Here is a 57,671-nt window from a genome sequence, read left to right as displayed (position 1 = left end):
GTGATTGCCCAGCACAGGACCCTGAAAGATGGCAGCAGATTGGTTAAAGGTATGCCAGGCTGGCGGCCAGAAGTCACCAAAGCAGAGCGCGAACATACACCGCCAGCACTTGCAGCCTGGCTGGTTGAGATAGCTAGGCAATGTAAGAGATAGAGAGGGACTTGCATGATACAGGCTGAAATTATCGAGTGGATTGACCCAAAAGTTAAAAAGCCAGAAGCGCTTGGCGAGACTTATCTTTGTGTATTGAGAGAGGGTAACGCGCTTGAGTGGACGCACAAACGCCCCGTCATGTGTGAATTTGGTGCAATACCTGGCAAGCCGGTTTTTACCGGATTTGACCATTGGGCTTGTGAGAATGTGTCAGTTGATGAGGATGTGTTGTGGTGGGCAGAGTTGCCAGAAATACCAGAGCAAGTTTAGGAGGCAAGCATGAGTGTAAAAACAGTACCAGTACCAAAAAAATCATTTTTAAAAGCATTCGATATGAGTATCGGTAGTTGCCGAGGTGAATGCACATGTGGTCGTCAATTCTTTAATGATGACGGCACCTGGGATTGGGGTGAGGGTGAGCTGGAGAGTTTGAGGGCAGATAAAAGTGCTACTGAATTGCCATATGCAGTCTCATTTGTTCAGTTTGAAGACAATCAATATGTTTACGACTGCGATTGTTGGCATGTTAGAGCAAATCAGATTCAAGCATTCATAGATTCTCATCTTCGCGAAATATCAAATTATATCAACGCTGAGATAATCGAAATAAATCAGCATGCAAGGCATATGCAGACTTTAATGGTGAAGGATTTTCAGCAGTGACTGACCTGATCAAACACTACCGCCAGCTGCTCGGCATTGCCAAAGGCTGGGCTACAGCCAATCTAGCAGGCTGGTGCGATGACTTGCATCGCGACCTTCTGGCACGCCATGGTGCGGTTGAAATTGATGGCCGTGTGAGCGCCAGCAGCATGAACATGCCACAGCTGGCCTCTGCGCTGGATGATTACGAGCGTCGTGGCTGGCCGCGCAGCCGTACCTTTAGTGCCAAGGGCAAGCAGGCACCGGCAAAGGTCACGCCGCAAATCTCGCAGATCGTGAAACTTTGGGGCAACCTGGACAAAGCGGGCAAGCTTAAGAACCCCAGCCGCGCTGGCATGCTTGGCTTTTGTGGCCACCACGTAAAACGCGAGATCACCAAGCTGGATGATCTGACCACTGGCGAGTGCCAGAGCATCATTGAAGCGCTCAAGGCTTGGAGCCGCAGATAGCCATGGCTGACTTGCACTGGCCCCCCATAGACGAAGAGGCTTTGCAGCCATTGCCGCCCGTGTTGCGCGCAATGGTCAAGGCCCTCGGCTTTGGCCGTGCTATTGTGTTTTTGCAGGAGTATGGCGGCATCCCATTCACTCTGCCAAAACTCAAAGATAACAAAATGGGCCTCATGCCCGATGAGCTGGCCCGCCTGCGCATCACACTTAAGCAGCACCTCGATGCTGATAACAGGATTGCCTTGCCAAAGGCAGATAAGTTGCTGGCCTACGTGCGCGATCAGGAGATCACAAAGCACAAGGATACCGAGAGCATTGTGCTGCAGGCGCGGAAGTATCACTTAACCACGCGACATGTGCTCAATATTCGAGGGCAGCATCGTATTGCTGAAAAAAACGCCAGCAGTTACAAACGCAACCTTTCACTCACTAAAGCAGAAATAGAGGCATTGTTGCGACTGACCTACCAGGCAGCAGCCACTGAGGGTGGTAATGTGTATGCAAACCTGGTGCATAAGCTCGACAAAGTAAATGCTCAAATTGATAGTTTTACCGGTGCTCAGTTCGATTTGTTTTAAAATAGGCACTTGTACCCGATTGAATACCTATTAAAAACCCGTTTAATTCGCGCCAAAAACGTTTAATACCTCTAGGCCAGTATCATTATGGCCTGCCTCCCCTTAAAACGCCTCTAATCGCGTTAAATACGATTCACCCCTCCCAGTCCTAGCGAAACATTTCGCGCCTGTATCCGTTTGAGTGCCCTTGAGACAATGCAATTGTCGTTAAGGAGTAATTAATGGATAGAAATCTTGGGTTAGGCATTTTGACTTTTGACGTGGCAACCAATGCCACGGACATGCAGATTTTGCCTGCCCAAGACTTTCGTGCTGACGATGGCCGCCCTGAAGAGGTGGACAGCTGGAAGATTAATGGCGTGATTGCCCAAAAGCTGATCGCCAAACTGGCCGCCCGTAAAAATGACCTGCTGATTGACTACGAACATCAGTCCCTGCGTGCTGCACTCAATGGCCAGCCTGTGATTGCCGCTGGCTGGTTTAAGCAGATGGAGTGGCGCGAAGGCTCAGGCATGTGGTTGAAGCAAGTTGACCTTACCACTCGTGCAAAAGGCATGATCAGCAATAAAGAGGTGCGCTACACCTCGCCTGTTTTTGTTTACGACAAAAAAACGGGAGAAATTCTCGAAATCGTTTCCGTGGCCCTGACCAATACTCCTGCTGTGGACGGCATGCAAGATATCGCCGCGCTCACAGCCAACTATTTAAACAACATCAACCCGTTGGGAGATACACAAATGGATCAAAAAGATATTGCAGCACTCAGCACGCAAGTGACCAGTTTGACAGCACAAGTGGCCGCATTGACCACGGAGCGCGATGAGCAAAAAGCCAAGGTAACCGCCTTAACTGCCGAACGTGATGCGCTGCAAACAAAGGTTGCAGATATTGAAGCCAAAGCGAAAGCAGAAGCCGAGGCTGCCGAAAAAAAGCAACACGCCGATTTGTTACAGACTGCACTGAGTGACGGACGCCTGGCACCCAAACAAAAAACCTGGGCTGAAGGTTTAACCCTTGCTGCATTGACCAGTTACCTGGAAACAGCGCCAGTGATTTTAGACGGAAAGCTGCAACATGATCCTAAGCATGAAGGCGGCACTGGTGAGCACGGGTTGACTGAGGTTGAGCTGGCGATGTGCACACGCATGGCGATTAAGCCCGAAGACTTTGCCAAAACAAAAGCTGATTTGAGCAAGTAAGTTTGCTGACTCAGGTTGTACAGATTTTTGATGCCAATTTTTGAAATCTAAGGAGATTTAAATGGCTGTTACACAGATTACCGCAGCAGTGCTTGCTGCTTTTAACACCACGGTTGTGACTGCATTCCGTAATGGTTTACAGCTGGGTAAAGAAGACTGGAAAGAAATTGCCAAGCAGATTCCAAGTGGTGGTTCCAGCAATACCTATGCATGGCTGACTCAGTTCCCGGCGTTTCGAGAATGGGTAGGTGGTCGATTGCACAAAACGGCAGCTGAGCGTGCTTACAGTGTGGATAACCGACTGTTTGAAGCCACCATGGATGTTCGTCGAATTGACTTTGATGACAACAACCTGGGTATGTACTCAGGTGTGGCAGAAGGCTATGGCCAGTCTGTTATTGATCTGAAAAACGACCTTGTATTTAGCGGAATCAAAGGCGGTCTGACCAACATTTGTTATGACGGCCAATACTTCTTTGACACTGACCACCCCGTATACCCGAATGAAGATGGCACTGGCACGGCTGTGCAAGTAAGCAACTATCAAACTGGTACAGGTGAACTGTGGGTGTTGTTATGCACCGAGCGTGCACCAAAACCATTTTATCTGCAGGAGCGTGATGCCCCTGAGTTTGTTGGCAAAACAAACCCTAATAACTCTGACCTGGTATTTGAGCAAGACAAGTTCAGCTGGGGTGCGCGTTGGCGCGGCAACTTTGCCTTTGGTTTCTGGCAGCTGGCTTATGGCAGCAAGCAAGCGTTTAGTGAAGATAACTTCAATGCAGCTTATAACGCCATGATGCAGTTTAAGGGTGACGGTAACCGTCCACTCAATATCACCCCTGATGTATTGGTGGTTGGTCCGGCTAACCGTGTGGCCGCCGAGAAGCTGATTCTGGCGAAGACATTGCCAAACGGTGCAGACAACCCCCTGTATCAACGCGTCAAGCTGGTGGTGACCCCACTGATTGCTTAATCAGCCTTAAAGGTCTGCCAGGCAGACCTTTACTGCCCATCAATTTAACAAGGATTAAATCATGGCTAAAAATTTATATGTGCGGGTTAAACCTAAGTCTCAAAGCGAAGAGTTTTTCCGCTGTGGTCATCTGCACACGTCAAAGTGGGTGTTGCATGAAGGCTTGGACGAAGCCACCGCCGAGCGCTTGCAAACCGAGCAAATGCTGGAAACCAGCGAAGAGAAGCCAGAGGGCTTTGACGACCAGGTGGAAGCAACGCCAGCCAGTGAAGCTGCTGCTGGCAGCGCTCTCACACCAGACGCTGAAACCGGTCTGATCGGCTCTAGCCTTTTGCCAAGCGTCATCCGTTATGTGAGCGGTTTTGAAATCACACTGGGTGATTTGGTGCAAGAAGTGCATTCCGCCAGTGGTTTGTCTGTGGGTGACTGGAACGGCTTGGCTGACCAGGCACGCGAAACGCTGCTGCAGGTGTATGTGGATCAGTTGAATAAACGCCACGAAGATATGGCCGCGCTGTTTAAAGACTTGAAAGATGTCGAAACTGTTCGCGATGCACTGCAGGCTAAGGTCAACGAGCTTGATAGCCAGGTCGGCAAATTGCAAGGCGAAGTGACTACATTGGAGTCTGAGTTGAAAAAGGCTCAGGGAGAATTGATCGCTGCCAATGAAAAGCTGGCTGCAACCGCTCAGCCAGCTGCAGAGGCCAAAACCACCACAAAAACCAAGGCTAAGTAAGCATCATGCCATTCGCCACCCGCACCGATCTGCTCAAACTGACTAAGGTAGATAAGTTGGCCCAGCTCGCTGTGCCAGCCGACATGCCAATGCCAGAGGGGGAGATTTTGCGGGTGGCGCTGGAAGGCGGTGACCTTAACCAGTTCACCGAGTTTGACCGTGACTTGATTGCGCTGGCGCTGACGAATATTGACCAGGCATTGACCGATGCCACGGCGGCTGTGGTTGCCTACGGCATCGCTGAGGCGGATGCCAACCCGTTGATTGCACGCATGACGGCCCGAGTGGCGTTTTACATGCTGGCCGATGCTCAGGAAAGCGTGAGCGAAGAATTGATGACTAGCTACAACGCGGTGATCAAGCAGCTGCAGATGCATGCACGTGGCGAGATCAACCTCACGCCGAGCAGTACAGCCCCGGTGATTGAGGGCGATGTGATTGAGATCACCAGCAACCCGAGCCGCTATATCCCTAACGGTTCTGGCGCTGATTGGGACACCTGGTAATGCTGAGTATTGCGCCAGTCATCACGCTGCTAAAAGCACCCACCACAAAGGTGGATAAATGGTTTAGGCATGTGGGCAATGACTACAGCTATGCCAACCTGGACCCAAACAATGTGCCGACGCCATCAGCTTATGTGTTGCCAGCACGTGAAACCGTGACCGCATCTGGCGAAAACGACGACACGCTGGACATTAGCTTTGATGTAGTGATCGCCGTTGATCGGCCAGTAAGCAGAGATGACGATGAAGCCGATGAACACCTGCGCAAATACCGCCGAGAGGTGTATCGGCGCTTGCGTGGTAAGCGGCTTGAGGCTGGTTTAAAGCCGCTTAAATATGTTGGTGGTCGCATCTTGCGCACCACAAAAAAGGATGTGATGTGGGTGGAAACCTACAAGTTTACAGGCTCGGTGGATGCCTATCTGGACAACCCGCCGAACTTTGAAAGTGTTGACTATAAAGGAGTCACTCCATGAATTATTCATTTAATTTTATCCCCGAATCTATCCGGATGCCGGGGTCTTATATCGAGTTTGACCCTTCCCAGGCTGGGCTTGGCGATGACATGCCTGCGGTGTTGATTGTCGGGCAAAAACTCGCAGCAGGCACTGCCCCAGCTGGTGAAATTACCCAGGTGAGCAGTGTTGAAGATGCCATGGTTAAAGCCGGTGGCCGCTCGATGCTCGCGGATATGGTGCGAGATTACCGCAGACGTGACCAGGTGCTTGATCTGTTTATTTTGCCATTGGCAGATAACTCTGCTGGCACCGCTGCCACAGCCACCATTGTAGTGAATAGCCCGGCCACGGCTGACGGCACATTGTCGCTGTATATCGATGGTCAAGAGGTCTCGGTGGGTATTACCTCAACCATGACCACTGCGCAAATTGCTGCAGCCATTGCCGCAGCTGTAGGCACCGAGGCCATTGCCGCACTGACAGAGGGCAATAATATCCCCTGTGATGCCGCCGCAGCAGCATCTACCGTCACGCTCACAGCGTTGCATAAAGGCACCTGCGGCAACAATATCGATGTGCGCCTGAATTTATACCAGGAGCGCACGCCAACTGGTTTGAGCCTCACCATCAACGGCTTTGCAGGTGGTGCCGGTGACCCGAACACCCCTGATTTAAATGTCTTGCTTGAGCCTCGCTACTTTAAATATGTGGCGCTGGGGATTAACAACCTTGCAACGTTTACCGCCTGGCACAGCGTTGTTAAAACCCGCTTGCAACCAGAAAACCAAGAGTACACACAGATTTTTAGTGCCTACCGTGGCGACTATGCGTCTGCTTACAGCTTCGGCGGCAGCCTCAATTTTGAGTTGCTCAGTGTGCTAAGCCTGGGCATTAACCCGACCAGCACCTGGCGTGCTGCGGCTATGTATGCCGCAGCGTGTGCACCCAAGCTTTACAGCAGCCCGCAAGAGAGCCTAGAAGGCCGCGAGCTGACTGGCATGGTGGGTGTCAATTATCACATCTGGCGTGATGCCAACAGCCTGCTGTTTAAGGGCATGAGCATTATGAACATAGCGCAAGACGGCACCTGCACGATTCTGCGCCCGATCAGCACCTATCAAAAGCGCTCAGATGGTAGCGCTGATGATAGCTATTTGGACATCAACACGCTGGCGATTTTGGACAAAACCCGTCGCCTGCAACGTAACGAGGCGCGCAAGTGGATTGGTTATTCAGCCGCCGCATCCGCTGAGGGCTTTAAGCCTGGCTTGAAAATTGTCACCAAAGACAGCGTCAAGGCCATGTTGCTGAGCCTCTATAAAAACGATCTGCAATATGAATACGGCCTGGTGCAAAACTACGACTTTTACAAGTCGACCTTGCAAGTTGAACAGGACCCGACAAATCCAAGCCGCTTTAACTTTGTTGACCAGCCGGTATTGGTATCGCCTTACTACATGTTGACGGGCCGCAACCAGTTCCGCAAGGTGGCTGATTAAGCAGGCTTTAAAGCCAGTTTGACGATTGTTTAAACAGTTTTTGAAAGGACACTCACATGTCTAGTTTGATGAATATCCGCACCGTGGTGATCCCCAGCATTGGGAAACTGCCACTGGCTGAAGACCCTGGCACATTTACGCCCAGCGGCTTTATGCGAAACAACAAAAACGGCCGCTTGCCAGAAGATGGCGGCTACATGCAAAGCAACCAGTCGGCACAGCTTGAATGCAACATCAACCTCAAGCCGGGGCTGGATGTGGTGGCGATCAATGCCGTGGCCAATGAAGATATTGTGGTCACGCTTGAAGATGGCCAGGTGCACATGATGAGCGGTGCAGCTTGTATGGCACCGGTGGCGATTGGCAATGGTGAGAGCCGCATCACATTCACCAGCCCCACCAGCGAGCGCATTGGCTAACCATGCAGCAGCTCACTATCAAACGCGGCGATACCTTTTATGCCGAGTGCCAGCTCGTTGATGAGTTTGGCGCGGGTGCACCGATCACCGGCATGGTGGTCAGCGCCCGTTTGGTAGACCGTGGCGGCAATGTCGCCAAGACGCTTGCCACGCAAGTGCTCAATGATAACGAGGGCAAGTTTGCTCTCAGCAAGTTTGAAACAACCACCATCCCCGCAGCGCTCTACACCCTAGAGATCAATTACTCGATCAACGGCGCAACCGTCACCAGCACCGCTTTTGAGCTGATGGTAAGCAAGGCAGTGATTAAAGAACCGGTGCGCTTTGCGCAAGTTGGCTCAGTCATCGGCAATACCCGTGTGGTGATCACCGTGCCTGCGACTGATATCGAGATCAATGTATGGTCAAGCAGCTGGGATGTGCAGTGGGCGAATGATTAGGAGTAAAAAATGCAAAGTCAGATTGATCCAGAACTGCCAGAAGAAACCAGCGGCCCGAATATCGGCAAGATTCTAGTCTCACGCCTGCGCCAGGCATTGGGATTTGCACGTGATGAGAGTACCGCACATGGGAACGCGATTGAAGAGTTGACCGAAGCTCTCGCCAACAAGCTTGATTCTTCCGATGCAACGGGCTTCGCAACGGCTGCTCAGGGGCTGAAGGCTGATAACGCTGTGCAACCGTCCGAACTGATGCAATTTGATAACTCAATACCTGGCAAGGTGCGATCTGCGATTTTGACTGGGATTGAATTTACTGTTAATGCGGCTATTACGGCAGCAGATTCAGTCCTAGTTGCGCTGGGTAAATTGCAGAAACAGATCACAGATCACCTAGCAGACTCAAAGGGGCATCTAAATGCCATGCAAAAGGGTAATTCAAATATCGCAGGCACTGCTGGCCTAAGCGCATCCGGTTCTTTGATTGCTTTGGATGGATCGGATACTGGCGCTATGACATTAAAAGAACTAAAAAAGGCTTTTGATGCAGGCAGGTTTTTTGGTCCGCCGCGCGCACTATTAGCGTCTCGCAATAATCGCCCGAATACCTCGCGTCGGCAAATGACATATACGCCATCAGGTCAGCCTACCAGTGGCAAGCGGCGCATGTTGACCTATCAATATCACGTTATTGGATCAGGTGATAGAAAGACTCTGCAAGTTATCATTGATAATTTCTTCTTTGACGGAAACGCAACTGGCGGGCAAGGCGTAGCAACTGGAAATGCTATAACTGTATGTTCTGTGAGCGCCCAAATCGCAGTTGCAAACTCACCGATTATTAATTTCACCAAAGGTGGGCTGTCAACATGGACAGTAGCAAATGGCGAAAAAGAGTCTATAACCGATGAGATGCTGGGCAATTTCCCTAATGGGACAGCATATATGGTACGTGTCGAAATCGAAGTTGATTATAACCAATACGTACCGTGCATGGAGGTCGCGGATACATCCAACGCACTTACCGCTACTTTATACGACCCAGCAATTAATACCTGGAATAAAAACTCAACTTCATATCAGTGGGGGCCGAGCTGGTCTACCGGCACGGCTGGTAATACTACCAACGTGATTGGTATGGGTGTACAACTGGTCGGTAAATTTGCAGATTCGGTGGTCGGTGAACCGATGGTACTCTGTGGATTTTTTGATAGTATCGGTCAAAATGGACATGATGGTACAGGGCAAACGTCGTACTTTTATAGACTGTTGCAGCAGTATGGCATCGCAGGCGGTAGCGTCGGACGTATCGGTGGGCAGAGCGATATTGTCACAGCAAATGCGTACGGTACTTACCTTGTCAAATATAGCAATTGCGGTATGGAAGAATTCGGGACTAATACTGTCAGTGGCACTGAAACACTGGCTCAGTTGCAAGCTCGATGCCTTGCAACTTGGGCTGCAATTCGTGCTGCCGTGCTACCAGCACCGAAAAACAATCCTTACTTTTTATTTCGGACTTATCTGTTACTTAATACAAACTCTGGCAATACCGCACCAGCATCGGCTAAATGGAATGCTGGCGGGATGGTCGAGCTTTTTAACGCATGGTTGGAAACAGTCAAGGGAACGCCAACAGGCCCGGACTATGTGATCGACCCAAGCATTGGGTCGGGAGGCTCATTGAGAAAATCGACATCCGGTAAAGGCACTCTGAACAGCGATTACTACTTGTGGGGTGCAGGATTGACACTTGAGGGCCTTCACGTTGCCAGCCCTGGCGCAACAATTGCCGCTGCAAACGTCAACGCTCAATTGCCATCATATAGTTAGGGGACTCAAATGGATATAAATACACAAGTAATCTTTAATCAAGCACCAGATGCTGAGCCTGTTTGTCTTATGATGCAATTTCCAGCAATGATTACAGCTATTGATTCTGATAATAGCGCCGATTTGACAGTTTGGAGACCTGATGGGCAGATGGTCTTTAAAAAGGGCGTGCCCCTCAAAAAGATTGACGATGATAGTCAAGCCGAAACATGGTCTTTGGTTGAATAAAAGTGAGCAATATATGATCCAACACTCCCTAAAACACCCCATCGTTATCAGTGAAAACAAAACCATCACTGAGGTAAAAATTAAAGAGTTTCCTACCGCTGAGGATTACCTGGCATTCGACATGCCAGGCCGCAATGCGCAACTGATAGCGCTGGTGGCAAGTATGACTACGCAAGATGAATCGATCATCAAGAAAATGCACGGTGATGACTACAAAGAGCTTTCACTGATCTGCGACAAGATGGCTTACCCTGAGTTTTATGCCGCTGAAAAACCTGCAGAAGCTAAGGCGGCTGCAGAAAAAAAAGAGCAAGAGTCTTGATGGCAGTGAGCCTGGTGGCTCGCGGCTTGCATCAAGACATAGACACTGTTCTCACATGGCCGATCAACAAGCTCTTTACGTTTGCGAGTATTGCTGCCGAGTTTGAGGGAAGGAAGTTTAAATAGGGGCTTAGGCCCCTTTTTTATTGTCTGCCGTTTGTAGCGAAACATTTCCCGTCTCTTCACGCCCCACGCGCGCGCGTAAGCTGTGCCTTATCTCTCAAGGCCAGCCATGAATACCCAAACCGTTAACCTCAAGATTGTTTTAAACCGTGGTGACACCATCCCCGGTTTACGCCAGATTGGCAATGAGAGCGCTGCAATCTCGCAACGTGTAAGCCGTGCCCAGGTGCAGGCAAACAATGAGATCACCCGCAGCTATGAGCGGCTGCAGATTGATGTGGTTGCCGGTGCTCGCCGCACTGCCCAGGCTCGCGAGATGTTGGGCATTCGCTCTGAAAATATCATCCGTAGTGAAATAAACCGTACCCGCGAAGCGTATGACCAGATGTTTAAGTCAGGCGCTTTTAATGCGCGTGAGCTTGCGCGTGCTTATGAGTCTATGCAGCGTAAGGTGCGGGATCTGAATGCTGAGCTGCGCACCGGGGCAACCCTGCAAAGCAAAATGCAAACAGCGCTCACAATGGGTGCGGCAGCTGGTGCTGGTGCATACGTGGTGGGCCGTTACGCTAACCAAGCGATGAGCTTTGATGAGCGCCTGGCATTGATGGCAAACACGGCTTTTGCCGAGCGTAATGTACCTGGCCGCCGTGCGGGCATGGCAGAGCTTGAGGCGGTGATTAATCGCTCTGTGCGTTCTGGTGTGGGGGGTGGCACCCGTGAGCAAGCTGCCGAGGCGCTCGATGCCATGATTGCCCGCAACGTTCTGGGCCGTGAGCGCTCGATGCAGTTTTTGCCTACTGTGATGCGCACTGCAGCAGGCTCTGGCGCACAACCGACTGACATTGCCAATTTGAGCAGTGTTCTGGTGGGACAGCGCATTGTTGGCAATAACGATCAATTAAAAACCGCGCTCAATATGATCACGGCGGCAGGCCAGGCTGGCGGCTTCGAGATTAAAGACATGGCTAAGTGGCTAAGCCAGCAACTGCCGCTTGCGCAAAAGTCTGGCCTCATGGGGCTGGATGGCCTGCAGAAGGTGCTGACCATGAATCAGGCCGCGATTTTGACGGCCGGTACCACTGATGAAGCCGGTAACAATGTGCGTAACCTGCTCGCGAAACTTAATAGCAGCGATACGGCAAAAGACTTTGAAAAACAAGGCCGGGGTGACCTGGCTAAGTTCCTCATGGATCAGCGCGTAAAAGGCGTGGATGCGGTAGATGCCTGGATGGGTGTGATTGACCAGGAAGCCGCCAAAAACCCACAAATGAAAACCATGCTGGCACAGCTTAAAACCACTAACGATAAAGGCCAGCAAAAGCAGCTGATTGACTCATTGGCGGCGATCTCTGAGGGGACTGTGGTTGGCAAGTATTTTCAAGACATGCAGGCAACTGGCGCGTTACTGGGTTTGCGCAATAAGCCTATTGTGGACCAGGTCAATGCGGCCATTGGGCAAAACCGTACCGTCACTGGCGTCAACGATGTCAACTATGCACTGATGGAAACCACCGCCAGCGCACAACTGCGGGCGGCCCAGCAGGCGAAAGATGCTGCGACTAAAGAAGCAATGGACGGCCTAACCCCTGCCATTGGTAAAGTCGCCAGCCAGTTTGAAAACCTTGCAGAAAAAAATCCTTTGCTTACAGGGGCCACTGTGGTGGCGACTGGTGCAATCACAGCCATGGGGACGGCTGCCGGATTGGCTGCATTTGCGCTTAGAAACACTGCCGGGGGATCTGGTATGCCAGGCATGCCGCTGGCTTTTAAACGTCCAGGTGTTGGCACCATGGCGGCTTATGCGGCCGGTGCTGGCTTGAGTTATGTCGCCAGCCAGGATAACTCTGTGGTGGGTCGCTATGGCGGCTCTGCAATTAATGGTGCCATGTTTGGCGCATCAGTTGGCTCTGTTGTGCCATTTATCGGTACCGCTGCTGGTGCTGCAGTTGGTGGTGGCGCTGGTTTGCTCTATGAGTATTTAAACCAGCCAAACAAAACAACTCAGGAGCCTGCCAAGGTTGAAACCACCGTGCGGGTAGAGTTGGCCGATGGACTCAAAGCCACGCACCAGACCTCGGATAAAAAAGGACCAGTGAGCGCATGGGTTGAGACTGGCTCAGTTTGGGGGCACCCATGAGTTGGTTGGAGAGATTGCCCAAGGGCAAGTGGCGCGGGTTTGAGTTTTTAACCGATAGCCACGACAGCACTGAGGGTCGCCGTCTGGTAGTGCATCAATACCCACGTCGGGATCAACCAGACGTTGAGGATATGGGTCTGGATGCCCGCAGCTGGAAGATCAACGCCTATTTTATCGGGCCGGATTATGACCTTGAGGCCAACGGCTTTTTAGACAAGCTGCGCCAGCCAGGCGGCGAGTGGCTGACACATCCTTATCTTGGTGATTTGTGGGTGCGCGCCTTTAAGTGGTCACGCTCTGAGCGTGTTGAAGAGGGTGGGTTCTGCCGCATCAGTATCGATTTTCTACCAGGTGGCAGCCAGCCTTTTGAGCCTACAGTTGATAAGGTAGACGTGGCGATCAGCCGCGTGCGCGAGACACAAACCGTGATCGCCGAACAGTTTGATCTGCAGCCGATGACTGGCAGTGTGTTTGATGACCTGGTGGCAGACGTGCAAAGCAAGCTCGATGTGATGCGCAAGGCGATTGCCATGGCGACGCTGCCATTGAGCAAAGCCAACCAGGTGTTAACCATCATCAATGGCATTAAAACCGATGTGCGCACCTTGTTGGGCTTGCCGCAGCAATATGCCAACACGCTGGCGAGCTTTGCCAATGTGCTCGCGTTTTTGGATAGCCCGGACGATGACTTGACCGTGCCGGTGCGTGTGCGGGCCGTCACGCGCTTGACCAGCACGGTAACCAACCCGCCAGCATTTGCCAGCAACAGCACACAAACCGCTGCGCTGATTGCAAACAATGCCGCCGAGCAGGATCTGCGCAACCAGCTGCTGCTCACCTCGGCGGCTGGGCTGGCGATTACCACTTATCAAGATGCTGAGACGCGTGACCGCGTGCTGCAGGCGCTGCTCGATGGCATTGATAGCGTGCTGAATAATGCCAAGCCAGATGTGTTTAATGCGCTGCTCGATATGCGGGCGGCATTGATCGATGCCTTGCTTGACCAGGACTTGAGCAATTACCAGACCAGGCAGGTGGTTAACTTTATGCCTGCCTGTGTGCTGGCGCACCAGCTCGATATCATTGAGGCTGACTTTGTGCAGCTCAATGGTGTAGCGCACCCTCTATTCGTAGCGGGGACAGTCCGTGGATAATGTCGTCGCCCTTAAATTCAACGGCCTGCAGTTTGATGACTGGCAGGAGGTCAATATCCGCCAGAGCATTGACGAGCTGGTCACCCAGGTGCAGCTCGGCTTTGCCCGGCCAGGCACCGGCACCCCGTTTCCTATCGACGTCAACACAGTGGCGCAGGTCTTGATCAATAACCAACTGATCAGCACCGTGCGCACCGATAGCGCCCCCCGCCGCATTACTGAAAACAGCCACAGCAACCAGTTTATGGGCCGAAGCCTCGGCCGTGAGTTGGTGGACACACAATACAGCGCCACCTATAAAAACCTCACAGTTAGCGAGATTGTGAAACGCATTTGCACGCTGTTTAAAGTGCCTTTGACGCCTTTTCAAAGCACAGCGCTGGTGCCTGATTTTTCCATGCAGTCTGAAAGCCCAGCCAATGCTATTGTCAATGCTGCACGCACCGCTAACCTGCTGATTTACCCAACGCCAGAAGGTGGGCTGGTGATGGCTGAGCCGGACAATAACCCGCCGGTGGCCACGCTGGAAATGGGCAAGCAGATTAAGGCGCTGGTGATTAATGATGACTATCGCCAGAGGTTTAGCGAGTACCTGGTCAAGAGCTTTGATTACGGCGCTAATACGGCGCGCAGGGGTACGGTTAAGGATGAGGGCCTGACGTTTTTCCGGCCTATGCATGTGATTGCTGACCGCATGGGTAACAGCCTGGGCGCATTGCAGCGTCGCGCAGAAATGGAGCGCAACCGCAGACTGGCACGTGCGCATAGCCTGGTGGTGACAGTGGTCGGCTGGGGCTATGAGCAAAACGGGATCTGGCACCCTTGGCAGCTCAACACACAAGTGCGTGCGGTGGTGACTGATGAGGGCATTGATCAAACCCTGCTGATCAGCGACATCGAGCTGACTCAAGATGACCGCTCCGGGACGCTTGCCACGTTGACGCTGGTGCACCGAAATGCGTTTGTCGGCCAGCCACCGACAGTGAAAAAGAAAAGCGCTGCAGCGAGAAAGGCAAGACGATGATTGCCCATGTTTGGCGGCGGCTGCAGTTGATGATAGCGCAAGGCATAGGCCTACGCGTAAGTACGCATACCGTGCAAATTAAGTGCCTTGATGGTGAGGTGCTGGACAACATTGACCGTATTCAACCTTATGGATTTTCATATCGCCCGCACAGCGGACATCAGGCTTATGAGGTCTTTCCATCGGGTGATCGCTCACATGGGTTTTGTCTGATTGCTGGTGATCGTCGTTATACCTTAGAGCTTCAAGATGGCGAAGTCGCGCTGCATGACGACCAAGGCCAAATGGTCAAGATGGAGCGTGATCAGATGTTGATCAGCTCACCAAAAAAAATCCGCTTTGAGTCCCCAGACATTGAAATTGTCGCCAGCGAGCGCTTTGCATTTCAAACCAACGGCCACGGGCAAGAGTGGCTGCCAACCAAGATCAACACCTGGCAAATTGGCGAAGAGCCAGGCGAAGCGCACCCGATATCGCCCCCGGAGTTTTAAATGCTCAAACTCGTACAAACTGAATATGGCCATTTTGACTTGGCCGTGATTGAAGCCACTGAGGATACGGGTAAAGCACGCGCAAAAACTGCAGTGTATGCCGCGTTATTCACTGACCAGATCGCCCCTGAAGACCGTGTAGAGGATGGTGAAAACCGTCGCGGTTGGTGGTTTGATGAAAACCTCGGCACTGGCCTGTGGTATGTGCGACGCCAGGCACTGACCGAGTCAGCCAAGCGCGAAACCATGCGCATGATCCGCGAGGCACTGGTAAATACAGAAGGCATGACCGATATCGCAGTGACTGAGCTGAGTGACCAGCGAAACGTTTCGCTACTCGTGCTCGATATTCGTGGCGCATATGATGGGGTCAACTTCTACACCGAGTTTAAGAGTAATTTAATCCCTCGCGCCCAGGTGCCTTTAAGCAATACCTGGGATGTGCAGTGGGATATTGAATGGGCTGATTAATGGCATATATTGCACCAACTTTTGCAGCACTTAAAGCGCGCATCGAGCAAGACTTGAGCGCGCTTGTGCCTATGTTGAGGTTGGCGCTTGCAGTTGTGTTTTCTAAGGCTGTGAGCAGCTTGCATGTGCATCTTGAGTGGATCGACCAGCAATGCTCGCCGCTAACTTGTAGCCTTGAGCGCCTTTATGATTGGGCGGTGCTTTACGGCGTCACGCGGCTCGATGCCACTTTTGCCACCGGCCAAATTGCCGTCACCGGCAATGTGGGTGCCTTTGTTTTATTAGATGAATTATTGCGGGCAGACAATGGCTTGGATTATGCAGTGACGGCTGCCGTTGAGTTAACCAGTGGCGTTAACCTGGTCTCAATTAAATGTACCACTGCTGGCCTGGCTGGCAATTTAAGCGCGGGTAGCAAGCTCACCTTTGTTGAGCTGCAGGCAGGGGTTGATAGTGAGACCACTGTGGATGCCAATGGCATCACAGGCGGGGCAGCGCAAGAAGACGTAGAAACATGGCGCGCCCGCGTGGTGGATGAATGGCAAGTGGTCACCGAGTATGGTGGCCGCAGTGGTAAAAACCGCGATTATGTGGCTTGGGCTAAAAAGGCGCACCCTTCAGTGACTGGTGCATTGGTTTACCGCAATATTTTAGGCATTGGCACGATACTGGTCCGGCCAATTTGTAATGGCTTAGAAGGCAGGTTGCCGACGACGGCGATTATGGATGCCATTGCCGCCAAGTTTTTAGAGCTAGCCCCGGCCGGTGCTGATTGGCGTTTAGCCTTGCCTCTGCAACAGCTTGTGACCGTCAATTTAACACTCAATCCGGCCGTGGACAGCGAAGCCAACCGTGCCTTAATCACCAATGCTATCAATAACTTGATATTGGCTGAAAACTCTGAAACCAGCGTGATATATCAAGCAGAACTTGATGCAGCCATTGCCAGTGTGACTACGCAATACACCCGCAATGCCCCATTAGACGATATCACTGTCAACAGCGGTTCTGTGTTTATTCTTAACGCGGTGGTGTTCTCATGAAGCTGCGCTTTCACACCGTGCGAGACTATGCAAATGCAATGCTTAATTTGTTGCTAGAGGGTGCCGCATGGCGTTGGCCTGTTGATGGCCTGGGCGACAAGATATTTCAGGCGTTTGCAGTTGAGCTGCTGCGCATTGAGTTGATCTGCCAGCAAGTGCTTGATCGCGCCATCACGCTACATACACCAGCCCCTAACAGCTACACCTTGGCTGATTATCAGGCAGTGGCTGATGCCGCTGCTGCGCAATTTTCTGAAACGCTCCCACGCCAAGCCAGCCGTGCTGGCCGTGCACGTGCCGGGCAGCGTTTGTGGTCATCTGCTGCTGAGGGTAGCACCTGGCCGATAGCCAAGGTAAAAGTGGCGCATTTGCAAGGACCTAGCATTGTCGGTAAATCAAGAGCAGGCCAGCGCCTCATGGGTGAGCGATCACGCTATGTGTTGCGTGTGTGGTATTACGCTGGCGTGGTTAACCCGGACGTGATTGCCGCTGCACTCAACGATTTTAAACAGTCTCATATGGTGCTCTTCTTTGAAGATATCACCACCAACGCGGGGAATAAATACTATGCATAGAGTTGATGGGCCGGGCAACGTTGCCGGGCATTGGGTGGCGGAAGACCCTGAAAACAATATTCCAGGCACGCAGATTACAGAAGACATCATGGAGGCTCTTCAGGAGGAGGTGTGCGCTGTTATTGAGTCTCGCGGTAAGGTGCTCAACAAATCCAACAACAATCAGTTGCTGGAAAGCATCATGGAGATTGCCTCTGGGGCTGACCTGATTGCCAGATATGCCACTATCGGCAATATCTCTTTAACTGGTGCAGCAGTACAGGCTGGCGGCGACTGGCCTGCTGTCTTGCCCAATGGCACCATTGTTCTGGTCCGGGCGCAGACTATTCCGCAAGATAATGGCCCCTATGTGGTCAATGCCACTGGTGCCTGGTCACGCCTCAATACTTTCGACAGCAGTGCCGAGATCTCACCAGGCAAGACAATCAAAGTCACCGAGGGTGTGACCCTTGCAGACTCGATATGGATGCTTGTAACAGATGCGCCGATTGTCCTGAATAGTACAGCTTTAGTTTTTGAGCGTAAGGATGCTGCCTCTGGCGTTAAATATTTTGCAAGTGGCACCGCATTGCCATCATCAAACATCGGCCCGATCTGGCATGACGATTACAACTCAATCATGACGTGGCAGGCATTCACAGCAAATGGCGCAGCCTACACGGGTTATGCCTCTGTGCTAGTTGGCAGTTTGCTCTTGGATGCACAGCCGACTCCAAGAACCGGCTACGTTAAAAACGGTACGTCCAACTTAAATCGCACTACATACGCAGCCTTGAGGGGCTGGGCTATGCATAACGGTGTCATGGTCGCCCTCGGAGTTTGGTCGGCCGGCATGATTGCAGTGGCTGACAATGGCGACGGAACAACCTTCAGAATTTATGATGTACGTGGTGAGTTCCCTCGCTTTTGGGATGATGGTCGTGGTGTTGATTCTGGGCGTGTTTGGGGTAGCGGTCAGGCGGATATGTTAAAAGCCCACGATCACCCTGGCGGCACCTCGCCATATACGGGTGGTTACGTTAATGCAAGTGGTACAGGTCCTAATGGATATAACAACGTTGGATCGACTGGCGGTTCAGAAACCCGACCCAGAAACGTGGCTATGCTTGGCGCTGTTAAATTTTAGGAATCATAATGGAAACCAAAATCGTACACAACTATTCACCAGAAGCCCCTCACATCTACCTTGGGTCTCAAGTTTGTTATAAAACGTCTTTAGACCCGGACACCTGGCAGTGGACTGGAAGCGCTTTGGAAAATGCCCCGCCAGCAACTGGCGAAAATAACATTGCAGCAGCTAATGCTGATTTCACTGATTGGGTCGTGATCGCTAATTACGTTGGCTTTAAGTATTGGTTAGCCGATGGATCAGAGTATGAAATTACTGAATATGGTGTTAGCCCACCAGCGGATGCATTGACCGAAAAACCGGTCCAGTACAAACCTCCCAAAACTGTGTTTACTTCATTAGAGTTTCTGGACAAATTTACAGAGTCTGAGCAACTTGCGGTTGTTGAAGCAACGATGACTAACGCAGCGGTAAAACTTTGGTATGACAGATTATTAGCTGCCAGCTTTTTGGATTTGGCAGACATCAGAATCCCGGATGGTTTGAATGCGCTTGTATCCGCTGGCCTGCTTGAGGCTTCAAGAGTGGCTGAAATCATGACGCCAGAGGTACAAAACTAAAAACAGGGCGAGTGATCTGACGGCGGCAACCGCCAGACCACCCGTCTCACCGTAAACCAGGTACGGATCAACCAAGACCCTGCGCCACTAGCGGCCGGGTCATTATAGGTGACCGTATGATTAACACAAAAGGAAAAAAGACCGATTTACGTTGTAACAACTGCGCAAAGAAGCTGGCCGAAGGTGAGGCCGTTTTATTGAGCATTAAATGTCCGCGATGTGGGCATGTGAATGAATTTAGTAATGCACCCCGAGAGAGGGGCGTGTGTGAGCTGTTAGCACATAATCCAGAGCATTGAGGATGATATTGGTGCCGAGGTAGCCCCATAAAGAATTGCCAGGCTGGATCATCACGGACTGGACACCTGTCGAATATATGCCCGCTGCAGGGCTGATGCGCGACTCGCCGGACGAGAGTAACCGGCAAAGAACACTAGGACGGGCAAGGCCTGCTGCAACCTTGTCGCCGCATCCGTAAGCGGCTCAAACATCGAGCGTCATGAACGCCTTTTAAACAAGGATTAATCATGGCGCAACCCTCTTTAAAAACTCGAAAGTCTCCCTTAGCCTGGGTGGGAGGAAAAAGCAAACTCACCGGCACCATCATCCCTTTAATCCCTGACCATAAATGTTATGTAGAGGTGTTTGCAGGTGCCGCGTGGGTATTGTTTCGTAAAGAGCCTAGCAAGGTTGAAGTGATCAACGATATCAATGGCGACCTGATCACCTTGTATCGAGTATTGCAGCACCATCTTGAAGAGTTTGTGCGGTATTTTAAATGGTCACTCATCAGCCGCGATGAGTTTGAGCGCCAATTGCAAGTGGCACCGCACACCCTGACTGACATACAACGCTCTGCACGTTTTTACTATCTGGTCAGGACAGCCTTTGGCGCGAAAGCAGTAAACCAGTCTTTCGGTGTGGCCAACAGCACACCGCCCAGGCTCAACTTCAACCGCATAGCCGAAGACCTCACCGAGGCACATTTAAGGCTTAGCCGGGTCACTATTGAGAACCTGGACTATGAGCAGCTGATCACTCGATACGATGGCGAGCACGTGTTTTTTTATATCGATCCGCCGTACTGGGACAATGAGACCGACTATGGCAAAGGCTTATTCAATAAATGTGACTTCACTACCCTAAGAGACAAGCTGGCCAGCGCCAAAGGTAAGTGGATGGTTAGCATCAATAACGTGCCACAGATACGTGAGTTGTTTGCAGGCTTCCACATCAGCGAAGTTAAAACGTCATACAGCATCGCCAGCAAGGGCAGCAAGCCTATGACCGAACTCTTGATCACCAACTATGATTTGCCACGCCGATAAAATTAAACCCGCTTTGAAGCGGGTTTGTATGTTGTTCAAATGGTATTTAATCGCCTTTTATTCGCATCCAGTATTCAATGCATTATGGGTGTTTATTCGCATCCTATAATCAAGCGCTATCTGTCCGAAAATCAAAGCCGCTGTACTGAATGAGCTGAAAATTAACAACCATGGTGAGTACTCAGTTTCTGGTCATGGATGGAAAGCCATCAGTGATTATGAAGAGACCGACAGAAGGGTATCTGCAGACAGTAGAATTCAATGGGCTCTTATATTTCTTTCGGCTGCAGTAGTGCTGCTTACAGCCGGCCAGGCTGATGTAATCAAATTTAGGACGGTCTGGGACTTTCGAACAATCGATGAGAAAAAAGCTCAAGAACCTAAAAAAACTGTCACTCAAATTAATAATTACTACCAGACTGAGCCGTCCAATGCGCAAATTGTAAAGAAACCAGCCACGATCAAAAGTAAATAAAATCGCTGCTCAATTTAGCGGCATGGCATTACAACATAAACCTCGCATAATCATTACTTGTTAATGGAAAAATAAAAAAGCCCCGGGTCTGCCGAGGCTTTTTTTAATCCAGCAACTGAATTGCCTAGCGATTATTAAAGAACCCAATATTCATCACTCTGTCATTCACAAACGTGACTTCGGTTTCTTTGTAGGTGTTCTTTTTGTCGTATTTGACCAGGTTTTTGTAGTACCACATCTCAACCTGTACAGGTTTTGAGCTGTCTTGTTGCTTGCCGATGCCTGCGATCATGCTGTTGGCGTTGGTGGGCTTGACGGATTGCTGTTTTTTAAAGGGTTGGCCGAGTTTTTCGAGCACCACTTTTTTGGATTTTCCGCTAAAGCCGTTGATAAAGTCGTTTTCATCGTAGGTTTTGCCTGCCAGTGCGCTGGTTGCAGCCAGAGCAAGTGTGGCGGTAACCAAGGCGGTCATAAGATGGGTGTATACCTTCATGTTTACTTCCTGTTATCCAAAATCAAATTACTGAATTATTGTTTTGTGCAAGTATAACTGTTTATGTCTGGCTTTGGTTGACCTGGCTAATCGGCCAGTTGGCTTCAGTGCAAGATTTAAAGCCCTTGGTGCACCGTTTAAAAATCAAGTTGCATGCCGTCATAACCGACCTGGACATTGTCAGGCACCCTGGCTTGCAGGGCCTGGTATTCAAGCTCATGGGTCATGTGAATGAGCACATTGCGCTTGGCGCCTATGCGCTCAATCAAGGCCAGTGATTGCTCAACGTTGACATGCGTGGGATGCGGTTTTTCGCGCAGGCAATCTATGAGCAACACGTCTACCCCTTGCAGCAAGGCATACGCGCTTTCCGGGATCTCGGAGACATCGGTCATGTAGACAAAGTTAGCGATACGGTAGGCGTAGATGCGGATTTTGCCGTGCATGATGGGGATGGGAATAATCTGCTGACCAGCCGCTTCAAACGGGCCCTCGACGGTATATGCAGCCAAAACGGGCAAGTCCCAGTAAGTGGGGATGGGGTCACGCAGCGTGTAGCCAAACTTTTCCTGAATATGGGTAATCGCCTCGGGATAACTGTAAAGCGGAATCTGGCAGCGGTTGATCTGGCAAAATGCGCGTAAATCATCAATGCCGTGCAGGTGATCTGCATGGGTGTGAGTGTACAGCACGGCATCCACCCTGCGCATCTGTTGGCGCAAAGCTTGCAGGCGCAAGTCTGGCGAGGTGTCTATGAGGATCACCCGGCCGTCATCCAGTGTGACCATACTGGAGCAACGTGTGCGCTTGTTGCGCGTATCGGTCGAGCTGCAGGTGGCGCATTGGCAGCCGATCGCGGGCGTGCCAGCGCTGGAGCCTACGCCTAGTATTGTCAGTTGCATGGCTGGGCGTGCTTGAACAGTTTAAAAAAGTTAGCGGTGGTTGCGTCCATGATCTGCTGTAATGGCTGCTCGCGCAGGCGCGCAATTTCCTCTGCCACATGCCGCACATAAGCGGGCTGATTGGTTTTGCCCCTGAACGGGATAGGCGCTAGATAGGGGGAATCGGTTTCGACCAACATGGATGCCAGCGGCACTTTTTGCGCGACATCTTTGAGCGCCTGGGCATTTTTAAACGTCACGATGCCAGAAAACGAGATATAAAAACCCATGGCAATCGCGGCCTGGGCCACCTCCCAGCTTTCTGTAAAGCAGTGCATAACGCCCCCAACCTCGGCCGCGCCCTCCTCCTGCATAATCTTGATAGTATCCTCGGCCGCATTACGGGTATGGATGATCAAGGGTTTACCCGTCTGCCTTGCCGCCCGGATATGCGTTCTGAAGCGCTCGCGCTGCCAGGACAAATCACCAGTTAAACGGAAGTAATCCAGTCCGGTTTCGCCAATCGCCACCACGCGTGGATGATTGGCCAGTTCAACCAGGCCTTGTACGGTAGGCTCGGTGATGTCCTCGTAATCAGGATGCACGCCGACTGAGGCATAAATGTTGGGATACTGCTCGGCAATGGCAAGTACTTCGGGGAATTTATCCAGCGTGACCGAGACGCACAAGGCATGCCCCACCTGGTTGCTGCGCATGCTCTCCAATACTTGATCCATGTTCTGGACCAGCTCGGGAAAATTCAGGTGGCAATGGGAATCTACTAACATATTCTTTCTGTCTGCGTGCTAATCACTAAATGGTATTCGACGGTCGGCTAGATTTGAGTGCGGCACCCAAGATAGATTCAATCCGTTTTTTGGCTTCGGCACCGCCATCTTTGTCACTAAACTGAATGCCTATGCCTTGCGGCTTGTTGTTGACCGCCTGCGGCGTGATCCAGATCACCTTACCTACCACTTTGAGCTTGTTTGGATCATTGAGCAAAGTGAGCAACATAAACACTTCTTCGCCCATTTTAAAAGACTTGCTGGTGGGGATAAACAAGCCCCCGCCTTTGACAAAAGGCATATACGCCGCAAACAGGGCGGCTTTTTCTCGAATCGCCAGCGACAACACACCAGGTTTTGCCGCTGCAGAAGGTTGCATCTCGGTCATGACATCAGCTCCAGAGTACGTTAGCGGTTAATGAAGGATACAGGGATAGTGACTACTTGAGCACAATACTGCTTTGCACGTTGTTGTTTCTAACACCGCGCGCCTTGCACCTGATCTCGCGCACTCACTTATTCGGTTTATCCTCAAATATTTTTTTGTATTGCAACAACAGCTGCTCCAACTGCAACTCCTGATTGAGCGGATGTTGTGCGGTCATTTTAAAACGATTTAGCTGTTGCTGAAACGCCAGCAGCCGCGATAACTGCACACGCCCGGCCAGCCCCTGCAAAGCTGCTGCCTCTGAGGGGTGGTAGCGCAAAGGTTGCTGATGGCAGGACAACCACACGTCCAACAACCACTTTTGCAACACTTGTATCGCCGCCTCCATGCCTTGCTTGATCAGCAGCGGCACCGCAGCCACCACGTCCATCTCGGCACCGCGGCGTAAGTGCGGTTGAAACTGCTGATACCAGGCATACCAGTCCAGGTCGTCTTGCAGCACGGTAATAGGCGCCCCGCCACTGTAGTGCCAGAGCCATTCGGGTTGAGCAATGCCTTGTGACTGCATCCATTGCAAGCCTTGTGATTCACTGGGCACCGGCATCTCCACCTGCATGCAGCGGCTCAGGATGGTCGGCAGCAACGCTTGTCTTTGATGTGAGACCAACAAAAACTGCGTGCGTTGCGGCGGTTCTTCCAGCAACTTGAGCAAGGCATTGGACGCCGCGACATTCATGGCTTCCAGCGGGTGAATCAACACCACGCGCATGCCTTCAACACGGTGACTGCTCAGCGATAAATAATCATGCAAGGCGCGAATCTGGTCGATGAGGATTTGCTGCCGCTTGCGGGTTTTCTTTTTGCTGCCCTCAGCGCTGTCTTCATCTTCTGGCGTGATCTCCCTAAAATCAGGGTGCGCGCCTTCGGATAGCCAGTGACAGGACTGACACTGACCGCAAGCATGGCCGTGTTCAGGCTGCAAGCACAGCAAGGCAGCGGCCATCGCGCGCGCAAAAGCCAGTTTGCCGATGCCAGTTTTGCCATGCAACAACAGCGCATGGTGGCGTGACTGGCCTGCTTGCATCCATTGTGCAAATAACGTGGCCTGCCATGGGTACTCTTGGGTCATCAACATTGGCGGATGATTTCTGCAACACTCTGCTGCACGTCAAGCAGGGGGCGATTGGCATCTATGACTCTGAAGCGTTGCGGATATTGGGCAGCCCGCGCAAGATATTGCGCGCGCAACAGCTCAAAAAACGCCGCGCCCTGCGCTTCAAATTTATCCGGGGTGCGTGCGCCCGCCAACCGTTGCAGACTCACCTCTACCGGCACATCAAACAGCAAGGTCAGGTCTGGTTGCAAGTCGCCCTGCACCCACTGCTCAAGCTGCTGCATTTTTTCCATGGCCAGGCCACGAGCGCCACATTGATACGCATAAGAAGCATCGGTAAAACGGTCTGATAGCACAATCGCGCCGCGCTGCAAGGCGGGCAGAATGACTTGCTGCAAATGCTCGGCGCGCGCCGCAAACATTAGCAGCGACTCTGTCTCCACATGCATCTCACGATGCAAGAGCAAGGCACGCAGCTCTTCGCCCAAAGGCGTGCCACCGGGTTCGCGCGTAGACACCACTTCTCTGCCGGTCGCTTGCAGCAACTCAAGAATAGTGGGGATATGCGTACTTTTACCCGCACCATCCATGCCTTCCAGCGTAATAAACAACCCTGCCATGTCCCGATTTCCCTTTAACTTTACGACAACTATTTTTTTAACTGGTACGCCCGCACCGCCTGGTTATGCGCTTCGAGTGTCGCGGTAAACACATGCCTGCCCTGGCCGTTGGCAACAAAATACAAGGCGTTGGTATTGGCCGGATGCAATGCCGCCTGAATCGAGGCCAGGCCAGGCAAAGCAATCGGCGTCGGCGGCAAGCCGCTGCGCGTATAGGTGTTATACGGCGTATCCGCCAGCAAGTCTTTTTTGCTGATATTGCCACGGTAACGCGTGCCCATGCCATAAATCACGGTGGGATCCGTTTGCAGGCGCATGCCTTTGCGCAGGCGGTTCACAAACACACCGGCAATCTGCGGCCGTTCTTCTTCCACACCGGTTTCTTTCTCTACAATTGAGGCCATAATCAAGGCCTCATACATGGTGCGGTAAGGCAGGCCCGATGCGCGTTGCTCCCACGCCTGATTCAAGTGCTGCACCATTTTTTGATAAGCGCGCTTATACAAATCTAGGTCACTGCTTTGCGCATCCAGAAAATACGTATCCGGGAAAAACCAGCCTTCGGGGGCATCGTTCTGGCCGCTCACCTGTTGCATCAGTTCCTGGTCGGACAACATGAGCGTGTCATGGCGGATACCTGTCATTTGCGCCAGCTTTTGCCTGAAATCGGCAAAGGTTTTACCCTCGGTCAATTGCAGTTTGAACTGGTCAAACGTGCCATGCTTGAGCACATCAATGAGGCCCATCACTTGCAAGGGCGTATTAAAGGCATAATCGCCCGCCTGCAACTTGTTGGCACTGCCCGTGAGTTTCACCACCAGCAAAAAACTGTAAGGCTCGGTGAGCACGCCAGAAGCCACCAACTGGTCGGCAATCGCTCGCACACTGGCCCCGGCTGGAATTTGAATGCCTATGGTTTCTGAGGCCATGGGCAGCGGGCGGATCAAAAAGATCACGATCCAGATGGCTAATGCCAGTGTCGTCAGGCCCAACAAGGCCAAACTGTATTGAAAAAAACGTTTAATGAACAACATAATGCAACTGGGTTCTGAGGGTGTGTGCCCAATCATTGTGTGCCAATGGCTGCGCATCAAGCTGCGTCACCTGTAACACGCCATAGACACTGTTGGTGATAATCACGGCATCGGCAGTGAGCACATTTTGTACGGTCAACCGGGTCAAGCTGACCGGCTGGCCTTGCGTTTTATACCAGTCCAGAATTTTTTGCCGCATGACCCCGGCCACGCCACACTGGTCCAATATCGGGGTCATGACCTGCCCGGCCTTGTGAATAAAAAGATTGCCGCTCACTGCTTCGATCACCTGATCCTGGTAATCCAGCATCAAGCCGTCAAAAAAGCGGGGGTCTTTCAGTTCGGCCCGGGCCAACACATTTTCTAGCCGGTTTAAGTGCTTGATACCCGCTAACAAAGGCTGGCTGGCCAGTCGGGTCTGGCACTGATAGAGCGCGACCCCCTGGGTATATATGGCCTCAGGATAGACTGGCAAAGGGCTCCAGACAAACACGCGGGTTGGTTCGGCGATGGCGGGGGGCGCATAGCCGCGGGCACCATCACCACGCGTAATGATGATTTTGACTACGCCGGATAATTTGTTCTCACCCTCACCGGCAGACATCAGGCTTTTGAATTCTTGCATCAGCAATTCAGCCGACGGACAGACCATCAGGATTTTGCTGCAATCCGCAACTAGGGTTTGATAATGCAGGGGCCAGTCTTGCAGTTCACCATCGAGCAGGCGCATGGTGCGAAAAATGCCATCGCCATAAGCAAAACCGCGGTTGGTCGGGCTCACGCCGCTCACCAGTCTCCCATTCACGCAGTAACGCACCAAACTCATGTTTCGCCATTAAATATCTGTGTTTCTAACAAGGCTGAACCTTACCATAAATCTGCTGGCACTGACGGGTGGCTGGCCAAAAATGCAGGCCAGCACACTGGAAAAATGCGGCAAATTAAAAGAATTAAAGGGTGTTCTAAAGTTTTTTTCTGGCATGCCGTTAACAAGATACGCGGTAATGTGAGCGAAATAATGATTAAGGGCTTCGATCATGTCTATTTCAAGTATACAAAACAGCAATGTGTCGTCGTTATTGAACAAGGCTTACAACACGGATAACAGTGCTGCGACCGGCAAGGTGCAAACCACGGACAGCAAACAGGCTGATGAGACGCCGCAAACTGCGGCAGAAGCCGCTGTTGAAAGCGCCAAAGTGATTCTTGGGGGCCAACAGGCGCCACAAACCTACACAGCGCAAGGCTTGATGCAGCAATTACGCCAGTACCAGCTCGACAACGCTACAGTAATGTTTGGGGACAACAGTGACGACGCCAATCAGGATGCACTGCCCGGTATGCTTGGCAATAACGCTGAGGAGTCAGACAGCAGCAGTCAGGACTGGGCTAGCACCATCAGCAAGAACCCAGGTCAGGCAGCCGTGATGGTCGAGCGCAGTAAAAGTAACTCCCTGAATACGATCCTCAACAACAAATAAGTCGGCAAGTCGTTCAGCTTGACTGACGACCGGACTCAGCACGCAGTGGGCGAGTCTTAACGTCCCTGCGACGCCAGGCACTTACATGCTGCGCGCTTCTAAGCTGAAGTTAAACCTTCACAAACTGCCCAACCGGGTATGCGCTCAACAAGGCTTGCAAATCGCGGCCACTCAGCGCCAGTGCATAGCCGAGCACACCACTGCCAATCACCACCCGATCGTCACTCAACACGCTTTGGTCAACCAGCACGCGCAAGCCAGCGGGCAAAGCAATCGGTGGCACTGCACCAACCACATAGCCGGTGGCCTCAGGCACTTCGTCATATTCTGCCATACGGCACTTACGCTCACTCAAGTGCGCGCGCAACAAGGCCCAATCGGCACGGCCAGCGCCCGCCACAGCGAGCAGACTAAAGCCAGTATGCTCCCCTTTAAACACGACACTACGCACGACCGATTGTGAATCCAGGCCTTGTGCTGTTAGCAGCTCTTCTAGGCTGCGAATCGGTTTTTTGTCTTCACTGAGCGGGATTTCGATGACCTCGAACGCGATGTGTTGCTGCTCGAGCAAACGGGTTACCGGGGAATCCAAAGTTACACGCATGGCTATTCCTTCAATATAACAAACTACATTAAATTCAACATTTAAATGCGCGGGTGCTTCTATCAATTCAAGTTGCTAAGTCAGACAAGACGCGACTAAAAAGTTTTGACGTCGCATATAGCGGATGTGTAAGGAGACATTTTTTATGCGCAACGCAGTATAGCGACGGAAATTGAGTTTATAGAAGTGCCCTATTGATATTCTGTATATTTAGCATTGCTCCCCTTGCATTTCTCAACCGGGTATTTTTGCGCATTCAACTCGATCTTGGCGTTGGTGGCCGCAATCAAGTCTATGCCACACACCTCGGCAATCCGCAGCAGATAAACAAAGGTGTCGGCCAGCTCTTGCCCAACTTTTTCGCGCGTGGCGGCATCCAACTGGCGGCTGTTATCCTCAGTCATCCATTGAAAATGCTCTACCACTTCTGCCGCCTCAACTATCATGGCCATGGCCAGATTTTTTGGGGAATGGAACTGCGCCCAGTCACGTGCCTGCACAAATGCATTAATGCGCTCACGCAAATTCAGTAAAGAGTCAGTCGTTTGGTGTTGGTGTTCAGTCATAAATAAACTCAATAAAACAATAAGATGGGAAGCTTTATTGCTGCGCAAGCAGCGCTGCAAATTCATCGGCAGGCAAGGGGCGGCTAAATAGATAACCTTGCATCTCGTCACAGTCATGCGATTGCAGAAATTCGAGCTGTGCCTGGGTTTCTACCCCTTCTGCGATCACTGTTAATCCCAGACTTTGTGACATTTTGATAATCGCAGTGACAATTGCCGCATCGTTAGCATCCACTTGTATATCACGAATAAAGCTTTTATCGATTTTAATGGTATTTACCGGCAATAGCTTGAGATATGACAGACTGGAATATCCTGTCCCAAAATCATCTACTGATAACCGGACACCCATCTCTTTGAGCTTGTTCAAATCGTTAATCACGGTCACCTCACTCTGAATCGCAACGCTTTCAGTCACCTCCAGTTCGAGATGATAGGGTTGCAGGCCCGTTTGTAATAACACTTTAGTCACTTCTTGTGTAAAGTGCGCATGGTGCAACTCAACCACCGAAACATTAATCGCGATTGGAATCTCGGGCAAACCGGAGTCTTGCCATTTTTTATTTTGCGTACACGCCTCGCGCAATACCCAATGACCAATGTCTCTGATCAAGCCAGAGTCTTCGGCAATCTTGATAAAACGATCTGGCATCATCATGCCCCATTGCGGATGCACCCATCGGATCAGAGCCTCAGCGCCGATGATCTTGCCGGTTTTGATGCTGACTTTTGGCTGATAAAAAAGCAGTAACTCATTGTTTGATATTGCTTTTTGCAAACTGTTTTCCATCGTAAGCTGAGCCGCGACACGTGCACTCATTTCCTTGGTAAAAAACTGGTAATTATTTCTACCTGAATTTTTGGCATGATACATTGCCGCATCCGCATGTCGCGTCAGCACATCGACATTGTCGCCATCATCAGGATATACGGCAATCCCAATACTGGCCGTGATAAACAACTCGTGATTTGCGATGCTGATCGGGTCCTTGATGGAAAACAGTATTTTTTGTGCGATTTCGGCTGGGACGGCATCATCTGTTAACTCTGGCAACAACACTACAAACTCATCCCCGCCCTGGCGACTGAGCGTGTCAGAGGCACGAATGCACATTTGCAGCTTTTTGCTCAATACTTTGAGCAATTGATCGCCCACTTCATGGCCCAGGGTATCATTCACCCGCTTGAAGTGATCTATGTCAAAAAACAGAATGGCAAGCTTGGAACCCCTTCTTTTCGCTGCACTGATCGCTTGCGTAATACGGTCTGTCAGTAACAGTCGATTCGGTAAATCTGTCAGATAATCATGCTCGGCAAGGTAGGTCATTTTTTGTGCCATCTGACGTGCATCACTCACATCATGAAACACCAGCACGACCCCTAGAATATTGCCATCCTGATCACGAATCGGCGCCGCAGAATCTTCAATCGCATATTCAGCGCCAGATTTGGCGATCAGCAAGGTATGATTGGCCAGTCCGCAGACCTTGTTGTGCGCCAGCACCACATCCACCGGGTTAGCAGCCAGCTTGCGGGTGCTTTCATTCAAAATCCTGAACACCTCCAGAATCGGCCGCCCCATTGCCTCGGCTTTGCTCCAGCCTGTCATTTTTTCGGCCACTGGATTCAGATAAGTCACTTCGGACTGCATATTGGTGGTGATCACCGCATCGCCGATGGACTCCAGCGTGACAATTGCCAATTGTTTCTGGTTAAACAGCTCAAGTTCTGTGCGTTTTCTTTGTTCGATCTCCTGTCTTAAACTCGCATTGATATTACTCAGATCTTCCGTACGCGCCTTGACCAGATGCTCAAGATTCAAATTCAATTTTGCCAAGGCCTGTTCTGCGAGCAATCGTTTCTGCACTTCGGACTCTAGCCTGGCAATGGTTGTTTTTAGCTGCTTGGTACTGGTAATCGTCAACGCAACTGGCATCAAGCGCCAAAGCATCACTGCCGTGATCCCTGAAGCCACTGCTGTTAAGCATTTCATTGTGGCATCAAGCCAATAGGCTGGCTCCCAAATGGTTGCAATTGCAATCAAATGCGTTGTTCCACAGGCAAAGATAAACAGGGAAAACATGAAAAATACCCAGTTAAACTCCAAGTCCGCGCGTTTTTAACCAGGTAAAGCAATGCCATCGGAATCGTATAGTAAGAAATCGCAATGACAGTGTCAGAAACAACATACATCCACAACAGGACGGGCGTCCATAAATAACAATGGCCATGGGGCATGAAGTTATCAGGGACCAACAAACTCAACAAAGCATCCATAGCAGCCTCTTAGTTGATTCTTCATTGTTGAAATGTGACGACTTAAATCTGCTTAATCACGTTCAGCATAAGAAATGCTAACGATAATATTTGCCACTATAATTTATACTAAACAATGGAAATGCGGTTCAGATAAAACAATCATTAACATTTGATCCAAACGTGCACTTTGAAACTGCAATGCAATCTGCCAGCGCCTGTCGTCCTTCACAGACACTAGAGATTGCAGCGGATGAATACATGCGAGCTACATTGATGCATAAGGCATCGACGGATAAGAATACAACTGCCCTATTTACGGTTACTTCCTGCCACCATCTTGATTTCAAACAACCGGCATTCCAATGGGCCGTTATACAGTGGTGTTTTCTTGCTGGGGCTCAGACGCATGAGCTTGGGCAGGCGCAAGTCGTTGGTCAGGAAATAGGTATTCCAGCCAGAGAACTTCTGTTTGAGCGCAGCGGCAATTTCGGGGTACAAGGCGGCCAAGGTCTCATCTTCACCAATACGCACGCCATAAGGCGGGTTGGCGACCAGAACACCGCTGTCAGCGGGCGGCACCACTTGCGTGAATTCCCAGTGTGTCAGTTGTACGGCGTCCAGCCAGCCCGCCATTTCCAGGTTCTGCTTGGTGACGCGTACGGCACGTAAATCCATATCCGAGCCGTAAATGCTCTGGAAACTGACCGGCTTGGCAGCTTTGGCTGCGGCATTGCGGATTTTACGGAAAGTATCAGATTCAAAGTTTTTGAGTTTTTCAAAGCCGAAATTGCGATTTAAACCAGGCGCAATATTGAGAGCTATCATCACCGCCTCAAGCAAAAAGGTGCCACTGCCACACATGGGATCCAGCAAGGCCTGGCCCGGCTGCCAGCCGGTGAGCTTGAGAATGCCCGCGGCCAGGTTTTCACGCAACGGCGCTTCTATGCTGTTTTTGCGGTTGCCGCGCTGGTACAGCGGGTTGCCTGAAGTATCGACATACAGTTGGTAGCTGTCGCTGGTCAGGTAGACGTGGACACGCACCGCGGGTTCGCGTGTATCAATGTTCGGGCGGCTGCCGACGGCCTGGCGGAATTTATCACAGATGGCATCTTTGACGCGCAGGGTAATAAATTCCAGGCTTTTAAGCGGGCTGCGCACGGCCGTGACCTTGACCATCATGCTGTGTTTGACATCAAACCAGTTAGGCCAGTTAATTTTGAGCGCGCCCTGGTAAATATCGTCTTCTTTCAGATACTGGCCCCGCCCCACTTGCATGAGAATGCGCGTGGCGACACGCGAATGCAGGTTGGCGTGATAGCACGCCGACAACTCGCCGCTAAAACTGGCACCGCCATCGGTGGCTTTAATGTCGCGCGCCCCGCTCTGCTTGAGTTCGTCGACGAGAATGGCTTCCAGGCCACGTGGGCAGGTTGCGAAAAAATGATTCAGAAAATTAGCCACCGAGTTGAAACTCCTTGCCGTTATTGGGGTTTGCGCCTTGCAGGCGGTCTATGAGGTCGGGAAAGTTGATACGATGCGTCTGCATAGCGTCTTGCGAACGTTTGCGCAACGTCGCCAGATCCGGGATGGGCAGTTCGGCTTTAAAGCCGAACACGATGATGTTACCGGGCTTGCCGGTAGGCATCATGAGCACGCGCTGGTCAAACGTCTGCTCCATGCGCTGCATGTAGATATCAAACTTTTTGTCCGAGCCCCACAGGTTAATCGTAAACAAGCCATCCGGCGTCAGTGCATCGGCACAGTCGTCAAAAAAAGCCTGGGTGCAAAAGTCTGGCGGTAAGCCGTTGCTGCCAAAGGCATCCATCATCAGCCAGTCGACACTGCCAGGATGCTGCTGCAGATAGGTAATACCATCGCCTTCGATGATCTGTAATCGCGCATCGTCATCCGGCACAAAAAAATGGCTGCGGGCGACCTGGATCACTTGCGGATTGAGTTCCACCACCGTTTGCTTGATCTGCGGACAATATTTCCATACATACTTGGCAATCGACCCGCCGCCCAGCCCAACCAGCAATAGTTTGCGCGCGTCCGGCTTGAACAACAAGCTGCTCAGGGCGCCCCAGGAATAGGCCAGGACCAGCGCAAACGGGTCTTTCACGCTCATACTGCTCTGTATGGTCGGCGAGCCCAAGTGCATGGAGCGCACGCCATCCATTTCGGTGACTTCCACCATTTCAAAGTCGGAGACGGCTTTGTGCACTTTACGGTTAAATTTAAACATTAGGCGCCTCCATGCTTGCTTCCACCGCAGCCGCGGCTTCCGTTGAGGGTTCTGTGGTCTCTTCGATCAGGTGCAGAAATTTACAGTCCAGCTCCATCAGTAAAGTATCGACTTTTTGTACCGCCAGCCGGACTTTGCTGCCGGGCTTGGTCGCTGGCAAACTGTGTACCTTGGTCATATAAGGCAAGTTTTGCAGGCGTACCAGATTCTCACGCCAGACCGTTGCGTCGATTTCAGTGATATTTTCCTGGATCAGGTACTGCAAGCACCAGTAGCGCTCCATCCGCGTCTGGAACTCGTTGTAGGCATTATAAGTTTGATCAAAATTGCGCATATGGCCGACAATTTCATCACTGTTGGACGGGTAGACTGGCGGCGTCAGGGTCAACACGCTGATCAGTTGCCGCTGGTTGATCAAATCCACCGCGCGGCGCAACGGCGAGGTACACCAGGCATATTGCGCCACGCCCAGGCCCTGATGGCCTTCGGCTTTGGTGGTCATGTACACTTTGCCACCATTTTGTGCGCGATAAATACCGGGCACTTCGTTTTGCGCCAGTAATAGGCCCCACTGGCTATTGGCGGCAATCATGAGCTCTGCCACCAGTTTATCCATGGGCGAGCCGCGCTGGCGGTTGATAATGCTGACCTTGCCCTCGCTCACATAAAAATTGTAATCCACCGGTTGTGGCCGGGTCGGGTCATATTTACCGCGCGCTTTTTCCAGGCTTTCGGCAAAGCGGAACAAAAATACCAACGGTTGCCATAGCGGATGGCCACTGTCCTCGGTCAGCGTCTGCTCGTTAAAATAAGGCTCCAGCGTGTCGTGGCGCAGATTTTCGATGATGGTTACCTGCTCCAGGCGGCTTTGATGGCTAACAATGCTGAAATCAGGTGCCACTTCCAGATACAGGGACAAAGCCGGCTTTACTTGGCCGGCATCCAAGCTAAACGGACGGATGGCCGCTTCTGGCAACATGGTGATTTTATGCCCAGGCATGTAAACCGTAGACAGCCGCTTCATGACCTCATTATCCAGCGACGCATGCGGCGACACACCCAAGGCTGGTGCAGCAATATGGATGCCGACCTGCGTGTTGCCATTAGGCAGCGCGGTCACCGACAAGGCATCATCAATTTCGGTGGTGGTGCTGTCATCAATACTAAAGGCCTGCACCGCTGACAAAGGCAGCGCCTCGGGGAGATCGGCCAGTGTAAACGGCGGGAACTCCGTGCCATTGGCAAAATATTCGCGTAAAAACGCCCCCAAGTGGTAATCATGAATCGAGACAATGGCGCCACTGGCATGCAGCACTTGCACCGGCAGTTGCTTGAGTTCGCTGGCCGCCTGATCCAGCGCTTTCCACTCCAGGCTGTTTTTATCCGGCGCGTAGAGCAATTGGTCCAGTTTACTGGCAAAGCCGTCTGGCAGACTGTGCACTTTGAGTTGTGCAACCATCTGTGCCAACAGCTCAGCTTGCTGGCGCTTTTTCTCCATCCCCGCCAATGCCGCTTTTAGCGTGTCCTCAGGCGCGGCCTTGTAGCGTCCTTTGCCTTTGCGGTAAAAATACATGGGCGCGCCATGCAATTTGATGGCAATGGCAGCCGCTTGCTGATGACTGGGTTTCCCGCCATAGTATTCCTCGGCCAGGCTTTCAAAACCAAACTCATCCTCGCCACAGCATTCCCATAAAAAATCGGTATCCAGGGTCTCGGCTTCGGCCTGGGCGGCCTCCAGAAAACCGGACAAACTCCCCTCGAACCGCATCAAGACATTGGCGATTTTGATTTTGCTGCGCTTGCCCGAGCTCGCTTCGACCTGCATGCTGCTATCGGCCTCGGACATGATGGAGGCGACTTTAAAGCCGCCATCCTCTTCATAAAATACGTTCATTCAACTGATTCTTTAAAATACAGCCGTAATGATACCTTAGCGCGTTTGATTCAGCGTGCAAGAAATGCCGAGATGAAAAAAGAAAAGGGAGCGCTAAACTCTCTGGAGGTTTCTGCGGTTCAAAAAAATCAACATACAAGCCAGGAGAATGAGACCCCACTCAGGCAGCGTCGGCACATCAGTCACTGTGGAGGCCTGAGTGGCTGGTAACGAAAATGTTGTCGAGTTATTGCCAGTGTCAGCATCCGCCAAGTCAGAATTCACAGAGATGACCAACGGTGGGACATCCTGCGTATTGGTCCACGACAGTTGTACATTAAAACTGCTCGAACTCCCTGCATTCAACTGTGCAACGCGGCAAGTCAGTGTTCTGCCCTGCAATTGGCATCGTTGGTCTGCACTGACCAGATCCGCCCCCGTTGGCAAACTCAGTTGTACGGCAACATTGGTGGCATTCGAGGGCCCGCCATTGGCAACAGTTAAGGTGTAAAGATAAGGCGTGGCCACCGCAAGTTGTTGGTTAGGGCCACTAAAAGTAACGGATAAATTGGCATTTGCCTGCGTGTTCAATTGCCATGACAGTTGATAACTACCGGCACCCGTTTGATTGGTGTTGAGGGCGATATGGTATTGGGTATTTGCGCTAGCTTGAAAATACAGGGGGGAATTCGCATTATCAATGCCTGCTTTAGGCGTTAATGCGCTGATTGCTGTCCCGGTATACACCGCAAGTCTGGGGTTCGCAACACTGCCATTGACGGTAAGCGTTACTTGGCCAGAGGCTGGTGCCGTCCACTGCAACCAGACCGTATTTTGCGCTGCCAGGTCGGCATGGGCTGGCTCGCTCACTTCTGCCGTCGCGAGCAGATTGGTGCCACTGACACTGCCAGAGTCGCCACTCATCAAGGCGGGGTTAGAAAATGAATCATTTTGCGGACGGGCTGCAGCGCTTAAATCCAGCCGGGGTTTGACAAGACTGTTACGACTGTCTGTGACAGGTTTGCCAAAGCTGGTCAATCGCGCTTGAATTTGATCAGCTGTTTCATTAACAAACGCTGACCTTAACACGGCGACCGCACCAGCCACATGCGGAGACGCTTGAGAAGTGCCTGCCATCGTGATCCCTGCTGCGGTGATTAAAGCACCCGGCGCCAGCAGGGTTAAATAATTGGCACTGTTTGAAAAACAAGTGACTTTATCCGCTGCCGAAGCCGTATCGGTACAGTTACTATAGGCCAAGCCTCCAACATTACTGTCGTACACCGCCCCGACTGAAATGGCCGCTGGCGCGCAAGCAGGTGTGCTGATGCCATCCAGATATCCATCATTGCCTGCGGCAACCACCACATTAATGCCGGCATCCTTTGCCCGTTGTATCGGGCTGGTAAAAGGATTGGACTGGCAGGGACTGGTATTTTTATCCGACGCCCCCAAGCTCATGTTAATGGCCACAATGTTGTATGTGGATCGATTGGCAACCGCCCAGTTGATCGCACTTAAAATATCGCTTGTATAAGCGCCGCCACTATTATTGAAGACATTGATTGCTGCAATTTTGGCCTCTGGCGCCACGCCCAATACCGTCGCCGCCACATTGCTACCATGATTTGGGCTGGCATTGGCTGTGCCAGAATTGACGATGGTGTTAGCCACCACCACGCGACACGTCGCCGAGGGCGTCGCCACAGCAGTACAAGGACCAAACGCCGATTTTGTAAAGTCGATGCCATCATCAATCACGACCACGGTGGCCCCTGCCCCCTTGTAGTTGACCTGGCTGACGACAGGCTGATTGATCAAAGGCAAGCTCTGCGTGAGTACCTTGTGCATGATCCGGTCAACATACACGGCCTTGATGTTGCCATTGGCCATGAAGGTTTTGAGCGACCTGAGCGATTTAAAACGCTTTAAGCTCAGTGGCAAGTATGGATAGTCTTTAACTCCCTGGATGCCCTGCTGCAGCTCTAGCGTTTTCATTTGGCTTTTAAGTGAAGCATACGCCTTGCGCTTGATTGCCAACACATCGTCATTATCGGTCTTGAGCCGCTTATTCAAGCGGGTTGCGATCAGGCTTTTATTCACAGACGCATCATCATATTCAACAATTAAATCCTGTGTCTCGCCCTGATTAAAACGGGTCAGGATTTCTTGCTCAATGTCTGCTGCATGAGAAAAGGTAGAAAAAGTGATGAGGAAATACAGCAGTAAAAAAGGCATCGTGCGATATCAAGCATAGATTGTAATTAGCTTGCAGATGCTAATTTTTATTTATGAAGGCTTGATGAAGGCAGAACCATGCCCTGCAGGATGCGGGTATTGAGGGACCATGGCAAGCCCCCGCTGTACTCTCAAGCAGCTAAGCCAAGAAAATGGCCAAACAGCCTATCATCAATCCCAATATTAACCGGCCACCGTTTTCAAGTACCTGCTGCCAATCAGTCAAGATTGAAAAGTCTGCAATGCCATAGTGCGCATCAATCATTTGCCACAAGGCCGCCAGCAAGACGAATGGCACATCGATGCACCACACCAGCAGCGTGCCTAGCAGCCCGTAAGCAAGGGCCAGCAAGCGTTTACGCATAAGGATCTCTGGCCAGGACAAGATCAGCGCGAGGCATACCGCCAGGCTTTGCCAAAGATGCACCAGCGTCGTACTGGCATGCGCAACGCCGCTGGGGTCCACTTCAATAAAATGCTTTCCCAACCAGAAAGACTTTGCCAATCTCACCTCAAAGTCGATGACTTGCGCATCGCCTACTGTCGTCACCTGGGCAGAGATCACCTCGAAATGACCATCAATCAAAGTCAATAGCCCCTTAAAAAGTGGTAAAAGTGCCTGGATACAGGGACTGAAAAATGCATTGAGCGCCAGCCCAATGCCCAAGACATAACAGAAAAACATTATTGCAAAGCGCATATGGACTCATCATCCGCCAGAGGTTGGGTAGAGGCGGCCAGCCACCATGCATAAAATATTCCGGTGGCGCCCAACATTAAAAAAGGCGCAAAAATACCGTGGGTAAAGGTAAAGTACTGGCGATCGTGCTGCAATATCTCAAACAACAGCAGCAACCGTAGTTGATTGATTAAAAATAAAAACAGTAACCCATATAAGGCACCCAGCAGCTTTTGCCGCAGGCTTAATGTTGAGCTTAACAGTGCAGCGATCAACATTAGCATTATGTCCACCCCATCACAGCCATTGGCAATATTCATGCTGGCATGTGCGCCTGTCAGCAGGCTGCCTGCCACCGTCACTTGTTCGTCCGCCAGCCAGCCTATCGTAAAAGCCAATGTCCGGGTAATGACCTCGTTGATCCACCATACCCCTACGCCAGTATCGGCAACACTCAACCAAATTTGCTGCATAACGATAAACAGACAAAAAAATATCAGCACACCTTTCAACTTTTTGATGTCTTGAAAACTTAAACCTTGCAGATGGTTCATAGGGGAAAACGACTTTCAAAAACAGTTTTGTGCGAACACTGCAAAGGCACGAGATTTGATGCGCCAGAGTTTAGCATGGATGAAAATGTTATGATTAAAGCACTATTGATGCACGGCATTGTCCATTTCATATGCGCCCTTTAACTTTTGATAACCGTTTTGTCCGAGAACTACCGGGCGACCCTATCCGCCACAACTACACCAGACAAGTCAGTGACTGCCTGTGGTCTGCCGTACAACCCACCCCGGTCAAAGATCCGCAACTGATCGTCTATAGCGCAGAAGTGGCCGAGATGCTGGGACTCACCGCCAGCGACATGCAAGACCGCGAACTGATACAAACGCTGGGTGGCAATGGCATGCTGGACGGCATGTTTACCTATGCCACCCGCTATGGCGGCCACCAGTTTGGGCATTGGGCGGGTCAGTTGGGCGATGGACGTGCCATTTTGCTGGGTGAGTTAGTGCATGGCGGCAAGCGTTTTGAATTGCAACTTAAAGGCGCAGGCGAGACCCCCTACTCGCGCTCGGCAGATGGCCGTGCCGTATTACGCTCCAGCTTGCGCGAATTTTTATGCTCGGAAGCCATGTACCATCTAGGCGTGCCGACCACGCGCGCCTTAAGCCTGGTCAAAACCGGTGACCAGGTGGTGCGTGACATGTTTTACGATGGGCATCCGCAGCTGGAACCTGGCGCCATTGTCTGCCGCGTGGCCCCTTCATTTACGCGTTTTGGGCATTTTGAGCTGCTGGCCAGCCGTGAAGAATTCGCGCTGTTAAAACGCCTGATTGGCTTTACCCTGGACCGGGACTTTGCCTACTGGTGGCCGTCAACCGGACTGACGCTGGATGTGAATGACCCAGCCCCAGAGCTGATTGAAGCCTGGTTTGAAGAAGTGTGTGCCCGTACGGCAGTGATGATCGCGCACTGGATGCGCGTGGGCTTTGTGCATGGCGTGATGAATACCGATAACATGTCTATCCTGGGCCTGACCATAGACTATGGCCCTTATGGCTGGATAGATAATTTTGACCCTGGCTGGACACCCAACACCACCGACGCACAAGGGCGCCGTTATTGCTTTGGCCGCCAACCCGATATTGCCCGCTGGAACCTGGAACGGCTGGCAGAAGCCTTAGGTACGCTGTTACCATCCACACAAGGCCTGGCGGACGGAATCGCCACCTATGACCAAACTTACTTCCGCGCCCTCACCAGTAGCCTCGCTGACAAGTTTGGGTTTGAGCGCTGGCAGGAAGGGGATGGCGAGCTCATCAATCAGATTTTTGAGTTCATGACCCGTGCCGAAATTGACCAGACACTGTTTTTCACCCAGCTTGCGCAAATTGACCTGCAACAACCGCAAGTCAGCACCCTGCAAAACGCTTTTTACACGCAAAAAGGCTGGCAGGATTTTAATCAGGATATTCAGGCCTGGCTGATGAATTATTGCCAGCGCCTGGCGCAATCCCAGCAAACAATAGAGCAACGCCAGCACCGCATGGCTGCTGCCAATCCGGTCTATGTGCTGCGCAATTACCTGGCTCAAGAAGCGATTGATTTAGCCACAACTGGCGACAATAGCCGCTTGCTGGAACTGCTAGAGGTCTTACGACACCCTTATACCCTGCAGCCTGGCAAAGAGCACTTTGCGCAAAAGCGCCCGGACTGGGCAAGACAAAAGGCGGGTTGCTCCATGCTGTCGTGTAGTTCATAATTTTAGCCATGGTTACCGCTGAACAATTGATAATAGAAGCCGGGTTACGCCCTACACAAGCACGAACGGCCGTGCTCACGACGCTGATCAACTCGCATACCGCCTTGAGTCAGCCTGAAATCCTCAACGCCTTGCAAGGCGTCAAAGAAATCGACCGGGTCACGGTGTATCGCGTCCTCGACTGGTTGCAGGAAAACGCCCTCATCCACAAAATATCCACCGAAGACCGCGCCTGGAAATACCAGCTAAACAGCCCAAAACGCAGCTTTAAAACGCCCAGCAGCACGTCCCCTGGCATGCTCAACAACCACGGCCACGCCCACCTACTCTGCCAGTCCTGCGGCACCGTGTTATGCATACACGAACTCGCTGCGCATATTCCACAAGCGATTTTTGATACTTATCAGGTGTCAAATATTGAGATTAGCTTGAAGGGATTGTGTCCGGATTGTCAGAAAGCGGCTGCAGTCGCACACGCTTAACCTGCTGGTGTTGTAGACGCCATGAGCACGGGAACTTGCGTGATTTTTGGTGCTCATAAGTGAGTGGATTCAAGGGCTAACATCGGCACTTTAATCTAGCAGTATCCCTTTGAGAACTTAATCATGCGCTCACAAATTACCTTTCCGCTGACCATTTATTACGATGCCTCCTGTCCCTTGTGTCGGACTGAAATGGAGACGCTAAAGCAAGCTGATGCTGCCAATCAGCTAATACTGGTCGACTGTTCGCAAACTGCAATGCAGTTACCTGACAGTTGTCCGGTCACGCGAGACGCCCTGATGAACAGGATTCATGCGCAAGACGCCATGGGACGCTGGATCAATGGTGTCGATGTGTTTGCCGCGGCATACAGCGTGACAGGCTTCACAAAGATAGGCAGATCCTGGTCTAGCCGGATACTGCGGCCCATCTTGAGCAGAGCCTATCCGTGGGTGGCCGACCACCGGCAGTGGCTCAGCAAAACACCCTTGCCGTGGTTGCTACATAAGCTCATCTCAAAAAACGCCAAGCCTCGCTAGTTGGCTCATCACAATGACCTTAGTGATTGGTCTGGCGAAGACCTTTACACCCATGCTGGATGCACTAACTCAGTGTATGCATCACAATGCATCTCGGAGAAACGCACCCAGCAACACAAAGGCATTAAGACCATATACGACACAGGATCTACATGTCTCATCAGCTTTATGCGAGTAGTTTCTCGCGCTTAGGGTCATAAAAAGGCAACTTCACAACTTCTCCCGCCAAACGTTTCTGTTGCCCATCCAGCTTACCTATTTCCAGGCGCGTGCCTATGCTGGAAAAATCGGGTGCCACGCGCACGATGGCAATCTGTTTTCCCATCAATGGCGAATAAGTAGCGCTGGTGACGATGCCAACCGGGAAACGCCCATGATAAACATGATCGCCATGACTGGCAGGGTCGCCACCTTGCAGAATCATGCCGACTAAACGATGTCGGCTCTCTGGCGCTTGCCGCGACAAGGCTTCACGACCGATAAAGTTTTCCTGTTTGCTATGTAAAGGCACACTGAAGCCAGTGCCTGCTTCAAATGGATTGGTACTGTGGTCAAACTCGTGCTCAGCCATACTCAAGCCGGCTTCAATGCGCAGGACGTCAAGTGCATTCAAGCCCATTGGGGCAATCTGAAAACGCTGACCCGCTTGCCACACAGCATCCCATAATGCTTCGCTATCATCGGGGTGGCACCAGACTTCATAGCCCAGTTCGCCTGTGTAACCGGTTCTGGAAACCATCACGGGCACCCCTGCAGCCCCTCCTAGCCGGCCAATCGCAAAGTGAAACCATTTGAGTTTTTCAACCGATGGCTGACTATCCGGGGTCCAAATGAGCTTGCTTAACAACTCGCGGCTGTTCGGGCCCTGCACAGCGAGATTGTCTAGCTGTGCACTGGCGTTGCGGATGCTGACTTTAAAGCCTTTTTCATGGGCCTTTTCCCTCATCCAGATACCGGTGTATTCCGCACCGCAGCACCAGCGAAAAGCCTGTTCTCCCATACGAAATATGGTGCCATCATCGATCATGCCGCCAGTTTCAAGACAAATCGCCGAGTGCGCAATTTCACCGATGGCCATGCGGCTGATGTTCTGCGTTAATACATACTGCAAAAAAGCCACCACATCAGGGCCGACGATTTCAAATTTGCGTATCACCGACAAATCTAGCAGTGCCACGCGTTCACGACAGGCGAGATATTCTGCATTCGTCCCCCAGCCATCGTATTCAGTGGCCACCCAATAGCCTGCATAGTCGATAAACTTTTTGGTCATTGCGGAAGTTCGGGGGTGAAAACCAGAAGGTTTGGTCATGCGAGGCAGCTCCTCAGAAGTGTTGCGATAGGCAATGGCGCGGGGAAAGTCTTGTGCAGCATCGTAAATACGCACATGAATATCGGTCGGATGCCAGCCATTGGCAGGGTCAATATCGTCAGGACAAGCGGAAGAGGCGCAGACAAGGTCTCGCTCAGCACGCATTAAAATATAATCTCCCGCCCGTGACCACGGTTCATCCATCAGCACGGCGCCCGAGGCGTCAATAAAGGTGTTAAAAAACAAATTAATCGCTGGCCAGCCAGCCCGTGGTGCAATGCCATAGTGAGCCAATCGTTGGTTAAAGTTGTCGGTGCAACTGGCATGGCCGAAATAGCCACTGTCCTCGTAATATTTGGGGGTACACGCCAGTAGAAAACTATCGTGCCGACCCACGGTATCCTGCACCACTTCTATCATGGGTTTCAGATCCGAACCAAGGTATCGTGAGTGCAATCCGGGTACAGGATTGCTCAAGCCCATCACCGTTCTGGTCGCTGTCGGATCCAGTCCCAACACGCTGCCTTGTGCCAACGCCTGTTTATCAAACGCAATAAAATCCGAGCATTGCTTGCCAGACACATCAATAATCTGGATCCATTCGCCTTTTTTGACTTCATAGGTCTGTGCCGTGGCGCGACTAACCCTCAACTCGTGCTTGATTGGCGCCAATGGTGCTGGCAAGGGTGGTTCTGCCAGATTGGCGTAAGTCACGGTAATGTCCACTTCGGTGACTGGCGTGTGCGCTTCAACAGACATGTTTGGACCAGCCGCGACAATCATGACAGTCAAATCATTTGCCGCTGTGAATTTGGCATGCTCTGCACCTGACACTGTGATTGCTTGCTGCAAAGAAGACTCATCCAGCTGCCAAGTGTTTAATTGATTACGCAGCCTTTGGGAGGCCGCACCACGCTGCTGAAGTTGCTGTTGAATACCTACCGCGACGACTGGCGGACGCTTGTCGAGTAACGCAGGTGTCAATGTGCCATGTGCATCCAATACAATCAACTCGGTGCTTTGCGCTTGGTCTGGGCTTAGAATTTCAAGCCGGTCGCCTGCGCTTAGGGATAATTGAATGGCATGTTGTCCATCCAGACGGTACTTGCTAATAGGCTTGGTGAAGGAAGCGCCAAAATAATAGTCCTCCCCCCACTGCTGTTCTTTGATTGCTTGCATCGATTCACCATGTCTTACGAAGTGTCCAAGTTAAAAGCTTGCCTATCCTATGGATATCTATTAATAGGTTGATATTCACCAATAGGCCGTTATCCAATGCACTAATATTGACTTTGACGGCATGAGATTCAATTACCCTCATGGCGTACCTCTTTGGTATTAGGCTTCGCCCTCACTCAGCCATGTCAACAATACATAAGCGCAAGCGATTCCGGTGTATCAACAAGGCTTGGCCTATGCGCGGTCATCAAAACTCACTCAACACATCTCCAGCCACGGCCTCATCAACGGGATGACCTCAACCTCACTTACCCAATTTGGAGTACTTCTTGATGAGGATTTTTCATCTTGGTGAAGCAGGTTACTTTAGCGACATCGCGCTTCTAAACGCGGCGCAAACTAATCAATCAGATTTATGGAGAATCCTAATGTCAACGCGAATAGCCATACTCGGGGCGGGTCCAAGCGGCCTCGCACAGCTTAGAGCCTTTCAATCAGCCCAGGCAAAAGGCGCTCAAATTCCAGAAATTGTGTGCTTTGAAAAGCAAAGCGACTGGGGTGGGTTGTGGAATTACACCTGGCGTACAGGGACAGATGAACATGGCGAGCCTGTCCATGGCAGTATGTATCGTTATCTTTGGTCTAACGGTCCCAAAGAGTGTCTGGAATTTGCCGACTACACCTTTGAAGAACATTTTGGCAGGCCGATCGCCTCATACCCACCACGCGAAGTGTTGTTTGATTACATCAAAGGTCGCGTTGAGAAAGCAGGTGTGCGCGATTATATTCGCTTTAATACGGCTGTACGTAATGTCATCTTTAGTGAGGAGACTCAGAAGTTCACCGTGACTGTGCAAGATCACACCACGGATACCGTTTACGCAGAGGAGTTTGATTACGTGGTCTGCGCGACGGGGCATTTCTCTACCCCAAAAATCCCGAGTTTTGAAGGCTTTGACAAGTTTGGCGGACGCATCTTGCATGCCCATGATTTCCGGGATGCCCTGGAGTTTAAAGACAAAGACATTCTATTGGTCGGCAGCAGCTATTCCGCAGAAGATATAGGCTCGCAATGTTACAAATATGGGGCACGCAGCATCATCAGCTGTTACCGCACCGCACCAATGAATTATAAATGGCCAAAAAACTGGGAAGAAAAACCCAATCTGGTCAGAGTCGATACGGATACTGCTTATTTTCTCGATGGCAGCTCGCGAAAAGTGGATGCGATTATTCTGTGTACTGGCTATTTGCATCACTTTCCATTCCTCGCAGATGATTTACGCTTAAAAACCAACAATCGGCTTTGGCCACTTAACCTGTATAAAGGCGTTGCATGGGAAGACAATCCAAAATTCTTCTATATCGGCATGCAGGATCAGTGGTATTCCTTCAATATGTTTGATGCGCAGGCTTGGTACGTGCGAGACATTATTTTGGGACGTATTGAATTACCGGCAAAAGCCGAGATGAAAGCGCATAGCATGCTATGGCGTGAAAAAGAACTGGCGCTACAAACAGCGGAAGAAATGTACACCTACCAAGGCGACTATATTCAGGAGCTGATAGATGCCACCGACTATCCATCATTTGATATTCCTGCGGTAAACAAGACCTTCCTTGAATGGAAGTATCATAAAAAGCAAAACATCATGACTTTCCGTGATCACTCTTATCGCTCCTTGATGACGGGCACCATGTCCCCACCCCATCACACACCTTGGCTAGAAGCGTTGGACGACTCCTTGGAGGCGTATCTCTCCGATAAAAGCGAATTGCCTGCGGTGAAAGAGGCTTAAATTAAACGATACGCTCTCTAAGGTGCTCACTTCATCCCGTGCAAAATGCACCCTTATTAAGCATATGATTTAACGGAAAAATACCATGGAACGCGGATATTGGATTCGAAGTAAGCCGGTCTACTCAACCTTGGTCTGGCAACAACAAGCAAACGCACATATTGTGCTGGTTGAAGGCAGTGCCGGGGGCCTGGCGGCAATGAAGTTATTCCAGCAAATGCATCCAGAGCACCCTACCAAAGTGCTCTATGCCAGAAACCCCGTGGTGCAACAGGATCTCAGCATCCCCTTAAGCAAAGTCGTACCGGATGCGCTGTTGATGTTTGAAACGACAGAGGAGTCTCTCGTTGCATTTGAGGCCCATTTATCCAGTGCATGCATGGGCTTACGCATCTACGTGGCAGGCTCTGAGCGCTTTATCTGGCAGGTGGCTCAAATGGCTGACAAATATGGCATTGATGACAGTGACATCATCAAAGAGCTCGTTGGCACCTTAGCTCGGCCTATCTATTGTGTTCATTGCAAGACTATCTCTTATGAAGCGCATACCAATATCAAAAAATGTGATGGCTGCGGCAAACAATTGTTTGTCAGAGACCACTTTTCTAGACGCCTTGGTGCTTATATGGGGCTGATGGTGGACGCTGAAGACCCAGGGCAGATTCCAAGCATTGAGGAGATTTACCCTTGAGTACATTTAAAGTTGTTGTTTCAAATATTCAGCAAATCACTCCGCTGATTAAGCAGTTCTCCTTTATCAGGGAGGATGGCGCAAGTTTGCCTCCATTTTCAGGGGGGAGTCATGTGGTGGTTGCGATGAACATCAATGGTCGACTCCATCGCAACCCTTACTCACTGATGGGCTCTCCGCAGGCGCCTGATACTTATCACATTGCCGTGCGTCTACAAGAACACTCACGCGGTGGCTCGGCTTACCTCCATCATGAGGTCAAGGTTGGCTCTCAATTAGAAATCACGTATCCAAACAACTTATTCGCGCTGGATAAAAGAGCGCGTAAACATCTCCTCGTCGCTGGTGGCATTGGCATCACCCCATTCATGTCGCAGATTGAAGATTTAATCAGGACCAAAGCCAATTACGAATTGCATTACGCCTATCGCTCTCAGGATCACGCGGCATTCACCTCTACCCTGAAAGAAAAATGCGATGAAAGAATCCGTGTGTATGTCGAAAGCGAAGGACTCAGCATTGATCTCAAAGCGCTATTAAGCAAACAACCCCTGGGCACCCACGTCTATGTGTGTGGACCGAATGCGATGGTGGTGGCTTTAATTGAAACGGCGCGATCACTGGGTTGGCCAGAAAATCATATCCATAGCGAACAGTTTTTAGCGCCGCCTTCAGGTGAACCATTCAAAGTGAAATTGGCAAAATCTAACATTGAAGTTCATGTCCCCGCAGAAATGAGCATGTTGGAAGCCATTGAAGCGGCAGGGGTGGATGCGCCCTACTCTTGCCGTGGCGGCGCATGTGGCCGCTGTGAGCTGGAAGTCATCCGAACTGATGGCGTGCTGGTGCATCAAGATCACTATTTATCAGAAGCAGACAAGGCGGCTGGCAAAAAGATTATGCCTTGCGTCTCGCGCGCAAAATGCCACTCCTTAGAAATCAATCTTTAACAGGAAATGCTATGAGCTTAGCTTTTAAAAAAGAAACCTTTCGCGATGACTATACCTACCAAAACTCAGCCGAAGCCATTAGACGGTTTCCATTTCCGTTTGCAGAAGACACCTACATGTATTCAGTGAATATTGAGCCCCACACCAAGGGGCCGGTGGGCGCTGTGACTGAATTTGCTTTTGATATTGATGAGCACTACGTCGCTGAATGCGAGGATAAAGCCAAAACATTAGCGCTAGATGCGGGACGGTACCAGGCCTTGCCACACATGGCGGAGGCGCAATGGGACTTTCTAGAGCTGACGATGGAAAGTTTATCGAACGACTATCCTGACCTATTTTCGCTCAAAAAAGACGGCCTATTGTGGACCTGGGAAAATAAACCGCTTGGGATTAAAAACACGTTTACCTTTGGCGATAGCACCTCGTTTGACATGGATCCAATGGAGTATATGGGGAGACAGGTGCAAGGTGACTTTGTGCTGTTGGATCAACGCAACGGCACGTTGTATGCTGATGCTGGCTTTATCACCAGCCAAGCAGATTGGTCGCTGGCCTTTGATGTGGGCATGGCCTGGCATGAGTGGCACGGCCCTGTCCCGCAAGTGACGAAACTAGGTGTGATGGATCGCGCTTTAAAATTCCTCATGGCCTTGCAATTGGGTGCACCCGTACGGCGTTTAAATTGGACCATGACGATTAACCCAAGGCTAGACACTTCGCCAGAAAACTATCCCTTGTGGGGCGGCGACCGCAATAAAGTCACCATCGACAATGTGGGCGAGCTGGTACATTTACGTGTTGAGTTACAAAGCCTATTCAGATTGCCACGCAGCAATGCCATACTGTTCAGTATCCGCTGCTATTTAATCAATATGAATGAGTTAAGCACTTCCGCACGCTGGGCAAAACGCTTTCATCGGGTGCTGAAGTCATTACATCCGGATTTGGTGGAGTACAAAGGCTTAACCAAGTTTAAAGATTTAACGGTGCAATGGCTGTCTAAAAAAGATGATGGCGCAGAAGTGGCGTTAGGGACGCACCCATAACGCTGGATACCCTCTATCTTGAAAATCACATGAAATACTTTTGTAAGCGCTGTATGGCCTGCGACCCATCCTCTTGAGCCACGTCGGTAATGAAGCCTTCAAGTGCTAACAACTCTCCAGCACTTGAAAATACCCCTTTACCCTGCTCTAGTACCCATTTAACCGCGCCAGAACGCGTATAAATACGATAAAGTAATTGGAATTTTTGTTGATGCCTGATTTTCTCTTGCACATGATCCCAGGCGATATTGCGGTCCTCAGGATGAATAATCTGGGCATAGGAAAAGTTGGGGTTGCCTATCATTTCATACGGCTCGTAACCCGTAATGTCAACCGCGCCTTCACTGACAAATTCAAAGCTCCAGTTTTTATCATTTTTACAACGATAAATCATGCCAGGCGTATTGTTGATGAGCGCATTAAGCAGATGCCGATGGCTTCTTTTGGTAGACTCCGTGAGCTTCATTTGGCTGATATCGGTCAGGGTGCCGATGATGCTGGATCGTTCGCCTTTGTATGCGGTGGTGTTTTTCGCACGCAACTCCACCCAATGAGAATCGCCATTTCTGGCAATCAGACGAAACTCGACAACGGTTTTATTGCGCTTTCCTTGAATCAGAGAAGTAATTCTCGCCTCAGCCAACGCTTTATCTTCTGGATGCACAAAAGTAAGTAAGGTTTTATTGAGACATTCTTGTACTTTGTAACCTAACATTGATTCCCAAGAATGGTTTAAGTATATGATTTCTTGATTCACTTTAAGATAAAACACAATTTGTTCTATGTGATTGATGAGTTGCTCATGTATTGAGTTTTCAAGCTCACTGGATTCCACCATCTTTTGTGAAAGGCTTGAAGAGAATTGGAGTAAATTGACCACAGATCGACTGTCTTCTTGTATGGGTGAAACGGAGACGTGTGCCGGTAAAATGCTGCCATCCAGGCAGAGCATACGAATGCGTAAGTGATTCTTTTTATCTTGTGTCGCCGTTGTCTTTGCAAATAGAGAAGCCAGCAGCTGATGGTCGCCAGGATGAATAATATTGGTCAGCGGCATCCCGACCACTTGCTCCTGCATGCTTAACATGCCAATTTCCATCAGAAATGCTTTGTTCGCAAACTTAACAATGTAGCCATCAATGACTGCGGCAGGCGTAGAAAGATTGCTAGACACATCGTTGGCCCAAGTCACGCTATGATCCATCGATGGCTTGGGATGACGCGTATAATGTTTACGAAAGATGGGGTAGATTGCAATCAACAACAAGGAAGTCAATGCGGTGGTTGCAGCGATCATCAATGCAGATAAATGCGTGTTAAATGAGGCGCCAGATACCCACCATGCGTTAAAGACGATAAAAAAAATGACACTCAATATTAGTGTGCTAAAAACAAACAAACTCATCTAAGCGCCTTTCGCGGGAAATTTCAATTCCGGAGTCATCCTTGAGCATTCAATTTGCAAACCTGATCAAAAGCATCAAAGATCTGACAATACACACATTGTATGCAAAGCTTATCATATTAATTTTTTGTATTACTTCCAGCTTGATACTCATGCAGGCTGGCTCTCTTTTTTTGCTCGACTACACTGCTAATAATCAAAAAGTCATTCAAGACATCACCAAAGAGCAGATTTTCTGGCAACATTTTTCTGACACCGCCATCGGAGAAGCGCCCGAGAAATTGACCGAAGCAATCCTTAAGGCCGATCCCCATTTACGCTTTGATCTCGGCAAGATGGTGGCACAGATTAACAACCATGATGCCACTCAAGTCAATCAACTGTTACAGAAACTTAGAGAAGCAAGAGAAAAAATCAGTGACACTAATTTTCAACAAGAGCAGATCACATCGCAACGACTCACGGTTCAGACTTTAATCTCAAGCTATGAGCAATTTGTCGCGCTATTGTTGCAAGAGGTCGAGGCAAAGCAATCAGTGATTTCACTGCTGCAGCTGGTCAGCATTTATTTAGCCATCAGTTGCTTGATCACCATCGCGTTTAGAGCCAGGAAGCTGCTGGTTGATCGAATGGATACGCTAGTCGGCTTTGCTGGTCAAGACGCACAAAATGAACAGCGCGAGCAGGATGAAGATGAGTTTGTCAAAATTGAACGCCTGGTTTACGAAACCTCGGCAAGACTAGAAGGGTTTAAAGCAGAAAACGAATGGTTCAATCAAAATAGCAGTGAACGCCTGCGTCGATTAATTAGATCACAAGACTTTCTGCATGAATTTGTAGAATCTATCAACAACACTTTATTAAGCGAAACGGTCTTACGCAAAAGTTTATTCTCGCTGGAAAAGGCCTTAAACATTTTAAATGTTTCTCTCATTTTTACAGAAAATGACTTGGGCATTTCAACAGAGCGCGTTTTATTCTCCAATCACAAACCAGAAAAACTCAGTGACGCCATTTTAGAAGATCTCACCACAACGAATCTGGTGAGATTCTGTACCAATGACAATTCGTCACATGACAATGGATTTCAATGCATTGCGGTCGGCTTCGTCACCCCCACTGGGGCATTGGGCGTGTTACAGGTCGAGGCGGATCTTGAGCATGTGTTTGATGAAACAGAAACGCAGTTGATCGAACTGACGGCCCATTTACTTTCTATGGTGATGGGTTTCCAAGGGCGGGAGCAAGAGGGTCGGCGTCTGGCATTGTTAGAAGAGCGTGCGGCCATTGCCCGTGAATTGCACGACTCTTTGGCGCAATCATTGTCCTTCATGAAAATTCAAATTTCGCGACTGCAAAGTGCAAGCGACAACCAATTAGAGACAAATGAATTTCGCGGCATTGTCAACGAATTGCGCGATGGCTTGAATACGGCTTATCGTGAGCTACGCGAGTTATTGGCAACCTTCCGCGTACATATGGATGTGCGGGGATTGAATTCGGCAATTCAAACTGCCATTGATGAATTTAGCCAGCGCTCCAACCTATCCATTTCCCTGGATAATCGTCTGATAAACTGTCGCTTGACTGTCAATGAAGAGTTTCATATTTTACATGTATTGCGTGAGGCACTCTCCAACGTAGTGCGCCATGCAAACGCAAGTAGAGTTGAAATCTCACTTAATTTTCAAAGTAGTGGAACCATCATTATCATCGTTGATGATGATGGTATTGGCTACACCGCCACTGAAGCGTCTGGCCATTATGGACAGAGCATCATGCAAGAGCGGGCAGAAAGCCTGGGCGGAAATGTTGCGGTTCTCAGACGCAAACAAGGGGGCACGCGAGTGCGCTTGATTTTTACGCCACAGTTGCCTCAATCATAGAAAGACATTTAAAAATGATGCAGACCCAATACAAAGTGTTCTTGATCGATGATCACGCCCTCTTCCGCAAAGGGGTAGGACAAATCATAGATGCAGACCCTGCATTCAAAGTGATCGGTGAGGCCGCCTCAGGGCAAGAGGGTTTGGATACTGCCATTGGCTTTAAACCAGACATTGTGTTGATAGACCTCAACATGAAAGGAATGAATGGCATAGAGACCTTACGCCAATTTAAAGCGTTAGATCTCACTGCCAAATATGTGGTGCTGACGGTGTCAGATGCTGAAGACGATTTATTAGAGGCCTTGCGCGCAGGTGCTGATGGCTACTTGTTAAAAGACATGGAGCCGGAAGACCTCTGTGCCAACTTAAAAAAAGTCGCTAATGGCATGACGATTATTCAAGACACACTCACTGAAGTGCTTAGAACAGCCCTTTTAGAGCCCAAACCTCAACGTAAAGATGAGCAGGCTTCGCTCACTGAGCGTGAAAGAGAAATATTGCAATGTCTCAGTGACGGGCTCAATAACAAAACCATTGCCCGCAAACTTGGCATTAGCGACACCACCGTGAAAGTGCATATCAAACATTTACTGAGCAAACTTAAACTAAGTAGCCGCTTAGAAGCCGCAGTCTGGGCACACAATCAAAAATAAGGTGTACTAGCTCAGACCTCGTGCCTTTTTAGCGCTCAGCAAAAAGGCCTTTTCAAATTGTGCGTAGGCGCAAGGTCACGCATACGCGCCTATCAACACCTCCCCCCTCCAACGCTCCTTTGAAATCTTCTCCAGCTACCCCTTAAGGAGTAATCCGTAGTGAGAATTTAGTAAACAGCTGCAAATCATCAAAATAGATTCCATTGTGGATGTATTGAGTTGATCCCATGTGCAGTTGATATCTGATTGTCATTGAACGTTGATCTTCTTATTAGCCTTTCTTGAAATCAGTAGATAGGTGAAAAAAAGAAGGCTTTTAGGGAAGGGAAAATAAGGTGAGTATAAATTCTTCGATTGATATATCTCAAGTCGGCTTCGCAGGTGGTGCTGAAAGCAAGCACACGCTGCATCGCAAGATTGGTTGGCAAGGTGCCTTTTGGGTTGCTAGTGGCGTGCCAGCGCTTGTATTGTTTTCTATGGGCGCCATTTCGGCAACGGTAGGCAAACCAGCTTGGTTGGTATGGGCCATTTCTATCACATTTGGTTTTATTCAAGCATTTACGTATGCAGAAATTGCAGGCTTGTTTCCACATAAGTCTGGCGGTGCTTCGGTATATGGCGCGGTTGCATGGGTAAGATACAGCAAGTTTATCGCGCCAGTCTCAGTGTGGTGTAACTGGTTCGCGTGGTCTCCAGTATTGGCGATCGGCTCTGGACTCGCTGCAGGCTACATTTTAAGTGCCTTATTTTCCCCTGATGCCGCCATCAACACCTGGCAAATTACTCTCATGGACTTGAGTGCCATTAAAGCTGGCTTAAGCCTGAGAATTAACGCAACCTTTATTCTCGGGGCTGCCGTTTTACTGACAGTGTTTTCGATACAGCACGGTGGTATTTTACGTTCTGCCAAAGCAACCATGATCCTGGGTGTCACCGCTTTAATTCCACTCATGCTCATAGGCTTGGTGCCTATTCTCACCGGCGACATGCCTATGGCGAATTTCTTTCCCTTGGCACCTTTAAGTTATGACACAGCCGGGAATGTGATTGATGGTATTTGGAATATTGAAGGCTGGAAATTAATGGCGGCTGGCTTGTTTATTGCTGCCTGGTCAACGTATGCTTTTGAAACCGCCGTCTGTTACACACGAGAATTCAAGAACCCTAAAACAGATACTTTTAAGGCCATTTTCTACTCAGGTTTGCTGTGTATTGCGGTGTACACACTGGTGCCCATCGCTTTTCAGGCGCATTTAGGCTTAGGCCATTTGGTGACGCCAGCGGTGACAGATGCCGCGGGTAACGTAACGACTGGCGCAGTATACGATGGGATGTTGGCACCAGACATTTACAGTGGCATGGGCGTTGCCGGGGTGTTGTCGAGTATGTTGGGCGGCTCCAAGCTGATTGTGACAGTATTGGTGATTATGCTGGTTTTGGCGCTTTTGCTCTCGATCATGACCTCCATGGCCGGTTCTTCTCGTACGCTTTATCAAGCCTCTGTCGATGGCTGGCTGCCCAAATACTTGTCTCAAGTCAATGAGCATGGCGCGCCTACCAAAGCGATGTGGACAGATTTGTGTTTCAACCTGCTGTTATTGCTGATGTCAGACTATGTGTTTGTATTGGCTGCATCCAATGTTGGTTACATCATTTTTAACTTCCTCAATCTGAATTCCGGCTGGATACATCGCATGGACAGACCGAACTGGGACCGTCCATACAAAGCACCTACTATCCTACTGCTTCTAGGCGGCTTGCTCGGTTTTGTTAACTTGGGATTGATGGGATTAGGCGCTGACGTCTGGGGGGCAGGCACCCTCAATGCTGGACTGTTTTTTGCAACCTTGATTGTGCCGGTTTTTATTTACCGACACTTCATCCAGGATAAAGGTGTATTTCCATCAGCCATGCTAGAAGATATGCAACTAGACAATGCAAAGGATGGCGTCATGAACCGCGCTGGCGTGCTCCCTTATATAGCGTTGCTGGTGGGCGTCTTCATTGTCTTCTGGCTGCATAGCATTTAGTTCAAACTGGGATGCGTGGCCCAACCAAGGGTGAGCAAGTTTGATTGCTCACCCTTTTTTAATCCTTGCTCTGGGTGATCTCAACTTTTGAAGGTGTCACTTGAAGACAACTTTACTTCTTAAGTAGTACATCCTAAAGAGAGTGTTGAACAAATCTTTATTTTTATAGTATTCCGAATCATCAATTTAATGGGAGAAAAGTCATCATGTCCAGAAACTCAATACTCAATATTCGACACCGGGAATTAGGGTCAAATTTAGATGGCGACACATGGAATGAGATGCCTATTCCTTGGAGCTATCACACGGATGTCAATGATGAAGTTGTCGCGGTGAGGAGTCGCGCCGGCTTATACGACGTGTCTGGCTTAAACATCATCAATGTGGATGGCCCAGATGCAGAAAAGGTCCTTGATAGGCTGGTGGCTAAGGACATCACCAAACTCGAACCCGGCCACAGTGTCCTGGCTGCAGAAACGGATGAATCCGGTGCAATTTGTGATGACATCATGATTATCAGAGACAATACAAACAGCTTTCGACTCTCCCACGGCTCAGGCAAAACACCGGAAAACTTAAAAATGCTTGCGGCTGGCAAAGACGTGACCATCGCGCCCGATCTTGATGCGCATATTTTATCTTTACAAGGCCCTCAGTCCTTAGCGATATTAGCACCGCATGTCATCGATTTTGACCTGGCAAGCTTGGATTATTTTAAGCACAAGCCCACCAGTCTATTTGGTAAAAATGTTGTCATTGCCCGCGGTGGTTATTCAGGAGAGCGTGGATACGAAGTCTATTGTAAAGGGCAAGATGCCATTGAGCTATGGGATAAGATTTTAGAGGTTGGCAAGCCTTTGGGCGCGATCCCAGCCTCCTGGAACTCGCTAGAGTTAACGCGCATTGAAGCAGCGCTCTTGTTTTTTCCATTCGAAATGCCTGAAGGTGATACCACACCATGGGAAATCAATATGGGCTGGGGCGTGGACCTTGATAAAAAGGGAGACTACATCGGCAAAGCGGCTGTATTGGCGTCTAAAGGCAAAGAGCGGGTGAAACAAGCTGGTTTAATCTGCAAATCACCCACGAGTGTTGAGGCTGGCGCAAAAATAGTCAAAGATGGGGTAGAGATCGGTGTCGTCACCAGTGCCTCCTTTAGCAATTATTTAATGCAGTCTTTAGCCATGGTGCATTTAAAGCCAGAATACACAGCGATTGGAACGGCAGTAGAAGTGGTGTGCAGCCATCAAAGAGTGTCAGCCTATGTGGCCCCTACCCCCTTTTATGATCCTATGAGACTAAGGACGCACGCTTGATGACGATAGCGCGTGCGATATCAGGCTGTCGATGTTGCATGCGCATCTAACGATGATGAGATCGTAAAAATACGTATTGCGTAAGTAGCAGGCGCCTATGAATGGGATGCCTGCTTTTTTTACACACAAAATTGCAACATTGTTGCAATTAAATCCCCCACCCTTTAAAATGCAACAAAATTGCATTTTAAAGTTCAAGCATGTTATTCCCCAGTTTAATGCTGGCCTGTACCGTAGGTGGTGTGGTTTCGGTACTGATCGCCGGCTGGTTATCAAATACCCTGTTCGCCAATCATGCGCGGCGCATGGTGGCATTTGCCGTGGGTGTACTGCTCGGGTTTGCTTTCACGGATTTATTACCGGAAGCCTTGAATCAAGGCATTAACCTCACCAACGCGGGCTGGATGCTAGTTGCAGGCATGTTGCTATTTTTCATTCTGGAGAAGCTGGCATTGTGGCGGCATTTCCATCATGCGGACGCTGCACCTGTTGCTACTCATCCTGTAGAAAAGCAGTCTGGCGGCCAGGTGGCCATTATTTTGCTGGGCGACGGTATCCATAATTTTGTCGATGGCATCTTGCTGGCAGCCAGTTTTCTGACAGATATCAAGTTGGGCTGGGTGACGGCATTTGCGATTGTCGCGCATGAAATCCCGCAAGAGATTTCAGATTTTATGGTGTTGATCAATGCTGGCTTGAGTAAACCCCGTGCGCTCCTGCTTAATATGCTTTCGGGTTCAGCCATGATTGTCGGTGGTTTGGTTGGCTGGTTGAGTTTTACGCATATTGCGCCGCTGATTCCGTACGCCTTGTTACTGGCCGCCGCCAGTTTTATCTACATCGCCCTGGCAGACTTAGTGCCAACGCTGCAAACGCAATATCGCCCGCAGGATTTACTAGTGCAATGCCTGTTGATTGCTTGTGGCCTTGGCGTGGCTTGGCTTTCACCCTTTATCCAGCAACATATTGTCGATGTTTGGAGCAGCACATGACAGCAGGCAACGCAAAAATCCCGGTGACGATTTTAACTGGCTTTCTCGGCGCGGGTAAAACCACCCTGCTCAACCGCATACTGCAGGAGCAACACGGCCAGCGCATAGCCGTGATTGAAAATGAATTTGGCGAGGCCGGTATCGATGGTGAGCTGCTGCTTCATGGGGACGAGCAAATCGTGGAAATGAACAACGGCTGCATTTGCTGCACCGTGCGTGGTGATCTGGTACGCATACTGGGCGATCTTGCGCAAAAACGTGCAGCGCAGGAAATTAACTTTGACCGCGTGATTATCGAAACCACAGGCCTGGCCGACCCGGCCCCAGTCGCACAAACCTTTTTTGTCGAAGATGACGTCTATGCCAGCTATCATCTAGATGCGATTATCACGGTGGTTGATGCAGTGCATGCCATGCAGCAACTGGATGCGCACCACGAGGCACAAGAACAAGTCGGATTTGCCGATCGTATTCTGCTATCAAAAACGGATCTGGTCACGCCAGAGGCAGTGAGCGTCCTCACGGCAAGGCTGAACAACATCAACTTGAGAGCCCCGATTCACAGCGTGCACTTTGGCCAGACTGACCTCAGACAGATTCTGGATATTGATGGTTTTTCGCTGGATGCCATCCTGCAAATTGAGCCGGACTTCTTGCGTGACGTCAGCCATGCGCACGATGACGATGTGACTTCGTTCGTATTTAGCAGCGAACGGCCATTTAATCTGGAAAAGCTGGAAACCTTTCTCGAATCCATCATCGCCGATTACGGCCCGCAGTTGCTACGCTACAAAGGCATTATCCATGCCCACAACGATCCGCAGCGCATTGTTTTTCAAGGCGTTCACATGCTCATGAGTGGTGACCACACCACACAGTGG

General features: G+C 50.4%; 60 protein-coding genes (2 of these 60 cut by a window edge). 41 read left to right on the top strand and 19 right to left on the bottom strand.

The features are described 5' to 3' along the window. From AACH41_RS06595 to AACH41_RS06465, 27 genes are all read left to right on the top strand, one after another. On the top strand, window positions 1-153 hold the 3' portion of the coding sequence (locus AACH41_RS06595; protein WP_338657518.1) for a hypothetical protein. The gene continues 435 nt to the left of window position 1, outside the view; the window shows 153 of its 588 coding nt (coding positions 436-588); the start codon falls outside the window, past its left edge; its stop codon occupies window positions 151-153. A 12-nt stretch (window positions 154-165) separates the two neighbouring features. Further along, the gene (locus AACH41_RS06590) at window positions 166-423 is read left to right on the top strand and encodes a hypothetical protein (protein WP_338657517.1); all 258 of its coding nucleotides are present in this window, start codon (window positions 166-168) and stop codon (window positions 421-423) included. Between the two features lie 9 nt (window positions 424-432). Beyond that, the gene (locus tag AACH41_RS06585; RefSeq protein ID WP_338657516.1) at window positions 433-816 is read left to right on the top strand and encodes a hypothetical protein; all 384 of its coding nucleotides are present in this window, start codon (window positions 433-435) and stop codon (window positions 814-816) included. After that, on the top strand, window positions 813-1,265 hold the full coding sequence (locus tag AACH41_RS06580) for a regulatory protein GemA (protein ID WP_338657515.1): 453 nt from the start codon (window positions 813-815) through the stop codon (window positions 1,263-1,265). The genes AACH41_RS06585 and AACH41_RS06580 overlap by 4 nt, the downstream gene beginning before the upstream one ends. Before the next feature lie 2 nt (window positions 1,266-1,267). Next, entirely contained in the window at window positions 1,268-1,843 is a 576-nt protein-coding gene (locus AACH41_RS06575) for a hypothetical protein (protein WP_338655695.1), read from the top strand. 221 nt (window positions 1,844-2,064) lie between these two features. Further along, window positions 2,065-3,042 carry a phage protease gene (locus tag AACH41_RS06570; protein ID WP_338657514.1) on the top strand — a complete coding sequence of 326 codons (978 nt, stop codon included), beginning with the start codon at window positions 2,065-2,067 and terminating at the stop codon, window positions 3,040-3,042. 61 nt (window positions 3,043-3,103) lie between these two features. Then, on the top strand, window positions 3,104-4,018 hold the full coding sequence (locus AACH41_RS06565) for a Mu-like prophage major head subunit gpT family protein (RefSeq protein WP_338657513.1): 915 nt from the start codon (window positions 3,104-3,106) through the stop codon (window positions 4,016-4,018). A 61-nt stretch (window positions 4,019-4,079) separates the two neighbouring features. Then, on the top strand, window positions 4,080-4,754 hold the full coding sequence (locus tag AACH41_RS06560; RefSeq protein WP_338657512.1) for a hypothetical protein: 675 nt from the start codon (window positions 4,080-4,082) through the stop codon (window positions 4,752-4,754). A 5-nt stretch (window positions 4,755-4,759) separates the two neighbouring features. Beyond that, a complete protein-coding gene (locus AACH41_RS06555) occupies window positions 4,760-5,260 on the top strand; it encodes a phage protein Gp36 family protein (protein ID WP_338655688.1) in 501 nt (166 codons plus the stop codon). Then, entirely contained in the window at window positions 5,260-5,736 is a 477-nt protein-coding gene (locus AACH41_RS06550) for a hypothetical protein (RefSeq protein ID WP_338657511.1), read from the top strand. The genes AACH41_RS06555 and AACH41_RS06550 overlap by 1 nt, the downstream gene beginning before the upstream one ends. Beyond that, on the top strand, window positions 5,733-7,217 hold the full coding sequence (locus tag AACH41_RS06545; RefSeq protein ID WP_338655686.1) for a hypothetical protein: 1,485 nt from the start codon (window positions 5,733-5,735) through the stop codon (window positions 7,215-7,217). The genes AACH41_RS06550 and AACH41_RS06545 overlap by 4 nt, the downstream gene beginning before the upstream one ends. A 56-nt stretch (window positions 7,218-7,273) precedes the next feature. Further along, window positions 7,274-7,636 carry a phage tail tube protein gene (locus tag AACH41_RS06540; protein WP_338655685.1) on the top strand — a complete coding sequence of 121 codons (363 nt, stop codon included), beginning with the start codon at window positions 7,274-7,276 and terminating at the stop codon, window positions 7,634-7,636. 2 nt (window positions 7,637-7,638) lie between these two features. Further along, window positions 7,639-8,076, top strand: a complete 438-nt coding sequence (locus AACH41_RS06535) for a hypothetical protein (RefSeq protein WP_338655683.1) — start codon at window positions 7,639-7,641, stop codon at window positions 8,074-8,076. 9 nt (window positions 8,077-8,085) lie between these two features. Continuing rightward, window positions 8,086-9,909 carry a hypothetical protein gene (locus AACH41_RS06530; RefSeq protein ID WP_338655681.1) on the top strand — a complete coding sequence of 608 codons (1,824 nt, stop codon included), beginning with the start codon at window positions 8,086-8,088 and terminating at the stop codon, window positions 9,907-9,909. A 9-nt stretch (window positions 9,910-9,918) separates the two neighbouring features. Further along, complete coding sequence (locus AACH41_RS06525) at window positions 9,919-10,137, top strand: hypothetical protein (protein ID WP_338655679.1); 219 nt, start codon at window positions 9,919-9,921, stop codon at window positions 10,135-10,137. Window positions 10,138-10,150: 13 nt separating this feature from the next. Beyond that, on the top strand, window positions 10,151-10,459 hold the full coding sequence (locus AACH41_RS06520) for a phage tail assembly protein (protein WP_338655677.1): 309 nt from the start codon (window positions 10,151-10,153) through the stop codon (window positions 10,457-10,459). Window positions 10,460-10,690: 231 nt separating this feature from the next. Continuing rightward, window positions 10,691-12,718 carry a phage tail tape measure protein gene (locus AACH41_RS06515; protein WP_338657510.1) on the top strand — a complete coding sequence of 676 codons (2,028 nt, stop codon included), beginning with the start codon at window positions 10,691-10,693 and terminating at the stop codon, window positions 12,716-12,718. Then, window positions 12,715-13,872: a DNA circularization N-terminal domain-containing protein gene (locus AACH41_RS06510; RefSeq protein ID WP_338657509.1), complete on the top strand. Its 1,158-nt coding sequence runs from the start codon at window positions 12,715-12,717 to the stop codon at window positions 13,870-13,872. Before AACH41_RS06515 ends, AACH41_RS06510 begins: the two co-directional genes overlap by 4 nt. After that, complete coding sequence (locus tag AACH41_RS06505) at window positions 13,865-14,896, top strand: phage baseplate assembly protein (protein WP_338655671.1); 1,032 nt, start codon at window positions 13,865-13,867, stop codon at window positions 14,894-14,896. Before AACH41_RS06510 ends, AACH41_RS06505 begins: the two co-directional genes overlap by 8 nt. Beyond that, complete coding sequence (locus tag AACH41_RS06500; protein WP_338655670.1) at window positions 14,893-15,387, top strand: phage baseplate assembly protein; 495 nt, start codon at window positions 14,893-14,895, stop codon at window positions 15,385-15,387. Before AACH41_RS06505 ends, AACH41_RS06500 begins: the two co-directional genes overlap by 4 nt. Then, on the top strand, window positions 15,388-15,858 hold the full coding sequence (locus AACH41_RS06495; protein WP_338655669.1) for a phage GP46 family protein: 471 nt from the start codon (window positions 15,388-15,390) through the stop codon (window positions 15,856-15,858). It begins immediately after the preceding gene. Continuing rightward, window positions 15,858-16,901: a baseplate J/gp47 family protein gene (locus AACH41_RS06490; RefSeq protein WP_338655667.1), complete on the top strand. Its 1,044-nt coding sequence runs from the start codon at window positions 15,858-15,860 to the stop codon at window positions 16,899-16,901. The genes AACH41_RS06495 and AACH41_RS06490 overlap by 1 nt, the downstream gene beginning before the upstream one ends. Beyond that, window positions 16,898-17,476 (top strand): hypothetical protein, encoded by a 579-nt coding sequence (locus AACH41_RS06485; RefSeq protein ID WP_338655665.1) that lies wholly within the window; start codon window positions 16,898-16,900, stop codon window positions 17,474-17,476. The genes AACH41_RS06490 and AACH41_RS06485 overlap by 4 nt, the downstream gene beginning before the upstream one ends. After that, complete coding sequence (locus tag AACH41_RS06480; protein WP_338655663.1) at window positions 17,469-18,602, top strand: hypothetical protein; 1,134 nt, start codon at window positions 17,469-17,471, stop codon at window positions 18,600-18,602. Before AACH41_RS06485 ends, AACH41_RS06480 begins: the two co-directional genes overlap by 8 nt. Before the next feature lie 8 nt (window positions 18,603-18,610). After that, complete coding sequence (locus AACH41_RS06475) at window positions 18,611-19,165, top strand: hypothetical protein (protein ID WP_338655661.1); 555 nt, start codon at window positions 18,611-18,613, stop codon at window positions 19,163-19,165. A gap of 116 nt (window positions 19,166-19,281) precedes the next feature. Then, window positions 19,282-19,464, top strand: a complete 183-nt coding sequence (locus tag AACH41_RS06470) for a Com family DNA-binding transcriptional regulator (protein WP_338655659.1) — start codon at window positions 19,282-19,284, stop codon at window positions 19,462-19,464. A 228-nt stretch (window positions 19,465-19,692) separates the two neighbouring features. After that, window positions 19,693-20,493 (top strand): DNA adenine methylase, encoded by an 801-nt coding sequence (locus tag AACH41_RS06465; RefSeq protein WP_338655657.1) that lies wholly within the window; start codon window positions 19,693-19,695, stop codon window positions 20,491-20,493. Between the two features lie 599 nt (window positions 20,494-21,092). On the opposite strand, the gene AACH41_RS06460 is transcribed toward AACH41_RS06465, so the two are convergent. The 8 genes from AACH41_RS06460 to pabC form a co-directional block, all read right to left on the bottom strand. Then, window positions 21,093-21,461, bottom strand: a complete 369-nt coding sequence (locus tag AACH41_RS06460) for a hypothetical protein (RefSeq protein WP_194746858.1) — start codon at window positions 21,459-21,461, stop codon at window positions 21,093-21,095. A 137-nt stretch (window positions 21,462-21,598) separates the two neighbouring features. Further along, window positions 21,599-22,363: an MBL fold metallo-hydrolase gene (locus AACH41_RS06455; protein WP_338657508.1), complete on the bottom strand. Its 765-nt coding sequence runs from the start codon at window positions 22,361-22,363 to the stop codon at window positions 21,599-21,601. After that, window positions 22,354-23,130, bottom strand: a complete 777-nt coding sequence (locus AACH41_RS06450) for a TatD family hydrolase (protein WP_338657507.1) — start codon at window positions 23,128-23,130, stop codon at window positions 22,354-22,356. The genes AACH41_RS06455 and AACH41_RS06450 overlap by 10 nt, the downstream gene beginning before the upstream one ends. A gap of 25 nt (window positions 23,131-23,155) precedes the next feature. Beyond that, the gene (locus AACH41_RS06445; RefSeq protein WP_275355029.1) at window positions 23,156-23,518 is read right to left on the bottom strand and encodes a PilZ domain-containing protein; all 363 of its coding nucleotides are present in this window, start codon (window positions 23,516-23,518) and stop codon (window positions 23,156-23,158) included. Window positions 23,519-23,642: 124 nt separating this feature from the next. Beyond that, on the bottom strand, window positions 23,643-24,653 hold the full coding sequence (holB, locus tag AACH41_RS06440) for a DNA polymerase III subunit delta' (protein ID WP_338657506.1): 1,011 nt from the start codon (window positions 24,651-24,653) through the stop codon (window positions 23,643-23,645). Beyond that, window positions 24,647-25,252, bottom strand: a complete 606-nt coding sequence (gene tmk, locus AACH41_RS06435) for a dTMP kinase (protein WP_338657505.1) — start codon at window positions 25,250-25,252, stop codon at window positions 24,647-24,649. The genes holB and tmk overlap by 7 nt, the downstream gene beginning before the upstream one ends. Window positions 25,253-25,281: 29 nt before the next feature. Further along, window positions 25,282-26,286, bottom strand: a complete 1,005-nt coding sequence (mltG, locus tag AACH41_RS06430; RefSeq protein WP_338657504.1) for an endolytic transglycosylase MltG — start codon at window positions 26,284-26,286, stop codon at window positions 25,282-25,284. Continuing rightward, window positions 26,273-27,112, bottom strand: coding sequence for an aminodeoxychorismate lyase (gene pabC / locus AACH41_RS06425; RefSeq protein ID WP_338657503.1), 840 nt, complete (start codon window positions 27,110-27,112; stop codon window positions 26,273-26,275). The genes mltG and pabC overlap by 14 nt, the downstream gene beginning before the upstream one ends. A 211-nt stretch (window positions 27,113-27,323) precedes the next feature. Between pabC and AACH41_RS06420 the strand changes: the two genes are divergently transcribed. Continuing rightward, window positions 27,324-27,767, top strand: a complete 444-nt coding sequence (locus AACH41_RS06420; protein ID WP_338657502.1) for a hypothetical protein — start codon at window positions 27,324-27,326, stop codon at window positions 27,765-27,767. 109 nt (window positions 27,768-27,876) lie between these two features. On the opposite strand, the gene AACH41_RS06415 is transcribed toward AACH41_RS06420, so the two are convergent. The 9 genes from AACH41_RS06415 to AACH41_RS06375 form a co-directional block, all read right to left on the bottom strand. Beyond that, window positions 27,877-28,371 carry a YbaK/EbsC family protein gene (locus AACH41_RS06415; RefSeq protein ID WP_338657501.1) on the bottom strand — a complete coding sequence of 165 codons (495 nt, stop codon included), beginning with the start codon at window positions 28,369-28,371 and terminating at the stop codon, window positions 27,877-27,879. Between the two features lie 191 nt (window positions 28,372-28,562). After that, on the bottom strand, window positions 28,563-28,937 hold the full coding sequence (locus tag AACH41_RS06410) for a nucleotide pyrophosphohydrolase (RefSeq protein ID WP_313988959.1): 375 nt from the start codon (window positions 28,935-28,937) through the stop codon (window positions 28,563-28,565). A 34-nt stretch (window positions 28,938-28,971) separates the two neighbouring features. Continuing rightward, entirely contained in the window at window positions 28,972-30,930 is a 1,959-nt protein-coding gene (locus tag AACH41_RS06405; RefSeq protein WP_338657500.1) for an EAL domain-containing protein, read from the bottom strand. Between the two features lie 575 nt (window positions 30,931-31,505). Further along, a complete protein-coding gene (locus tag AACH41_RS06400) occupies window positions 31,506-32,657 on the bottom strand; it encodes a class I SAM-dependent RNA methyltransferase (protein WP_338657499.1) in 1,152 nt (383 codons plus the stop codon). Then, window positions 32,650-33,441 (bottom strand): polyamine aminopropyltransferase, encoded by a 792-nt coding sequence (locus AACH41_RS06395; protein ID WP_338657498.1) that lies wholly within the window; start codon window positions 33,439-33,441, stop codon window positions 32,650-32,652. Before AACH41_RS06395 ends, AACH41_RS06400 begins: the two co-directional genes overlap by 8 nt. After that, window positions 33,434-35,335, bottom strand: coding sequence for an RNB domain-containing ribonuclease (locus AACH41_RS06390; protein ID WP_338657497.1), 1,902 nt, complete (start codon window positions 35,333-35,335; stop codon window positions 33,434-33,436). Before AACH41_RS06390 ends, AACH41_RS06395 begins: the two co-directional genes overlap by 8 nt. Before the next feature lie 93 nt (window positions 35,336-35,428). After that, on the bottom strand, window positions 35,429-37,552 hold the full coding sequence (locus AACH41_RS06385) for an IPTL-CTERM sorting domain-containing protein (protein ID WP_338657496.1): 2,124 nt from the start codon (window positions 37,550-37,552) through the stop codon (window positions 35,429-35,431). Window positions 37,553-37,691: 139 nt separating this feature from the next. After that, the gene (locus AACH41_RS06380; RefSeq protein WP_338657495.1) at window positions 37,692-38,252 is read right to left on the bottom strand and encodes a hypothetical protein; all 561 of its coding nucleotides are present in this window, start codon (window positions 38,250-38,252) and stop codon (window positions 37,692-37,694) included. Further along, window positions 38,237-38,704 (bottom strand): hypothetical protein, encoded by a 468-nt coding sequence (locus AACH41_RS06375; RefSeq protein ID WP_338657494.1) that lies wholly within the window; start codon window positions 38,702-38,704, stop codon window positions 38,237-38,239. The genes AACH41_RS06380 and AACH41_RS06375 overlap by 16 nt, the downstream gene beginning before the upstream one ends. 212 nt (window positions 38,705-38,916) lie before the next feature. Here AACH41_RS06375 and AACH41_RS06370 point away from each other — a divergent pair, with 212 nt between their 5' ends. The 3 genes from AACH41_RS06370 (at window position 38,917) to AACH41_RS06360 (ending at window position 41,525) form a co-directional block, all read left to right on the top strand. After that, window positions 38,917-40,503 carry a YdiU family protein gene (locus tag AACH41_RS06370; protein WP_338657493.1) on the top strand — a complete coding sequence of 529 codons (1,587 nt, stop codon included), beginning with the start codon at window positions 38,917-38,919 and terminating at the stop codon, window positions 40,501-40,503. Window positions 40,504-40,511: 8 nt separating this feature from the next. Further along, a complete protein-coding gene (locus AACH41_RS06365; protein WP_338657492.1) occupies window positions 40,512-40,985 on the top strand; it encodes a Fur family transcriptional regulator in 474 nt (157 codons plus the stop codon). Between the two features lie 123 nt (window positions 40,986-41,108). Beyond that, the gene (locus AACH41_RS06360; RefSeq protein ID WP_338657491.1) at window positions 41,109-41,525 is read left to right on the top strand and encodes a DUF393 domain-containing protein; all 417 of its coding nucleotides are present in this window, start codon (window positions 41,109-41,111) and stop codon (window positions 41,523-41,525) included. Between the two features lie 166 nt (window positions 41,526-41,691). On the opposite strand, the gene AACH41_RS06355 is transcribed toward AACH41_RS06360, so the two are convergent. Continuing rightward, window positions 41,692-44,016 carry a DUF1989 domain-containing protein gene (locus tag AACH41_RS06355; RefSeq protein ID WP_338657490.1) on the bottom strand — a complete coding sequence of 775 codons (2,325 nt, stop codon included), beginning with the start codon at window positions 44,014-44,016 and terminating at the stop codon, window positions 41,692-41,694. Window positions 44,017-44,348: 332 nt separating this feature from the next. On the opposite strand from AACH41_RS06355, the gene AACH41_RS06350 reads away from it, so the two are divergent. The 4 genes from AACH41_RS06350 (at window position 44,349) to AACH41_RS06335 (ending at window position 48,505) form a co-directional block, all read left to right on the top strand. Then, on the top strand, window positions 44,349-45,815 hold the full coding sequence (locus tag AACH41_RS06350; protein WP_338657584.1) for an NAD(P)/FAD-dependent oxidoreductase: 1,467 nt from the start codon (window positions 44,349-44,351) through the stop codon (window positions 45,813-45,815). An 85-nt stretch (window positions 45,816-45,900) separates the two neighbouring features. Further along, a complete protein-coding gene (locus tag AACH41_RS06345; protein ID WP_338657489.1) occupies window positions 45,901-46,506 on the top strand; it encodes a dimethylamine monooxygenase subunit DmmA family protein in 606 nt (201 codons plus the stop codon). Further along, window positions 46,503-47,456 carry a PDR/VanB family oxidoreductase gene (locus tag AACH41_RS06340; protein ID WP_338657488.1) on the top strand — a complete coding sequence of 318 codons (954 nt, stop codon included), beginning with the start codon at window positions 46,503-46,505 and terminating at the stop codon, window positions 47,454-47,456. Before AACH41_RS06345 ends, AACH41_RS06340 begins: the two co-directional genes overlap by 4 nt. A gap of 11 nt (window positions 47,457-47,467) precedes the next feature. Continuing rightward, window positions 47,468-48,505, top strand: a complete 1,038-nt coding sequence (locus AACH41_RS06335; protein ID WP_338657487.1) for a DUF3445 domain-containing protein — start codon at window positions 47,468-47,470, stop codon at window positions 48,503-48,505. 25 nt (window positions 48,506-48,530) lie between these two features. Here AACH41_RS06335 and AACH41_RS06330 read toward each other — a convergent pair whose 3' ends face one another. After that, a complete protein-coding gene (locus AACH41_RS06330; RefSeq protein WP_338657486.1) occupies window positions 48,531-49,910 on the bottom strand; it encodes a PAS domain-containing protein in 1,380 nt (459 codons plus the stop codon). A 41-nt stretch (window positions 49,911-49,951) separates the two neighbouring features. On the opposite strand from AACH41_RS06330, the gene AACH41_RS06325 reads away from it, so the two are divergent. From AACH41_RS06325 to AACH41_RS06300, 6 genes are all read left to right on the top strand, one after another. Next, window positions 49,952-51,796, top strand: coding sequence for a histidine kinase (locus AACH41_RS06325; protein WP_338657485.1), 1,845 nt, complete (start codon window positions 49,952-49,954; stop codon window positions 51,794-51,796). 17 nt (window positions 51,797-51,813) lie between these two features. Then, entirely contained in the window at window positions 51,814-52,452 is a 639-nt protein-coding gene (gene narL, locus AACH41_RS06320) for a two-component system response regulator NarL (RefSeq protein ID WP_049639842.1), read from the top strand. A gap of 341 nt (window positions 52,453-52,793) precedes the next feature. Continuing rightward, the gene (locus AACH41_RS06315; RefSeq protein WP_338657583.1) at window positions 52,794-54,482 is read left to right on the top strand and encodes an APC family permease; all 1,689 of its coding nucleotides are present in this window, start codon (window positions 52,794-52,796) and stop codon (window positions 54,480-54,482) included. 206 nt (window positions 54,483-54,688) lie between these two features. After that, window positions 54,689-55,798: an aminomethyltransferase family protein gene (locus AACH41_RS06310; RefSeq protein WP_338657484.1), complete on the top strand. Its 1,110-nt coding sequence runs from the start codon at window positions 54,689-54,691 to the stop codon at window positions 55,796-55,798. A gap of 200 nt (window positions 55,799-55,998) precedes the next feature. After that, window positions 55,999-56,790, top strand: a complete 792-nt coding sequence (locus tag AACH41_RS06305; protein WP_338657483.1) for a ZIP family metal transporter — start codon at window positions 55,999-56,001, stop codon at window positions 56,788-56,790. Beyond that, on the top strand, window positions 56,787-57,671 hold the 5' portion of the coding sequence (locus AACH41_RS06300; protein WP_338657482.1) for a GTP-binding protein. The gene runs 96 nt beyond the window's last position; the window shows 885 of its 981 coding nt (coding positions 1-885); it begins with the start codon at window positions 56,787-56,789; its stop codon lies beyond the right edge, outside the window. The genes AACH41_RS06305 and AACH41_RS06300 overlap by 4 nt, the downstream gene beginning before the upstream one ends.

The sequence above is a fragment of the Methylophilus sp. DW102 genome (assembly GCF_037076555.1).
GTDB classification, from domain to species: domain Bacteria; phylum Pseudomonadota; class Gammaproteobacteria; order Burkholderiales; family Methylophilaceae; genus Methylophilus; species Methylophilus glucosoxydans.
The sequence above is the reverse complement of the archived record's forward strand: the minus strand, read 5'-3'. Positions and strand labels throughout refer to the sequence as shown.

Coding starts and splice junctions, on each gene's coding strand:
- AACH41_RS06455 (WP_338657508.1), bottom strand. CDS start 22,363: ATGCAACTGACAATACTAGGCGTAGGCTCCAGCGCTGGCACGCCCGCG.
- AACH41_RS06450 (WP_338657507.1), bottom strand. CDS start 23,130: ATGTTAGTAGATTCCCATTGCCACCTGAATTTTCCCGAGCTGGTCCAG.
- holB (WP_338657506.1), bottom strand. CDS start 24,653: ATGTTGATGACCCAAGAGTACCCATGGCAGGCCACGTTATTTGCACAA.
- AACH41_RS06535 (WP_338655683.1), top strand. CDS start 7,639: ATGCAGCAGCTCACTATCAAACGCGGCGATACCTTTTATGCCGAGTGC.
- AACH41_RS06415 (WP_338657501.1), bottom strand. CDS start 28,371: ATGCGTGTAACTTTGGATTCCCCGGTAACCCGTTTGCTCGAGCAGCAA.
- AACH41_RS06540 (WP_338655685.1), top strand. CDS start 7,274: ATGTCTAGTTTGATGAATATCCGCACCGTGGTGATCCCCAGCATTGGG.
- AACH41_RS06510 (WP_338657509.1), top strand. CDS start 12,715: ATGAGTTGGTTGGAGAGATTGCCCAAGGGCAAGTGGCGCGGGTTTGAG.
- pabC (WP_338657503.1), bottom strand. CDS start 27,112: ATGAGTTTGGTGCGTTACTGCGTGAATGGGAGACTGGTGAGCGGCGTG.
- AACH41_RS06445 (WP_275355029.1), bottom strand. CDS start 23,518: ATGACCGAGATGCAACCTTCTGCAGCGGCAAAACCTGGTGTGTTGTCG.
- AACH41_RS06520 (WP_338655677.1), top strand. CDS start 10,151: ATGATCCAACACTCCCTAAAACACCCCATCGTTATCAGTGAAAACAAA.
- AACH41_RS06345 (WP_338657489.1), top strand. CDS start 45,901: ATGGAACGCGGATATTGGATTCGAAGTAAGCCGGTCTACTCAACCTTG.
- narL (WP_049639842.1), top strand. CDS start 51,814: ATGCAGACCCAATACAAAGTGTTCTTGATCGATGATCACGCCCTCTTC.
- AACH41_RS06475 (WP_338655661.1), top strand. CDS start 18,611: ATGGAAACCAAAATCGTACACAACTATTCACCAGAAGCCCCTCACATC.
- AACH41_RS06410 (WP_313988959.1), bottom strand. CDS start 28,937: ATGACTGAACACCAACACCAAACGACTGACTCTTTACTGAATTTGCGT.
- AACH41_RS06525 (WP_338655679.1), top strand. CDS start 9,919: ATGGATATAAATACACAAGTAATCTTTAATCAAGCACCAGATGCTGAG.
- tmk (WP_338657505.1), bottom strand. CDS start 25,252: ATGGCAGGGTTGTTTATTACGCTGGAAGGCATGGATGGTGCGGGTAAA.
- AACH41_RS06420 (WP_338657502.1), top strand. CDS start 27,324: ATGTCTATTTCAAGTATACAAAACAGCAATGTGTCGTCGTTATTGAAC.
- AACH41_RS06395 (WP_338657498.1), bottom strand. CDS start 33,441: ATGTTTAAATTTAACCGTAAAGTGCACAAAGCCGTCTCCGACTTTGAA.
- AACH41_RS06465 (WP_338655657.1), top strand. CDS start 19,693: ATGGCGCAACCCTCTTTAAAAACTCGAAAGTCTCCCTTAGCCTGGGTG.
- AACH41_RS06380 (WP_338657495.1), bottom strand. CDS start 38,252: ATGCGCTTTGCAATAATGTTTTTCTGTTATGTCTTGGGCATTGGGCTG.
- AACH41_RS06305 (WP_338657483.1), top strand. CDS start 55,999: ATGTTATTCCCCAGTTTAATGCTGGCCTGTACCGTAGGTGGTGTGGTT.
- AACH41_RS06310 (WP_338657484.1), top strand. CDS start 54,689: ATGTCCAGAAACTCAATACTCAATATTCGACACCGGGAATTAGGGTCA.
- AACH41_RS06480 (WP_338655663.1), top strand. CDS start 17,469: ATGCATAGAGTTGATGGGCCGGGCAACGTTGCCGGGCATTGGGTGGCG.
- AACH41_RS06495 (WP_338655669.1), top strand. CDS start 15,388: ATGCTCAAACTCGTACAAACTGAATATGGCCATTTTGACTTGGCCGTG.
- AACH41_RS06460 (WP_194746858.1), bottom strand. CDS start 21,461: ATGAAGGTATACACCCATCTTATGACCGCCTTGGTTACCGCCACACTT.
- AACH41_RS06365 (WP_338657492.1), top strand. CDS start 40,512: ATGGTTACCGCTGAACAATTGATAATAGAAGCCGGGTTACGCCCTACA.
- AACH41_RS06350 (WP_338657584.1), top strand. CDS start 44,349: ATGAGGATTTTTCATCTTGGTGAAGCAGGTTACTTTAGCGACATCGCG.
- AACH41_RS06555 (WP_338655688.1), top strand. CDS start 4,760: ATGCCATTCGCCACCCGCACCGATCTGCTCAAACTGACTAAGGTAGAT.
- AACH41_RS06570 (WP_338657514.1), top strand. CDS start 2,065: ATGGATAGAAATCTTGGGTTAGGCATTTTGACTTTTGACGTGGCAACC.
- AACH41_RS06330 (WP_338657486.1), bottom strand. CDS start 49,910: ATGAGTTTGTTTGTTTTTAGCACACTAATATTGAGTGTCATTTTTTTT.
- AACH41_RS06575 (WP_338655695.1), top strand. CDS start 1,268: ATGGCTGACTTGCACTGGCCCCCCATAGACGAAGAGGCTTTGCAGCCA.
- AACH41_RS06560 (WP_338657512.1), top strand. CDS start 4,080: ATGGCTAAAAATTTATATGTGCGGGTTAAACCTAAGTCTCAAAGCGAA.
- AACH41_RS06565 (WP_338657513.1), top strand. CDS start 3,104: ATGGCTGTTACACAGATTACCGCAGCAGTGCTTGCTGCTTTTAACACC.
- AACH41_RS06515 (WP_338657510.1), top strand. CDS start 10,691: ATGAATACCCAAACCGTTAACCTCAAGATTGTTTTAAACCGTGGTGAC.
- AACH41_RS06585 (WP_338657516.1), top strand. CDS start 433: ATGAGTGTAAAAACAGTACCAGTACCAAAAAAATCATTTTTAAAAGCA.
- AACH41_RS06360 (WP_338657491.1), top strand. CDS start 41,109: ATGCGCTCACAAATTACCTTTCCGCTGACCATTTATTACGATGCCTCC.
- AACH41_RS06405 (WP_338657500.1), bottom strand. CDS start 30,930: ATGAAATGCTTAACAGCAGTGGCTTCAGGGATCACGGCAGTGATGCTT.
- AACH41_RS06500 (WP_338655670.1), top strand. CDS start 14,893: ATGATTGCCCATGTTTGGCGGCGGCTGCAGTTGATGATAGCGCAAGGC.
- AACH41_RS06490 (WP_338655667.1), top strand. CDS start 15,858: ATGGCATATATTGCACCAACTTTTGCAGCACTTAAAGCGCGCATCGAG.
- AACH41_RS06335 (WP_338657487.1), top strand. CDS start 47,468: ATGAGCTTAGCTTTTAAAAAAGAAACCTTTCGCGATGACTATACCTAC.
- AACH41_RS06390 (WP_338657497.1), bottom strand. CDS start 35,335: ATGAACGTATTTTATGAAGAGGATGGCGGCTTTAAAGTCGCCTCCATC.
- AACH41_RS06375 (WP_338657494.1), bottom strand. CDS start 38,704: ATGCAGCAAATTTGGTTGAGTGTTGCCGATACTGGCGTAGGGGTATGG.
- AACH41_RS06355 (WP_338657490.1), bottom strand. CDS start 44,016: ATGCAAGCAATCAAAGAACAGCAGTGGGGGGAGGACTATTATTTTGGC.
- AACH41_RS06550 (WP_338657511.1), top strand. CDS start 5,260: ATGCTGAGTATTGCGCCAGTCATCACGCTGCTAAAAGCACCCACCACA.
- AACH41_RS06545 (WP_338655686.1), top strand. CDS start 5,733: ATGAATTATTCATTTAATTTTATCCCCGAATCTATCCGGATGCCGGGG.
- AACH41_RS06590 (WP_338657517.1), top strand. CDS start 166: ATGATACAGGCTGAAATTATCGAGTGGATTGACCCAAAAGTTAAAAAG.
- AACH41_RS06470 (WP_338655659.1), top strand. CDS start 19,282: ATGATTAACACAAAAGGAAAAAAGACCGATTTACGTTGTAACAACTGC.
- AACH41_RS06530 (WP_338655681.1), top strand. CDS start 8,086: ATGCAAAGTCAGATTGATCCAGAACTGCCAGAAGAAACCAGCGGCCCG.
- AACH41_RS06485 (WP_338655665.1), top strand. CDS start 16,898: ATGAAGCTGCGCTTTCACACCGTGCGAGACTATGCAAATGCAATGCTT.
- AACH41_RS06370 (WP_338657493.1), top strand. CDS start 38,917: ATGCGCCCTTTAACTTTTGATAACCGTTTTGTCCGAGAACTACCGGGC.
- mltG (WP_338657504.1), bottom strand. CDS start 26,286: ATGTTGTTCATTAAACGTTTTTTTCAATACAGTTTGGCCTTGTTGGGC.
- AACH41_RS06385 (WP_338657496.1), bottom strand. CDS start 37,552: ATGCCTTTTTTACTGCTGTATTTCCTCATCACTTTTTCTACCTTTTCT.